This window comes from Streptomyces triticagri (genome assembly GCF_003429565.1).
GTDB lineage: Bacteria > Actinomycetota > Actinomycetes > Streptomycetales > Streptomycetaceae > Streptomyces > Streptomyces triticagri.
Genome location: NZ_QUAK01000110.1, coordinates 1 through 53,498 on the forward strand (window position 1 = coordinate 1; position 53,498 = coordinate 53,498).

The 53,498-nt window shown below is 71.6% G+C and carries 40 protein-coding genes and 3 pseudogenes; 23 read left to right on the forward strand and 20 right to left on the reverse strand.

Annotated elements, in window-relative coordinates; translation table 11 throughout:
• Nucleotides 1-57 precede the first annotated feature (57 nt).
• On the reverse strand, nt 58-252 hold the full coding sequence (locus DY218_RS20090; protein WP_128557482.1) for a hypothetical protein: 195 nt from the start codon (nt 250-252) through the stop codon (nt 58-60).
• Between the two features lie 575 nt (nt 253-827).
• Between DY218_RS20090 and DY218_RS20095 the strand changes: the two genes are divergently transcribed.
• Nucleotides 828-2,018: an acyltransferase family protein gene (locus DY218_RS20095; RefSeq protein WP_128557483.1), complete on the forward strand. Its 1,191-nt coding sequence runs from the start codon at nt 828-830 to the stop codon at nt 2,016-2,018.
• Between the two features lie 31 nt (nt 2,019-2,049).
• Here the strand turns inward: DY218_RS20095 and DY218_RS20100 are convergent, their stop codons facing one another.
• The gene (locus DY218_RS20100) at nt 2,050-3,381 is read right to left on the reverse strand and encodes an oxidoreductase (protein ID WP_128557484.1); all 1,332 of its coding nucleotides are present in this window, start codon (nt 3,379-3,381) and stop codon (nt 2,050-2,052) included.
• 54 nt (nt 3,382-3,435) lie between these two features.
• Nucleotides 3,436-3,915: a hypothetical protein gene (locus DY218_RS20105; RefSeq protein ID WP_128557485.1), complete on the reverse strand. Its 480-nt coding sequence runs from the start codon at nt 3,913-3,915 to the stop codon at nt 3,436-3,438.
• 234 nt (nt 3,916-4,149) lie between these two features.
• On the opposite strand from DY218_RS20105, the gene DY218_RS20110 reads away from it, so the two are divergent.
• Nucleotides 4,150-5,394 (forward strand): cation:proton antiporter, encoded by a 1,245-nt coding sequence (locus DY218_RS20110; RefSeq protein ID WP_128557486.1) that lies wholly within the window; start codon nt 4,150-4,152, stop codon nt 5,392-5,394.
• Here DY218_RS20110 and DY218_RS20115 read toward each other — a convergent pair.
• Nucleotides 5,351-6,508: a PP2C family protein-serine/threonine phosphatase gene (locus DY218_RS20115; RefSeq protein ID WP_128557487.1), complete on the reverse strand. Its 1,158-nt coding sequence runs from the start codon at nt 6,506-6,508 to the stop codon at nt 5,351-5,353. The genes DY218_RS20110 and DY218_RS20115 overlap by 44 nt on opposite strands.
• A 163-nt stretch (nt 6,509-6,671) precedes the next feature.
• Between DY218_RS20115 and DY218_RS20120 the strand changes: the two genes are divergently transcribed.
• A complete protein-coding gene (locus DY218_RS20120; RefSeq protein ID WP_128557488.1) occupies nt 6,672-7,904 on the forward strand; it encodes a GNAT family N-acetyltransferase in 1,233 nt (410 codons plus the stop codon).
• A 13-nt stretch (nt 7,905-7,917) separates the two neighbouring features.
• Here DY218_RS20120 and DY218_RS20125 read toward each other — a convergent pair whose 3' ends face one another.
• Entirely contained in the window at nt 7,918-8,724 is an 807-nt protein-coding gene (locus DY218_RS20125) for an Fpg/Nei family DNA glycosylase (RefSeq protein WP_128557489.1), read from the reverse strand.
• A 91-nt stretch (nt 8,725-8,815) separates the two neighbouring features.
• Entirely contained in the window at nt 8,816-9,304 is a 489-nt protein-coding gene (locus DY218_RS20130) for a ribose-5-phosphate isomerase (protein WP_128557490.1), read from the reverse strand.
• A 127-nt stretch (nt 9,305-9,431) separates the two neighbouring features.
• On the opposite strand from DY218_RS20130, the gene DY218_RS20135 reads away from it, so the two are divergent.
• Nucleotides 9,432-10,802: an FAD-binding oxidoreductase gene (locus DY218_RS20135; RefSeq protein ID WP_128557491.1), complete on the forward strand. Its 1,371-nt coding sequence runs from the start codon at nt 9,432-9,434 to the stop codon at nt 10,800-10,802.
• Between the two features lie 6 nt (nt 10,803-10,808).
• Here the strand turns inward: DY218_RS20135 and DY218_RS20140 are convergent, their stop codons facing one another.
• Complete coding sequence (locus DY218_RS20140; protein ID WP_128557492.1) at nt 10,809-12,134, reverse strand: PQQ-binding-like beta-propeller repeat protein; 1,326 nt, start codon at nt 12,132-12,134, stop codon at nt 10,809-10,811.
• A gap of 106 nt (nt 12,135-12,240) precedes the next feature.
• The gene (locus DY218_RS20145; RefSeq protein WP_128557493.1) at nt 12,241-12,825 is read right to left on the reverse strand and encodes a biotin transporter BioY; all 585 of its coding nucleotides are present in this window, start codon (nt 12,823-12,825) and stop codon (nt 12,241-12,243) included.
• Nucleotides 12,826-13,131: 306 nt separating this feature from the next.
• Here DY218_RS20145 and DY218_RS20150 point away from each other — a divergent pair, with 306 nt between their 5' ends.
• Together DY218_RS20150 and DY218_RS20155 are read left to right on the forward strand one after the other, a co-directional pair.
• Nucleotides 13,132-14,553 carry an amino acid permease gene (locus tag DY218_RS20150; protein WP_128557494.1) on the forward strand — a complete coding sequence of 474 codons (1,422 nt, stop codon included), beginning with the start codon at nt 13,132-13,134 and terminating at the stop codon, nt 14,551-14,553.
• Between the two features lie 83 nt (nt 14,554-14,636).
• Nucleotides 14,637-16,136 carry an amino acid permease gene (locus tag DY218_RS20155; RefSeq protein ID WP_128557495.1) on the forward strand — a complete coding sequence of 500 codons (1,500 nt, stop codon included), beginning with the start codon at nt 14,637-14,639 and terminating at the stop codon, nt 16,134-16,136.
• A 278-nt stretch (nt 16,137-16,414) separates the two neighbouring features.
• On the opposite strand, the gene DY218_RS20160 is transcribed toward DY218_RS20155, so the two are convergent.
• Complete coding sequence (locus DY218_RS20160) at nt 16,415-17,065, reverse strand: mycothiol-dependent nitroreductase Rv2466c family protein (RefSeq protein WP_128557496.1); 651 nt, start codon at nt 17,063-17,065, stop codon at nt 16,415-16,417.
• A 224-nt stretch (nt 17,066-17,289) separates the two neighbouring features.
• On the opposite strand from DY218_RS20160, the gene pepN (DY218_RS20165) reads away from it, so the two are divergent.
• A complete protein-coding gene (gene pepN / locus DY218_RS20165; protein ID WP_128557497.1) occupies nt 17,290-19,875 on the forward strand; it encodes an aminopeptidase N in 2,586 nt (861 codons plus the stop codon).
• Nucleotides 19,876-20,131: 256 nt separating this feature from the next.
• Nucleotides 20,132-21,241 carry a hypothetical protein gene (locus tag DY218_RS20170; protein ID WP_233521728.1) on the forward strand — a complete coding sequence of 370 codons (1,110 nt, stop codon included), beginning with the start codon at nt 20,132-20,134 and terminating at the stop codon, nt 21,239-21,241.
• Between the two features lie 59 nt (nt 21,242-21,300).
• Here the strand turns inward: DY218_RS20170 and DY218_RS20175 are convergent, their stop codons facing one another.
• Nucleotides 21,301-23,028: a TIGR03767 family metallophosphoesterase gene (locus DY218_RS20175; RefSeq protein WP_128557498.1), complete on the reverse strand. Its 1,728-nt coding sequence runs from the start codon at nt 23,026-23,028 to the stop codon at nt 21,301-21,303.
• Between the two features lie 948 nt (nt 23,029-23,976).
• Between DY218_RS20175 and DY218_RS35295 the strand changes: the two are divergent.
• Together DY218_RS35295 and DY218_RS20185 are read left to right on the forward strand one after the other, a co-directional pair.
• Nucleotides 23,977-24,666 (forward strand): annotated as a pseudogene (locus DY218_RS35295) (S8 family serine peptidase); the annotation flags it as partial.
• A 1-nt stretch (nt 24,667) separates the two neighbouring features.
• Nucleotides 24,668-27,320: pseudogene (locus tag DY218_RS20185) on the forward strand (S8 family serine peptidase); the annotation flags it as partial.
• Between the two features lie 68 nt (nt 27,321-27,388).
• On the opposite strand, the gene DY218_RS20190 reads toward DY218_RS20185, so the two are convergent.
• Nucleotides 27,389-28,522: a hypothetical protein gene (locus tag DY218_RS20190; RefSeq protein WP_128557500.1), complete on the reverse strand. Its 1,134-nt coding sequence runs from the start codon at nt 28,520-28,522 to the stop codon at nt 27,389-27,391.
• 1 nt (nt 28,523) lies between these two features.
• Complete coding sequence (locus DY218_RS20195) at nt 28,524-29,048, reverse strand: sigma-70 family RNA polymerase sigma factor (protein ID WP_128557501.1); 525 nt, start codon at nt 29,046-29,048, stop codon at nt 28,524-28,526.
• Between the two features lie 214 nt (nt 29,049-29,262).
• Here DY218_RS20195 and DY218_RS20200 point away from each other — a divergent pair, with 214 nt between their 5' ends.
• Nucleotides 29,263-30,291: an aspartate-semialdehyde dehydrogenase gene (locus DY218_RS20200; RefSeq protein ID WP_128557502.1), complete on the forward strand. Its 1,029-nt coding sequence runs from the start codon at nt 29,263-29,265 to the stop codon at nt 30,289-30,291.
• Nucleotides 30,292-30,368: 77 nt separating this feature from the next.
• Here the strand turns inward: DY218_RS20200 and DY218_RS20205 are convergent, their stop codons facing one another.
• Complete coding sequence (locus DY218_RS20205) at nt 30,369-30,695, reverse strand: type II toxin-antitoxin system PemK/MazF family toxin (protein WP_325052010.1); 327 nt, start codon at nt 30,693-30,695, stop codon at nt 30,369-30,371.
• A gap of 7 nt (nt 30,696-30,702) precedes the next feature.
• Nucleotides 30,703-30,933 (reverse strand): ribbon-helix-helix domain-containing protein, encoded by a 231-nt coding sequence (locus DY218_RS20210; protein WP_128557503.1) that lies wholly within the window; start codon nt 30,931-30,933, stop codon nt 30,703-30,705.
• A 109-nt stretch (nt 30,934-31,042) separates the two neighbouring features.
• Between DY218_RS20210 and pepN (DY218_RS20215) the strand changes: the two genes are divergently transcribed.
• Nucleotides 31,043-33,646: an aminopeptidase N gene (gene pepN, locus DY218_RS20215; RefSeq protein ID WP_128557504.1), complete on the forward strand. Its 2,604-nt coding sequence runs from the start codon at nt 31,043-31,045 to the stop codon at nt 33,644-33,646.
• Between the two features lie 100 nt (nt 33,647-33,746).
• On the opposite strand, the gene alc is transcribed toward pepN (DY218_RS20215), so the two are convergent.
• From alc to DY218_RS20240, 5 genes are all read right to left on the reverse strand, one after another.
• Nucleotides 33,747-34,904, reverse strand: coding sequence for an allantoicase (gene alc / locus DY218_RS20220; protein WP_128557505.1), 1,158 nt, complete (start codon nt 34,902-34,904; stop codon nt 33,747-33,749).
• Nucleotides 34,905-35,008: 104 nt separating this feature from the next.
• A complete protein-coding gene (locus DY218_RS20225; protein ID WP_128557506.1) occupies nt 35,009-35,986 on the reverse strand; it encodes a LysR family transcriptional regulator in 978 nt (325 codons plus the stop codon).
• Between the two features lie 115 nt (nt 35,987-36,101).
• Nucleotides 36,102-36,332 (reverse strand): hypothetical protein, encoded by a 231-nt coding sequence (locus tag DY218_RS20230; protein ID WP_128557507.1) that lies wholly within the window; start codon nt 36,330-36,332, stop codon nt 36,102-36,104.
• Nucleotides 36,333-36,354: 22 nt separating this feature from the next.
• On the reverse strand, nt 36,355-38,484 hold the full coding sequence (malQ, locus tag DY218_RS20235; RefSeq protein ID WP_128557508.1) for a 4-alpha-glucanotransferase: 2,130 nt from the start codon (nt 38,482-38,484) through the stop codon (nt 36,355-36,357).
• 277 nt (nt 38,485-38,761) lie between these two features.
• Complete coding sequence (locus DY218_RS20240; protein ID WP_119287795.1) at nt 38,762-39,031, reverse strand: hypothetical protein; 270 nt, start codon at nt 39,029-39,031, stop codon at nt 38,762-38,764.
• Between the two features lie 279 nt (nt 39,032-39,310).
• Here DY218_RS20240 and DY218_RS20245 point away from each other — a divergent pair, with 279 nt between their 5' ends.
• The 4 genes from DY218_RS20245 to DY218_RS20260 all read left to right on the forward strand — a co-directional run bounded on the left by DY218_RS20245 (nt 39,311) and on the right by DY218_RS20260 (nt 45,096).
• The gene (locus tag DY218_RS20245) at nt 39,311-42,292 is read left to right on the forward strand and encodes a beta-N-acetylglucosaminidase domain-containing protein (RefSeq protein WP_128557509.1); all 2,982 of its coding nucleotides are present in this window, start codon (nt 39,311-39,313) and stop codon (nt 42,290-42,292) included.
• Nucleotides 42,293-42,387: 95 nt separating this feature from the next.
• Entirely contained in the window at nt 42,388-42,936 is a 549-nt protein-coding gene (locus tag DY218_RS20250; RefSeq protein ID WP_128557510.1) for a PadR family transcriptional regulator, read from the forward strand.
• Nucleotides 42,933-43,688: an ABC transporter ATP-binding protein gene (locus DY218_RS20255; protein ID WP_128557511.1), complete on the forward strand. Its 756-nt coding sequence runs from the start codon at nt 42,933-42,935 to the stop codon at nt 43,686-43,688. The genes DY218_RS20250 and DY218_RS20255 overlap by 4 nt, the downstream gene beginning before the upstream one ends.
• Nucleotides 43,678-45,096 (forward strand): ABC transporter permease, encoded by a 1,419-nt coding sequence (locus DY218_RS20260; RefSeq protein ID WP_199566798.1) that lies wholly within the window; start codon nt 43,678-43,680, stop codon nt 45,094-45,096. The genes DY218_RS20255 and DY218_RS20260 overlap by 11 nt, the downstream gene beginning before the upstream one ends.
• A 91-nt stretch (nt 45,097-45,187) precedes the next feature.
• Here the strand turns inward: DY218_RS20260 and DY218_RS20265 are convergent, their stop codons facing one another.
• Complete coding sequence (locus tag DY218_RS20265) at nt 45,188-45,724, reverse strand: HNH endonuclease (protein WP_128557512.1); 537 nt, start codon at nt 45,722-45,724, stop codon at nt 45,188-45,190.
• A 327-nt stretch (nt 45,725-46,051) separates the two neighbouring features.
• On the opposite strand from DY218_RS20265, the gene DY218_RS20270 reads away from it, so the two are divergent.
• The 7 genes and pseudogenes from DY218_RS20270 to DY218_RS20300 all read left to right on the forward strand — a co-directional run.
• Nucleotides 46,052-47,110, forward strand: a complete 1,059-nt coding sequence (locus DY218_RS20270; protein ID WP_407703663.1) for a mechanosensitive ion channel family protein — start codon at nt 46,052-46,054, stop codon at nt 47,108-47,110.
• A gap of 231 nt (nt 47,111-47,341) precedes the next feature.
• Nucleotides 47,342-48,589, forward strand: coding sequence for an ROK family transcriptional regulator (locus DY218_RS20275; protein ID WP_128557513.1), 1,248 nt, complete (start codon nt 47,342-47,344; stop codon nt 48,587-48,589).
• A 107-nt stretch (nt 48,590-48,696) separates the two neighbouring features.
• On the forward strand, nt 48,697-50,043 hold the full coding sequence (locus tag DY218_RS20280) for an ABC transporter substrate-binding protein (protein ID WP_128557514.1): 1,347 nt from the start codon (nt 48,697-48,699) through the stop codon (nt 50,041-50,043).
• A 1-nt stretch (nt 50,044) separates the two neighbouring features.
• Nucleotides 50,045-51,043 carry a carbohydrate ABC transporter permease gene (locus DY218_RS20285; RefSeq protein ID WP_128557515.1) on the forward strand — a complete coding sequence of 333 codons (999 nt, stop codon included), beginning with the start codon at nt 50,045-50,047 and terminating at the stop codon, nt 51,041-51,043.
• Nucleotides 51,044-51,046: 3 nt separating this feature from the next.
• Complete coding sequence (locus tag DY218_RS20290) at nt 51,047-52,006, forward strand: carbohydrate ABC transporter permease (RefSeq protein ID WP_128557516.1); 960 nt, start codon at nt 51,047-51,049, stop codon at nt 52,004-52,006.
• 3 nt (nt 52,007-52,009) lie between these two features.
• The gene (locus DY218_RS20295) at nt 52,010-53,275 is read left to right on the forward strand and encodes a 6-phospho-beta-glucosidase (RefSeq protein WP_128557517.1); all 1,266 of its coding nucleotides are present in this window, start codon (nt 52,010-52,012) and stop codon (nt 53,273-53,275) included.
• A pseudogene (locus DY218_RS20300) lies at nt 53,266-53,498 on the forward strand (hypothetical protein); the annotation flags it as partial. The gene DY218_RS20295 and the pseudogene DY218_RS20300, both read left to right, overlap by 10 nt.

A 53,498-nucleotide genomic window follows, 5' to 3' on the forward strand; every position in this document is an offset into this window, starting at 1 on the left:
CCTCGAGGTCCCGGCCGGGCCGTTTCCGTATGCTCCGCCCGCTCAGTAGCTGATCTGTCAGAAGCTGATCTGGTTGATGGTGTCGGCTATCGAGTTGAGGAAGCGGTTCACCGACGGCGCCATGTCCGTCGACGCGAGGAAGAAGCCGAACAGCACCGCAACTACTGCGGGTCCTGCCTTCAGGGAGCCGCCGCGGATCAGCACCACAAGGATGATCGCCAACAGCAGCACCACAGACAGCGAAATGGCCACACTGATCACACCCTAGGTCGGTCCGCTCTCCCGGCCCGGAGGTACGCGACCGCGCACACCCCCGCCAGAACCATCGTGCCACCAACAGGCCTGCCGTATGCGGCGGGTGACGCATCGTCGGCCACGACCCGAGCCTCTGTGCGAGACGGCGGGGGCGCGAGGAGGCCGCGGAGACCGGTGTGACGCCTGTGAACAGCCGCCTCGCATGCGGCAATTCACCTGACTACGGGCACGTCCGATTCGGCTTGATCGTTTCCCCGGGGCGTATGCCGTTCGCCGGGAATTCGAATTGTTGCGGCGAACACATACGGGGAGGGACTGCCAGGTCCGGGAGTTGACGCCGGTCCCGGAGCCGCGACATGTCACCCGTGTCACACGCGGGCGTTATGCCCTGATTGTTCGGGACAAATCTACTTGTAACGCCGGGGTGATGACTCGCCATTCATTCATGGATTTCTCACAAGTCACCGAGTCGACTTCTCCGCAGGAGGGGTACCCGAGCACTGTGCGCAGTATTCCGATCAAAGACTTCCGGGGTTTTACGGATTCCCCGGACCGGCGCTAGGGTGCCTCGAATGTTCCACGCTCGCGTACCGCTCCCCGAGGCGCAGACGCCCGACCGGCTGCAGGCGCCGCCGGACTCCCGGCCGCCGCACGGCGCGCCGAAGTCCCCCTCCCCTGCGGAGACTTCGGGTCCTCCCGCCCCGAAGGCCGCGGCGCAGCGTGATCCGTTCTTCGACAACGCCAAGTACCTCGCGATCGTGCTGGTCGCGATGGGGCACGCCTGGCAGCCGCTGACGGGCGACAGCCGGGCCGCCGAGGCGCTGTACATGACGGTGTACACGTTCCACATGCCGGCCTTCATCGTGATCTCCGGCTATTTCTCGCGCAGTTTCGACATGCGCGCCGACCGGCTCAAGCGGCTCGTCACCGGTGTGGCCGTGCCCTACGTGCTCTTCGAGGTGGCGTACTCGCTGTTCAAGCGGTGGGCGGACGACGATCCGACGCATCCGGTCAGCCTGCTCGACCCCTGGTATCTCACCTGGTTCCTGGCCGCGCTCTTCGTCTGGCGTCTGACGACTCCGCTGTGGAAGCTGGTGCGTTGGCCGGTGGCGCTGTCTCTTGCGATCGCCGTGCTCGCCTCGGTGTCGCCGGACATCGGTGACGATCTCGATCTGCAGCGGGTGCTGCAGTTCCTGCCGTTCTTCGTGCTCGGTCTGGTGCTCAAGCCGGAGCACTTCCAGCTGGTGCGGCGGCGCGAGGTGCGGCTGCTCGCCGTCCCCGTGTTCGGGCTCGCCCTGCTGCTCGCGTACTGGGCGGGACCGCGGATGACGTCCGCGTGGTTCTACCACCGGGACAGCGCACAGGAGTTGGGCGCTCCGGCCTGGACGGGCGGGGTGATGACGCTCGCACTGTTCGGCTGCTCGATCGTCCTGATGGCGTGCTTCTTCGCCTGGGTCCCGCGCCGGCACATGTGGTTCACGGCGCTCGGTGCCGGGACGCTGTACGGCTATCTGCTGCACGGCTTCCTCGCCAAGGGCTCGCGTTTCTGGGGCTGGTACGAGGACTACGAGTGGCTGCACCGGCCGCTCGGCGAGATCTTCGTGACCCTGGTGGCCGCGACCGTGATCACGCTGCTGTGCACCAAGCCGGTGCAGCGGGTCTTCCGGTTCGCGATGGAGCCGAAGATGGAGTGGGCGTTCAAACGGGACGCGGCACAGCTGGCCCGGGAGCGGTCCAAGTCGGGCTCGACGAACGGTCGTTGAGCTTCGGTCGGGCGGGCTCGCGCCGCTCTGATCAGTCGTCCTCGCCCAGGCCCAGGCGGGCGCGCATGTCGGCGTACTTGCGGGTCAGCCGTTCGCGGGTGGGGCCGTCCAGGGCGGCCAGGCGGGCCGGATCGGCGTTGTGCGCCAGGTCCGCGGCCTTGACCAGACGGGCACCGTCGGTGGCGAGAATGCGGTCGGCGTAGGCCCCCGGGTCCTCGCCCGGCTGCTTGGTCAGGGCACGCACGATGTCCTTGGTGCCCGGCGAGAGGGGCGCCTCGTCGAGCCAGCGGGAGCTGAGCGCGTCGTCCTCGATCGCGTCGTGCAGCCAGGCCGCCGCGATCTGTTCGTCGGAGCCGCCCCGCGCGCGGGTGCCCTCGGCCACGGCCTGCAGATGTCCGGCGTACGGGCGGCCCGCCTTGTCGGTCTGTCCGGTGTGCGCGGCGCGTGCGGTGGCCTCCACCTCGGCCAGGGTGAGGCGGCGGACGGTGTAGTCGTAGGTGATGCCGGTGGCGGCCTCGCTGCGGGTCCACAGGCGGGCGGCGAGGGCCTGATCGCGGGATCTGCGGCTGGTGTTGACCACTGCCGGATGCCCCTTGCGCTGTGCGAATCCGTCCGGCCCGATGCAGGTGCCGCCGCGTACGCCCGGCGCGGTGGCCGCGTACAGCAGGGGCAGGGCGCCCATCTCCGGTGACTGCGCCTTGCCGCCGGCCAGGAACTTGCCCTGCAGCGAGGTGTCGCGGCGCTGCCCCTCGGTGCCGGCCACGCCCGGGTGCGCGGCCACGGACAGGAGCGGGCGGCCCGCCGTGCCGAGGCGACGCTGCAGTTCGTACGCGAAGAGCAGGTTGGCGAGCTTGGACCGGCCGTAGGCGATCCAGCGCTGGTAGCGGCCGCGGTCGGTGTCGAAGGCGGTGAGCAGATCGCCGCCGAGGCCCGCGAGCCGGTGCAGTCCGCTGGAGACGGTGACGACACGGTCGCGTACGCGGTCGAGCAGCAGGCCGGTGAGGGCGTACGGGCCGAGGTGGTTGGTGCCGAGGTGGCGCTCGAAGCCGTCGGCCGTGGTGCCTTCCGGTACGGCCATGACGCCCGCGTTGTTGATCAACACGTCGGCGCCGGTGTCCAGTTCGTCCGCGAAGGTGCGTACGGAGGCCAGGTCGGCGAGGTCGAGCCGGCGCAGCCGGATGTCGCCGTCGATCGCGTCCGCGAGGGCCCGGGCCTTGTCCAGGTCGCGGCAGGCCATCACGACGGTGGCGCCGGAGCGGGCCAGGGCGCGGGTCAGCTCGGCTCCGAGTCCGCTGTTCGCGCCGGTGACGATCACCGTGCGTCCGGTCTGGTCGGGTGCGTCCGCCGCCGTCCACGGTGCCATCGGGCCACCTCCTGGGGTCTGTACTCAGAGTAGGCCGCGCGCTCGGGGTGCGGGTCAGAAGTCGGGGCGCAGACCCGCAGCGACGAGCAGCAGGTAGCCGACCCAGAGCGCCGGGAGCAGGGCCACGTAGGCGAGTGGCCGCCGGTGGACGGGGCTCGCGATCGGCACCTGGGGGCCGTGCCGTCCCGCTACGGGGGGCTGCAGTGCGGTGATGCGGCGCCGGGCCACGAGATTCCGCACGAGCGCGAACGGTGCGAGGAGAAACAGCGAGAACGGGCTCCACCAGCCCTGCCAGAGGGTGCGGGTCGTCATCTCGCGGAAGACGGCGGTACCGCAGACGGCACACATCTCGCCGGCGACCTGCTGGGACCGGGTCCGCAGGACCATCCCCTGGTGTCCGCGGAAGGTGACCTTCGCGGTGGGCAGGCCGGCGCAGAAGCGGCAGCCGGTGGCGTACGAGCCCGGCTGTCCGTACGGCGGTCGCCAACTCGCTTGCGCGGCAAAGGGGTTGCCCGGTGGTGGCGGTGTGGTCACGCGCTCGATCATACGGACCGCGGTCCGGTCGGCGCAGTCGACCGCACGGAACCGGGCGCCCCGGCTCCACCCCCGCTGAGCTGCGACGACGCGACCACCAATCGTTTGGTAACCTAAGTATTGACGCGTCCTTGACGCGTCCTTTGCTCTCTAAAACTTTTTCTTTGCCTCATTCGTTGCCCGTCCCCGCAAGACAGGAGGAAGCCCATCGGCCACGCAGACACCCTCATAGCCATGGGTGGAGCCTTTCTCGCCGCTGCGGTCCTCGCCCGCGTCGGTGGCCGAATCGGTCTGCCCACCATCCCCCTCTTCATCCTGGCCGGCATCCTGCTCGGCCCGCACACACCCGGCGTGGTCCTCGTCGGGGACCCGCACGAGCTGGAGATGCTCTCCGCGCTCGGGCTCGTCCTGCTGCTCTTCTACCTCGGCCTCGAGTTCCACATCGACGACCTGAAGGCCGGCGGCAAGAAGATGGCCGTCGCCGGCGGCAGTTACCTCCTGCTGAATGTCGGCGCCGGTCTCGCCTTCGGCTTCCTGCTCGGCTGGGGCACCTCCGAGGCGCTGGTGCTCGCGGGCGTGCTCGGCATCTCGTCCTCGGCGATCGTCACCAAAGTCCTGGTCGACACCGGGCGTCTGGGCAATCCCGAGACCAAGCCGATCCTCGGCATCATCGTGGTCGAGGACGTGTTCCTCGCGCTGTATCTGGCCGCTCTGCAGCCGATCCTGTCCGGTGCGGACAGCCTCTCGGCGGCCCTGGTGGACGGCGGCAAAGCGTTCGGCTTCCTGCTGCTGCTCGCGCTCGCCGCGCGCTTCGGCACCCGCCTGGTCAGCAAGCTGATCAACACCCGGGACGACGAGCTGCTCGTCATCTCCTTCCTCGGTGCCGCCGTCTTCGTGGCGGGCGTGTCCGAGTGGTTCGGTGTCGCGGACGCCATCGGGGCCTTCATGGTCGGCCTGATGCTCGGCAGTACGAGCTCCGGCGAGCGGATCATGAAGCTGGTGCACCCGCTGCGGGACGCCTTCGGCGCGATCTTCTTCTTCGCCTTCGGCCTGTCCATCGACCCGGGCGATCTGCCGGTCGTGCTCTGGCCGGTGCTCGCGGCCGTCGCCCTGACCCTCCTGATGAACGTCCTTGCGGGCCTCGCCGCTGCGCGGATCTACCGCTTCGACGCCCGTCCCGCGGCGAACATCGCCACCACGCTGCTCGCCCGCGGTGAGTTCGCGCTGATCCTCGCCACCATGGCGGCGACCGCCGGACTCGACAGCCGGCTCTCCCCCTTCATCGCGGGCTACGTCCTGCTGCTCGCCGTACTCGGGCCACTGGCCGCGGGACGGTCGCACTGGCTGGCGCGGCTGCTTCCGGGCGGGCGTCCGCCCGCGGGTCCGGGGGCGGCTCCGAAGCCGGATCCCGAGCCGGCGTCGGGCCCCGAGGCGGTCAGCCTTCCCGGCACAGCAGAAGCAGTGCCCGGTCGTCGTTGACGTCCTTCGCGACCGCCTCGATGAGGTGCCAGGCAGCGCCGTGGAAGCCGCCCGCGACATAACGGTCGGCCTCTCCGGTGAGGCGGTCGATACCTTCCGCGATGTCCCGCTCGGCGGTCTCCACCAGGCCGTCGGTGAAGAGCATCAGCACGTCGCCGGGGCGCAGGGAACCCTTCACCGGGTCGAACTGCGCCCCGTCGTACACCCCGAGGAGCGGGCCCTCGGCCGACTTCTCCTCCCAGCGGCCGCTGCCGGCGTGCAGCTGGAGCGCCGGAGGATGGCCCGCCGACTGCAGTTCGTAGTCGCCGGAGTCCAGGTCGAGGGCCAGGTGGATGGAGGTCGCGAAGCCCTCGTCCCAGTCCTGGCGCAGCAGATAGCCGTTCGCCGCCGGCAGGAAGGCGTGCGGCGGGAGCGAGCCGAGCAGGCCGCCGAAGGCGCCGGAGAGCAGCAGGGCGCGGGAGGCCGCGTCCATGCCCTTGCCGGACACATCGGTGAGGACGACCTCGAGGGTGCGTCCGCCGCCGGTACGGGCGGCCACCACGAAGTCCCCCGAGAACGACTGGCCGCCCGCCGGGCGCAGCGCCATCTCCCGGTGCCAACCGTTCGGCAGCTTGGGCAACTTGCTCTGCACCCTGATGCGTTCGCGCAGGTCGAAGAGCATGGTGCCGCCGCGCCGCCACGGCACCCCGACCCGGCTGCGGAACTGCGCGATCAGCAGCCCGAAGAACCCGCAGGCGCCCACCACGAGGACCACACCGGGTGTGACGCCCACCGGCACGCGGTCGTAGTCGCCGAGCTGTACGGACTCCACGACCAGGGCGGCCGCGGCCGCCGCGTACAAGCCGAGCAGGCTGGCGGGGCGCAGCAGCAGGCCGCCCGCCACGATCGGCAGGACGAGGGTGGCGGGTGCGCACCACTCGGGGCGCGCCAGGGTGGCGGCCGCGATGGCCGGGATCGTCAGGAGCAGGGCGACGAGCGCGATCCAGTCGGAACCGTCGCCGCGGAAGTAGTCCACCCCGGATCTGCGCAGCGCTGTGCGGACCCGGTGCGCACGCTTGCGCATCCGGGCCGTCACCGTCTCGGCCTCGGCTCGGCCCGACTGTCCTGCTGCCATTGCTCGTGGACCCTATCCATCCTGCCTGTGGACGCGCACGGGAGGCCCGGCTTGTCCCTCACACGGGCGGGCCGGGTCCCCGACGGCTGACAAGGCCCGGCGCGGCCCGTGTCGGCACAAAAATGCCTGGCCCAGTATCGGAGCTCCCTGGTAGGGGTGGCGTATGAGCTATGACATCCGCGTCCTGGAGCCGGCCGACTGGGACCGCTGGTTCAGCACTCTGGAGCTGGCCTTCGGTGGGATCGCCGAGACGGCCGAGGTCCGGGAACTGGACCGTGCGGTCACCGAGTACGCACGGTCCATCGGCGTCTGGGACGGCGACCGGGTGATCGGCACGGCCGGCGCCTTCTCCTTTCAACTGACCGTCCCGGGCGGCTCGTTGGTGCCCACAGCCGGTGTCACGATGGTGGGTGTCTCGCCGGTGCACCGGCGCCGTGGGGTGCTCACCGCGATGATGCGGCGGCAGTTGGACGACGTACGGGCACTGGGTGAGCCGCTCGCCGTGCTCACGGCCTCGGAGCCGGCGATCTACGGCCGGTTCGGCTACGGCGTCGCGTCCCAGAAGCTGTCGGCGGAGGTCGAGACGGCCCGGGTCGCGCTGTCGGTGCCGCCCGGTACGGACGACGTACGGCTGCGGCTCGCGGCCCCGGCCGACGTACTGGACGAGTGCGAGGCGCTCTACGCACGGCTTGTGCCCGGCCGTCCGGGGATGATCGCGCGACTGCCCGGCTGGGAGCGGCGGATGGTGGCCGATCCCGCGGAGGACCGCGAGGGCGCCTCGCCGCTGCAGTGCGTGGTGGCCGAACGGGCCGGTGAGACCGTCGGGTTCGCCCGCTACCGGATCAAGCCGGTGTGGCGGCCCGGTTCGGTGCCGGAGGGCGAGGTGCGGCTCGATGATCTGGAGGCGCTGGATCCAGCGGCGTACGCGGCACTGTGGCGGTTCCTCTTCGGCATCGATCTGACCTCGCGGATCGTGGCGGGGGACCGGCCGGTGGACGACGCCTTCCAGCACCTGGTGTCCGATGCGCGGCGCTGTGGGCTGCGGCTGCGGGACGGCCTGTATCTGCGTCCGGTGGAGGTCGGCGCGGCGCTCGAGGCCCGGACGTACGCGGCCGAGGTCGATGTGGTGCTGGCTGTGGAGGACACCTTCTGCCCCTGGAACACGGGGCGTTGGCGGCTCAGCGGAGACGCCAAGGGCGCGAGCTGCGAGCGGACCACGGATCCGGCCGAACTCGCCCTGTCCGTACGGGAGATCGGGTCCGCGTATCTCGGCGGCTGCTCGCTCGACTCGCTCGCGGCGGCCGGGCGGGTGCGCGAGCTGCGCGAGGGCGCGCTCGTGCGGGCGTCGGCGGCCTTCGCCTCGGTGCGTGCGCCGTGGCTGCCGCACGGGTTCTGAAGAGGGCGCTTTCTCAGGCCCGTTGGCAGCGCGGGCACCAGAAGAGGTTGCGGGCGGCCAGCTCGGCGGTGCGGATCCCGGTGCCGCAGATCAGGCAGTCCTGGTTCGCGCGGCGGTAGACGTACACCTCGCCGCCGTGGTCGTCCACGCGCGGCGGGCGTCCCATCGCCTCCGGGGTGTGCTCGGGTCGGACGGTGTCGATGCGGTTCTGTCGGACGCCTTCGCGCATCAGGGCGGCGAGGTCGGCCCAGAGCGCGTCCCACTCGTCGCGGGTGAGGGCCTTGCCGGGGCGGTACGGGTCGATGCCGTGGCGGAAGAGGACCTCGGCCCGGTAGACGTTGCCGACGCCCGCGACGATCTTCTGGTCCATCAGGAGCGCGGCGACCGTGCTGCGGGAGCGCGAGATGCGCTGCCACGCCTTGTCGGGATCGTCGCCGGGGCGCAGCGGGTCGGGTCCGAGCCGCTGGTGTATCGCCTGCTTCTCGCCGTCGGTGATCAGCGCGCAGGTGGTGGGCCCGCGCAGATCGGCGTACGCGTCCTCGGTGCGAAGCCGCAGCCGGACGGTGTCGGTGGGCGGCGGCACGGGGGCCGTGCCGAAGTCCAGCTTGCCGAAGAGGCCGAGGTGGATGTGCACCTGCCCGGCGTCGAAACCGAGGAAGAGGTGCTTGCCGTGCGCCTCCGCGCCGCGCATCACCTGCCCGTCGAGCAGCGCCGCCGCATCCGAGAACTTGCCCTGCGGACTGCTCGCCCGGACCGCGCGCCCGCGGAAGCGGTCACGATGGTCGGCGGCGAGGCGATGGATCGTGTGCCCCTCGGGCACGGCATCCTCCAGGGAGTGCGGCGGGACGGACGGCGTACGGCCCCCTCACCCGGGGGCGAAGGGGCCGCGGAACGCGGGGAGTTGCGGGGAGTTACGGCTGCTGCGGGTGGTGGTCCGGGATCGGGGGCAGCTCACCGGTCGTCTCGTACGCGGAGAGCATCTCGATGCGGCGGGTGTGCCGGGGCTCGTCCGAGTACGGCGTGCCGAGGAAGATCTCGACGAACTTCGTCGACTCCTCGAGGGTGTGCATACGGCCGCCGATGGAGACCACGTTGGCGTCGTTGTGCTCGCGGCCGAGTGCGGCGGTCTGCTCGCTCCAGGCGAGGGCGCAGCGCACTCCCCTGACCTTGTTCGCGGCGATCTGCTCGCCGTTGCCCGAGCCGCCGATGACGATGCCGAGCGACTCCGGGTCGGCGGCGGTCCGCTCCGCGGCGCGGAGGCAGAACGGCGGGTAGTCGTCCGCCGCGTCGTAGATGTGCGGGCCGCAGTCGACGGGCTCGTGGCCATGGGCCTTCAGCCACTCGACGAGGTGGTTCTTGAGTTCATAACCGGCATGATCGGAGCCGAGGTACACGCGCATGGACCGAGTGTGACACGGCGCGGCACGGCGCTCGGTCAGGGGTCGTGGTGCAGAGCCGTGTGAGCGGCGGGCAAATTGTGCAGAAACTTGCCGGTGGATACGGGGGTCGACCGGACAGGCTGTGGTCATGGATTCGCAGACACCGACCACCGCGTCCGCACTCGGCACCACCGGCCCCGTACTGCTTCCGGACGATCCGGGCTACGACGAGGAACGCTCCGGTTTCCAGGCCGGATACTCCCACCGCCCCGATCTGACCGTGGTCGCCGCCGACGCCGACGACGTACGGGCCGCCGTGACGCACGCGGCGGGTCGGCGGCTGCCGGTGGCCGTGCAGTCGACCGGGCACGGGCTCGCCGTACCCGCGGACGGCGGCGTGCTGGTCTCCACCCGGCGGCTGACCGGCCTGAGCATCGACCCGGTGGCGCGGACCGCCCGCGCGGGCGCAGGGGTGCGCTGGGCCGAGGTGATCAAGGCCGCCGCGGAGCACGGGCTCGCCCCGATGAACGGCTCGGCGCCCGGCGTGGGTGTCGTCGGCTATCTCACCGGCGGTGGACTGGGCATCCTGGGGCGGCAGTTCGGGTACGCGGCCGACCATGTGCGGGCCGTCGAGCTGGTGACGGCGGACGGGCAGCTGCGGCGGCTGACGCCGGACAGCGAGCCGGACCTGTTCTGGGCGGTGCGCGGAGGCGGCGGGAACTTCGGGGTGGTCACCTCGATCGAGTTCGCGCTGGCTCCGCTGCCCCGGGTGTACGGCGGGGTGCTGGCCTTCGACGGTGCGTATGCGGACGAGGTGCTCGCGGCGTATCCGGGGTGGGCGCGGTCGCTGCCCGAGGAGCTGACCTCGTCGCTGGCCCTGATGACCTGGCCGGATGCGCCGTTCGCGCCGGAGGCCTTCCGCGGGCGGCATGTCACCCAGCTGCGGATCGCCTTCACGGGGGACGCGGCCGAGGGCGAGCGTCTGGTGGAGCCGCTGCGCAAGGTGGCGCCGCGGCTCGCGGACCGGCTGCGGGAGATGCCGTACACCGAGAGCCACACCATCCACAGCGATCCGCCGGAGCCGCACCCGTACGACGGGGACAACGCATTGGTGACGGGGCTCTCGCCGCAGGCGCTCGGGAGTCTGGCCGGGGCGGAGGCGCGCGAGTCCGCGGTGGTGCAGGTCAAGCATCTGGGAGGTGCGCTCGGTCGGGCGCCCGAGGTGCCGAACGCGGTCGGACACCGGGACGCGGACTTCCTGGTGACCGTGCTCTCCGTGCTGTTCAGCAGGGACCGGGCGACCGCGCGGGCGACGCACGAGCGGATTCTCGCCCCGCTCGAGCCGCACCGCGTCGGCCGTCAACTCAACCATCTCTTCGGCCGGTTCGGCCTGGAGCAGGTGCGCGACGGCTACGAGCGGGACAGCTGGGAGCGGCTGACCCGGGTCAAGGGCGAGCACGATCCGGAGAATCTGTTCCGCCTGAACCACAACATTCCGCCGGCGGGAGGTAGCTCCTAGGCGGCGCTACCTCAGGTCGTCGCGGGTCAGTGGGTAGGCGGCGACGGAGTCGCCCTTGCTGGCGTACAGCCGCTCGCCGTCCCAGGCGAACGGCCTGACCCGGTCGCTCCCGTCGGCCGGGCCGAGCGTGGCCAGGGTCTTGCGCCGGCCGTCCTCGGGGTCGACGGCAAGGAGCCGTACGCCCTTGGCGTCGGCCACGGTGGCGAGCAGGGTGCCGGCCCCGGCCGCGAAGAGCTCGGGCCGGTGCTCCTCCTCCTCGGACTTCCAGCGCAGCTTGCCGGCGGTCAGGTCGTAGGCGTGGTCGGCCTTGTAGACCTGGTGCGCGTCGTCGACAGTCTTCGCGGGCTCGTCCTCGAGGTGGGTGACCAGGGTGTCGCCGAGGACGAACTGCGGGACGAGGCCGGGCTTCGCGATCGTGTTGCCGTCGTCGGCCGGGTGCCGGTCGCCCTCGAAGCCGCGCTCGGAGGTATGGATCTGCTTGTCGCGCACGAGGGTGCGGAGCACCTTGCCGCGCTTGTCGTAGGTGCGTGTGGAGATCTTGCCGCCGACCCTGACCTCCAGGGTCGTCACGGGCTCGGAGGTGACGATGCGGCGCAGTTCGGTGCCCGCGGGCGAGCTCCACAGGCGCTTGCCCGACTCGGCGTCGTACAGCGTGAAGGACTTGCGGGCGTCGTCGCCGACGGCGATCCGGGTGCCGTCGTGGAAGGTGTCGTCGATCTCGCTGTCCGGGGTCCCGAGCGTGCCGAGCCGCTTGCCGCTGCGGGCGTCGAAGCGCTGCAGTACGCCGGTCTCCCAGCGGGTGAGACTCAGGACTGACCTGCCGAGGCTGACGGCGCGCAGCTGCTCGGTGCCGCGCTCGGTCCAGAGGAGTTCGCCGGTGGTGATGTCGAGGGCGCCCACCGTCGTGCAGTCGCGCCGGATGCCCTGGTCCGGGTGCTCGGTGCGGGTGGCGAAGACGACGGCGCCGATGCCGTCGGCGTTCGGCTGCCGCGTCATGGTGCAGACGCCGTCGGTGCCCTTGGGCATGCGCAGCTTCCAGCGCTGCTCGCCCGTCCTGGCGTCGTGGCCGGCCAGGCCGCCGGGCGAGGACTTGCCGCCGTTCCCGGTCCGTACGACGAACATGTCGTGGCCGGTCCAGACCCAGTCGAGGTTCCCGGCCACGGGCTCCTGCCAGCGGGCCTTCAGGCGGGCGGGGCCGGACGGCTTCGCGGGCTTCGACGCACTGCTGCCGCCCTTGCCGCCGTCGTCCGCCTTCCCGCCGCCGCTGCACGCCGCGAGCAGCAGCGCGCACAGGACGGCCGCGCCGGCCCCGGACCACGTGTGTCGCACCATCGTCTCCCCCGCGCCGTTCGGTGAACCGGCGAATCTACCCGCGAATACGCCGACGGGCTCCGGTCTTTCAGAGCCCGTCGGCGTACGCAGTTGTGGCGCCGGGGTGTCAGTCGCGGCGGCCGATCAGCTTCCAACTGGTGGGCAGCGCGCCCATGGCGAGCGCGGCCTTGAGGGCGTCACCGATCAGGAACGGCACCAGGCCCGCGGCGACGGCGGCGCTCAGCGACATCCCGGTGGAGGCGGCCAGCCACGGCACGCCGACCGCGTAGATCACCGCGGAGCCGACGGCCATCGTGCCCGCCATCCGCAGCATCGAACGGTCGCCGCCGCGCCGGGCGAGCTCGCCGACGACGCCCGCGGCGGCCAGCATGCCGAGCACATATCCGAAGGAGGCGCCGCCCCAGCCGGCCGTGCCGCCCTGGAACCACGGCACCCCGGCCATGCCCACCAGCGCGTACAGGGCGAGCGAGAGCAGGCCGCGGCGGGCGCCGAGCGCGGTGCCGACCAGGAGCGCGGCGAAGGTCTGACCGGTGACCGGGACCGGGGAGCCGGGCACCGGCACCACGATCTGGGCGGCGATGCCGGTGAGGACGGCGCCGCCGGCGACCAGGGCGATGTCCCGGGTCCTGGAGGCGGGCAGCAGGTCGGCGAGGACCTCGCCGGGACGGGTGGCGACGGCGGCGGTGCTCATACGGGCTCCAGGGGAGGCGAGGGGACGGTGGCGGGCGGACAGAGCGGGCCAGGACACCGCGACGTTAGCCCACGGCCCCCCGCCCGATCACCATGAGGCACCGACAAAGGGGGCGTCGACCATGTGGTGGAGTCCTCACAACGCCTCCAGTCATGCACAACGGCCCGTCGAGGGCGACGTGATGCTGGTCACTGGGGCGACGGCCGGAGTGCGGGCTTTTGCGCCCCGGAGTCCGGGCGGGAGAGACTGTGGGGTCCCACCAAAGACGGGAGCCGCTCCCGATCCTGTACGAAGGCGCTTCCGCTCATGCACGATGCCAAGGCCGGCTCCGGGGAACCGCTCACGGACGGCCTCACTCCGGAGCCGCTCGCCGGAGGTCTCAAACAGCGCCACCTGACCATGCTCGGCCTCGGCGGGGTGATCGGGGCGGGCCTGTTCGTCGGCTCGGGTGCCGGTATCGCGCTCGCCGGGCCCGGCATCGTGGTCTCGTACCTGGTCGCCGGGGCGCTCGCGTTCCTGGTGATGCGGATGCTCGGGGAGATGTCGGCGGCGATGCCGGCGTCCGGGGCGTTCTCGGTGCATGCCGAGCGGGCGATCGGCCGCTGGGCCGGATTCACGGTGGGCTGGCTCTACTGGTTCCTGCTGGTGGTGGTGCTCGCCGTGGAGGCGACGGCGGCCGCGCAGATCGCGCACGGCTGGGTCGAGCCGGTGCCGCAGTGGGCCTGGGTGCTGGTCTTCATGGTGGTCTTCACGGTGGCCAACCTGGCGGCGGTGAAGAACTTCGGGGAGTTCGAGTTCTGGTTCGCCACGCTCAAGGTGGTGGCGATCGTGCTCTTCCTCGGGCTCGGCGTGCTCGCCGTGTTCGGCGTGCTGCCCGACACGGACCCGGTGGGTCTCACCCATCTCACCGGACACGGCGGCTTCTTCCCGAACGGCGTGCAGGGCGTGGTCTCCGGGGTGCTCGCCGTGGTGTTCGCCTTCGGCGGGCTCGAGGTCGTCACCATCGCGGCCGCGGAGTCGGACGATCCGGCGCGTTCGGTGTCGCGCGCGGTCCGCAGTGCCGTCTGGCGGATCCTGCTGTTCTACGTCGGTTCGATGCTGGTGATCGTGACCGTGCTGCCGTGGACCGAGCAGAGCGCCGGTCTGAGTCCCTACGTCAAGGTGCTCGACGCGATCGGCATCCCGTCGGCCGGGCAGATCATGAACATCGTGGTGTTCGTGGCCCTGCTCTCGGCCCTGAACGCCAATCTCTACGGCTCGTCCCGGATGGTCTTCTCGCTCGCCGAGCGCGGCGAGGCACCGCGCGGACTGCTGAAGGTGTCGGGCGGCGGGGTGCCACGGCGTGCGGTGCTGGCCTCGGTGGCGTTCGGCTTCGTTTCCGTACTGCTCAATCTGGAGTGGCCGGACTCGGTGTTCCTCTACATGCTCAACGCGGTCGGTTCCGTACTGATCTTCGTCTGGGCGCTGATCGCCGTGTCCGAACTGCGGCTCAGGCGCCGGATCGAGCGGGAGGCGCCCGAGAGGCTGGTGCTGCGCATGTGGGCCTTCCCGTATCTGACCTGGGCCGCGCTGGCGGCGATGGCGGCCCTGGTGGGTCTGATGCTCACGGACGACACCGCGCGGCCGCAGCTGCTGTGGTCGACGGCGGCCACCGGGGCGGTCCTTGTGGTGGCGGGGCTACGGGAGTGGCGTGAACGTGCACGGAAAGTGAACGAGTTGTCCGGATAGCGGTCCACGGGTTCATCCGCGCCAAGCGGGCGCTCAGACTGTCCGGGCCGGACTGTCGTCTCACGTACTGGACCATCAAGCCCATGACTCGGACATCTCCCTCCACCGGGACTGTCGAGGCCAAAACGGACTCCTCGCCCACGGCGGACACCTCGCCCGTCGAGACCTACACCGCCGACACCGCCGATGACACCGCGACCGACACCGCGGGCACGACCCTGTCGCACGGCCTCAAGCAGCGCCATCTGTCCATGATCGCGCTCGGCGGGGTGATCGGGGCCGGGCTCTTCGTCGGCTCCGGTGCCGCGATCGCCGCCGCGGGTCCGTCGATCATCGTCGCGTACGCCATCTCGGGCGCCCTCGTCATGCTGGTGATGCGCATGCTGGGCGAGATGTCGGCGGCGAGCCCGGCGTCCGGATCGTTCTCGGTGCACGCCGAGCGGTCGATCGGGCCGTGGGCGGGATTCACCGCCGGCTGGTCGTTCTGGTTCCTGCTCTGTGTGGCCGTCGGCCTGGAGGGCATCGGCGCCGCGAAGATCATGCACGGCTGGGTGCCCGGCGTCGCCGAGTGGGTCTGGGTGCTGGTCTTCATGGTGGTGTTCTGCGCCACCAACCTGGCCGCCGTACGGAACTTCGGCGAGTTCGAATTCTGGTTCTCCGCCCTGAAGATCGGCGCGATCGGCCTGTTCCTCGGCATCGGCGTGCTCGCCATCCTCGGCGTACTGCCGGGCAACGACGCCCCGGGCATGACCAATCTGACCGGCGAGGGCGGCTTCCTGCCGAACGGCAGCGAGGGCCTGATCGTCGGCCTGCTCGCCTCGGTCTTCGCGTACGGCGGTCTGGAGACCGTGACCATCGCGGCCGCCGAGTCCGAACACCCGGTGCAGGGCGTGGCGAAGGCCGTCCGCGCCGCGATGTGGCGCATCGCGATCTTCTACGTCGGCTCCATGGCGGTCATCGTGACCCTGGTCCCGTGGAACAACTCCGCGCTGCCGAACCCCGACAAGGGCTCCTACGTGGTGACCCTGGAGCACCTCGGACTGCCCGCGGCCGGCCAGATCATGAACGTGGTCATCCTGGTCGCGCTGCTCTCCGCGATGAACGCCAACATCTACGGCGCCTCGCGGATGGCGGGCTCCCTGGTGGCCCGCGGCCAGGGCCCGAAGCGGCTCGGCCGGATCAGCGGCGGCGTGCCGCGGAACGCGGTGCTCGCCTCCAGCTGCTTCGGCTTCTTCGCCGTGCTGCTCAGCTACTGGTACCCGGAGACGGTGTTCGCCTGGCTGCTCAACATCATCGGCGCGATCATCCTGGTCGTCTGGTTCTTCATCGCCGCGTCCCAGCTGCGCATGCGCCGCCGGCTCGAGCGCGAGGCGCCCGAGAAGCTGGTGGTGAAGATGTGGGCGTACCCGTACCTCACCTGGATCGCGCTCGCCGGCATGGTGACCGTCTTCGTACTGATGGCCCGCGAGCCCGGCACTCGTGAGCAGCTCTACTACACGGGCGGTCTGACCGCGTTCCTCGCCGCGACCGGCTACACGCTGCAGCGGGTCCGGGCGCGCCGGGCGCCCGCCGAGGAGAGCTGACCGGCACTCCCCCGAAGTCCCCGTTCGCAGGCCGCGAGCGGGGGCTTCGGCGTTCCGGCCGGCGTCCTGGTACGCCGGGCGGCGCGGGCGCCATGTTGCTGTTAGCCTGCACTTGCAACATAGTCGCAATAAGCACTCGGCGACCAGTGCCCCGCGCACGCCTTGCTCGTGATCGTCTTCTCAACCTTCACCGGGCAGGCGGTACAAGGAAGGCCCCCCGCAAGGACGTGACTTGCGGGGGGCCTTCTGTCCGTACGGGCCGTGTACGAGCGGACGCCTCAGAGGTTCGAGAAGTCCGGGCCCTCCGTGCGGGTGCGCTTGATCTCGTAGAAACCGGGGGTGCCGGCCACCAGCAGGGTGCCGTCCCAGAGGCGGGCCGCGGCCTCGCCCTGCGGGGCGGGCGTGACGACGGGCCCGAAGAAGGCGATCTGCTCGCCGTCCGCACCGGGCACCGCGATCACCGGGGTGCCGACGTCCTGGCCGACCTTGTCGATGCCCTCCTTGTGGGAGGCGCGCAGCTGCTTGTCGTAACGGTCGGAGTCGGCGTAGTCCGCGAGCGAGGCGGGCAGTCCGACGTCCTCCAGGGCACCGAGGATCGCCTCACGGGTGGGGCCCTCGCCGTTGTTGTGGAAGCGGGTGCCGAGTGCGGTGTAGAGATCGCCGAGCACCTCGGGGCCGTGTTCCTCCTGCGCGGCGATCACCACGCGGACCGGGCCCCAGCCGGAGGTGAGCAGCTCGCGGTACTCCTCGGGGAGTTCGTCGATCTTCGGCTCGTTCAGCACGGAGAGGCTCATCACGTGCCAGCGGATCTCGACGGGGCGGACCTTCTCCACCTCGAGCATCCAGCGCGAGGTCATCCAGGCCCAGGGACACAGGGGGTCGAACCAGAAGTCGGCGACGACCTTGTCCTGGGACGGGGTGGTGGTCATGTCTCTCCTCGGGTCGGATCCACGGGCATCAGCATGGGCATCAGGGAGCACAGCCCCCGGACTCGCCAACGCCCTCCGCGGTGAACCCATTCCCGGATGTCCGCCCGGGAGGCCACATGGCAGGATCGTAGCCATTCCGAACGACGCCGAACGACGACGAACGCCGACGAACGCCGCCGACGAACGACGCCGAACGATCACGTACGTGCCACGAAGGAGTGCCCGTGCCCGGTGAGAACCTGACCCGCGACGAGGCCCGCGAGCGGGCCGCCCTGCTGTCCGTCGACGGGTACGAGGTGGCCCTCGATCTGCGGTCCGCGGTGGGTGACGCCGAGGAGGGCGAAGCACCGCGCAGCTTCAGGTCGGTCACCACCATCAGGTTCCGCTGCGCCGAGCCGGGGGCCGCAAGCTTCGCCGACCTCGTCGCCCCCACGGTGAACGCCGTGTCCCTGAACGGCCGGGACCTCGACCCGGGCGAGGTCTTCGACGGCACCCGGGTCACCCTGGAGGACCTCGCCGAGGAGAACGTGCTGGTGGTGGACGCCCAGTGCGCCTACAGCCGCACCGGCGAGGGGATGCACCGGTTCGTCGACCCGGAGGACGGCGAGGTCTATCTCTACACCCAGTACGAGCCGGCCGACGCCCGCCGGGTCTTCGCGAACTTCGAGCAGCCGGACCTGAAGGCGCCGTTCCGTTTCGAGGTGCGGGCGCCCGAGGGCTGGACGGTGTGGTCCGGCGGTGCGGGCGAACTGCAGGACGGCGTCTGGCGGTTCGCCGAGACCAAGCCGATCTCGACCTACATCACGGCGGTCGTCGCGGGCCCGTACCACTATGTGACCGACACCTACCGGCGGACCTTCGAGGACGGCAGCGCCCTGGAGATCCCGCTCGGCGCCCTGTGCCGCAAGGGCCTCGCCCGGTACTTCGACGCGGACGACATCTTCCTCGTCACCAAGCAGGGGCTCGACTTCTTCCACGACCACTTCGACTACCCGTACCCCTTCGGGAAGTACGACCAGGCCTTCGTGCCCGAGTACAACATCGGCGCGATGGAGAACCCGGGCTGTGTCACCTTCCGCGAGGAGTTCGTCTTCCGCTCCAAGGTGACCCGCGCGTCCTACGAGCGCCGGGCGAACGTCATCCTGCACGAGATGGCGCACATGTGGTTCGGCGACCTGGTGACCATGCAGTGGTGGGACGACCTGTGGCTCAAGGAGTCCTTCGCCGACTTCATGGGCACCTTCTCGATGGTCGGGGCCACCCGCTTCACCAACGGCTGGACCACCTTCGCCAACAACCGCAAGGCCTGGGCGTACCGCGCGGACCAGCTGCCCTCCACCCACCCGGTGACCGCGGACATCCGCGACCTCGAGGACGCCAAGCTCAACTTCGACGGCATCACGTACGCCAAGGGCGCCTCGGTGCTCAAGCAGTTGGTGGCCTATGTCGGGCAGGACGCCTTCCTGGAGGGCGCGCGGCGGTACTTCAAGCGGCATGCGTACGGGAACACCCGGCTCGGCGATCTGCTCGCCGTACTGGAGGAGACCTCGGGGCGCGACATGGCCGGCTGGTCGCGCGCCTGGCTGCAGACCGCGGGCGTCAACTCGCTCACCCCGCAGGTCACTTACGACGCCGCCGAGCGCATCACCGAACTGGCGGTGCTCCAGGAAGCCGCCGACTCGCACCCGGAGCTCCGCCCGCACCGGGTGGCCGTCGGCCTCTACCGGCGCACCCCGGACGGCGACCTGACCCGCTACGCCCGCGCCGAGGTGGACGTGTCGGGACCGCGCACCGTGGTCGCGGAGCTGGCCGGGGCCGAGCGGCCCGACCTCGTCCTGGTCAACGACGAGGACCTCACGTACTGCAAGATCCGCTTCGACGAGCGGTCGCTCGACACCCTGCGGGCGCACCTCGGGGACATCACCGACCCCTTGGCCCGCGCCCTGTGCTGGTCCGCGCTGTGGAGCCTGACCCGGGACGCGCTGATGCCGGCCCGCGACTTCGTCTCGCTCGTCCTCGACTTCGCGGGCCGCGAGTCGGACATCGGTGTGCTGCAGATGCTGCACACCTGGGCCCGCTCGGCGCTGACCCTGTACACCGCGGCGGAGCACCGCGAGGCGGCCGGCCGACGCCTCGCCGAGGGAGCGCTGCGCGAGCTGCGCAATGCTGAGCCCGGCAGTGAACAGCAGCTGGCCTGGGCCCGGTTCTTCGCCTCGGTCGCCTCCGCCGAGGCCGATCTGCAGCTGCTCGACGGACTCCTCGAGGGTTCCGCCAAGATCGACGGTCTCGATGTGGACCAGGAGTTGCGCTGGGCCTTCCTGGAGCCGCTCGCCGCGCACGGCGCCGCGGACGAGGCGCGACTCTCGGCCGAGCTGGCGCGCGACGACACCGCCTCCGGCAAGCGCCACCAGGTCCGCTGTCTGGCGGCGCGCCCGTCCGCGGCGGTCAAGGCACAGGCCTGGGCGCAGGTGGTGGAGTCCGACGCGCTGTCCAACGCGCTGGTGGAGGCGACGATTTCGGGCTTCCAGCAGTCGTCCCAGCGGGAGTTGACGGCGCCGTACGCGCCCATGTACTTCGCGGCGATCGAGCGGGTGTGGGCCGAGCGGTCGATCCAGATCGGCATGGACGTGGTCAGCGGGCTCTTCCCCTCGCTGCAGAGCGACGGGGCGACGCTGAGCGCCGCGGATTCCTGGCTGGACGGGCACGAGTCCGCGGCGCCGGCGCTGCGGCGCCTCGTCCTCGAGGCCCGGGACGATCTGGCGCGCTCGCTGCGGGGGCAGGCGTGCGATGCGGCGGCGGTGGATCGGTAGCGCTGTTTGTTCCCCACCCCGCCCCTTCCCGAAAGTCCTGCCGGACGGGCCTCCCAATCGCCGGAGGGGCTCTTATAGCGGGGTGGGGTGCCCGTACCGAGCTGTGACGGACGCTTCCGCCGGGGCCCGTAACCCCCATTCGGACCAGCGCCTTTCGGTACTCGAACTCCCGTACTTTAGGGCCGTGTTGTCCGGATTCTCCGACGAGCGTGTAACAGCCGTTAGGGTCCGCCCGAGACGCGGGAATCTCGGGTTCATGAACCACAACACCCCGCTGTCGTCCGACACTTCACTGCCGCACACCACCCCGCAGGCGCCGCCCCCCGGCGGCCGCGTGCTGACCACGGCCCAACTGCGCGCCCAGGGCGTACGTCCCGCGGACGCCCTGGCCGCCGCCCGGCCCGGAGGTCCCTGGCAACAGCTCCTGCCGGGCGTGTTCCTGCTCCGGCCCGGACCTCCGACCAGCGACGAGCGCCTGCACGCCGTACTCCTCTACGCCGGCCGGCCGCCCCTGGCCCGGGTGCCGCGGCAGGGCGCGAGCGGTCGTACGGAGACCGGGTCACCGTACGGGGACGCGGTGCTCACCGGTTTCGCGGCGCTCGCGCTGCACGGCTTCTCGTCCGCTCCCCCGCTGCTCTCGCTCGACCGGATCGATGTGCTCGTGCCGCGGACCCGGCGGCTGCGCTCCGTCGGCTTCGCCGGCCTGGTGCGGACGCAGACGCTGCCCGCCCCGCAGTGGATCACCGGGCTCCCGGTCGCTCCCGCGGCCCGTGCGCTCGCGGATGCGGTGGCCGACCTGGACAGCCACGCCCGCTCCGGCGAATCCGACGGCTCGGGCGACTGCGAGACGGTCCGGCGACTGCTCACCGAGGCGGTGCGCAGCGGGAGTTGCGAGCCGGCCGCGCTGGTCGCCGAGCTCACCAGGGCGCGGCTCCTGGGCCGGCCGCAGGTGAGCGGCGCGGTCGACGCACTGCGTGCCGAGGGGCGGTTGATCGCCGAGGACCGGCTCTATCGGATGGTGCGCGAGTACGGCCTGCCGGACCCGCTGTGGAACGTGGACCTGCGGCTGCCCGGCGGCCCGCACCTCGGCGGTGTCGACGCGTACTGGCCGGACCAGGCGGTCGCCCTCGAACTCGACACCGGCTCGGCCGGGCGGCTGCCGGACGGCTTCGACGAGACTGCGGACGACTGGCGCGAACACACCCGCAGGCGGGAGCACTTGGAGCGGCTCGGGATCACCGTGGTGCATGTCCCGCCCCGTCGTCTGCGGGAGGCCATGGACGAGCAGGCGGCGGTGGTGCGTACCGCGCTGATGGCCTCCGACGAGCGCGAGCCGGCGGCGTATGTGATGGTGCTGCCGCGGTGAATGGCGCGGTGCCCCGCGGGCCGGGTCGGTGCTGAGGTCCGCGGGGCGGCGGGTGTGCATCAGGGCTTGCGCAGGACGAGTTCGGTGTTGCGGTCCGCGGGGGTGCCGGAGAGGGTCTGCTTGGCGCCGGGGGCGTTGAGCGAGAGTTCGCGGTAGAGGGCGGCGAGGCCGGGCTCCGAGAGGTCGTCGAAGTCGGTGCGGTGCGGGGCCGCGGACTCGATCAGGGTGGTGAAGAGGGACAGCGTCCCGTCGCCGTTGTCGGTCAGCTCGATCACGCGGGCCAGCTGCGGGAAGTCGATGTGCGAGGCGGTGGAGATCTCCCAGAAGCCGTCGTGCGCCGTGATCGCGTTCTTGTGGCTGTGGCCGTTGACCCAGGCGAGCACATTGCGGTGCTGCGCCAGGAGGGCGGTGAGCTCGTCGCCGCCGTGCCGGGTCTCGTCGGGGCGGGCCGGGTCGGGGCGCGTGTTGCGCATGGTGGCGCCGGTGTGGTGGCTGAAGACGATCGCGTACGCGTCCCGGTTCCCCTTCAACGTACGCTCCAGCCAGCGCAGTTGACCCGTACCGAGGGAGCCCTCGTAGTGGCCGCCGGCGTCCGTGGTGTCGAGGCTGATGCCGATGACGTCGCCGGAGATGCGGAAGCTGTAGTGGCGGGTGTCGGTGTCCAGGTTCTCGTCGGTGTAGCCGTGGCCGACGGGGCCGGGGCCGGTGCGGGCCGGGTCGAGATGGGCCTTCACGTACTCGGCGGGCGTGTACGGCGCGCGGGACGGGTCGGGGGTGACCGGTCGCAGCCGGCGGGCCTCCGTGCGCATCAGTTCGCGGAACCGGGCGCCCTTCGGGTCGAGGCCCTTCTTGACGGTGCGCCAGAAGGCGTCCCCGCGTGTCTCGTCGAGCGACATCAGCTTGCGGCCGCCGACCGCGAAGTCGCGGAACCAGCCCTCGTCGCCCGGTGCGTAGCAGCCGCCCGGCAGGACGTCGTGGTTGCCGACCGTGGCGTACCAGGGGACATTGAGGCCGGGGCTGCGGACCGGGCGGCGGGCGGCGTCGAGCAGGCCGTCGATGCGGGGGAAGCCGAGGCGCTTGTCGGCGTCGCGGAGGTCGTCGCCCGGGTGCCAGTAGAGCGGGAGTCCGGAGCTCTGCACGCCCTCGTAGCGGCGCGGGTCGCCGGTGTCGGGGGTGATGGTGCCGCCGCTCATCACCCGCAGGTACCAGTCGAGTTCGCAGCGGGCGTTGTTGTCGGTGGTGTCGCCGGTGGTCATCACGAAGCCGAGCGGTGCGCCGGTGGCCGGCGCGCCTCGCAGCGCGTTGACCCGCTCCACCAGGGAGACCGCGCCGGCCACGGTGAGCGTCTCCTGCGGCCGCCAGGCGCTGGTGGTCTGCGCGCGCAGGTACTCGTAGCGCAGCGGATGCTGTACGTCGACGATGTGCAGGTCGGTGAACTGGACGAACGCGGCGAGCGTGGTGCGGCGTTCGTCCCTGCCGCCGTTGGCCGCGGCGAGGTCGGAGCGGACCACGCGGGGCCAGGCGGGGCCGTCGCCGAGCCGGCGGAAGCCGGAGACGGTGCCGGGGGCGGCGACGGACTGGAGGGTGGTGCCGCGGGTGTAGGGGGCGAGGGGTGGCGGGGGTGCCTTTCGGGACAGGGCGGGGGCGGCGGCCGGGCCGGGGTGGGCGGCGCCGGCCCGGCCTCCTCCGCCCAGGGTCAGGCCTATCCCGGTCGAGGCGGCGACGGCGCCCGCGACGGTGAGGAACGAGCGGCGGTCGAGGTCGGCGGCGAAACGTGTGCGCGGCATGGCGCGTCTCCCGGGTACGAACGCGACGGGGTCGCGGGGAACTCCCCGCGTCTCCTGGATCGTTGGCACCGGGGGTGACCTGCGCGTAAACGATGCGGCAACGGTCCCCGTACATCGCCCTGCCCGGAATGGCCGTCCGCCCCCTCCACGTCCAGCCCGTCCGGCATCCTCAGCCCATCGGGCCGCTCAGCCCGTCGGGCGTCCTCAGCCCCTCGGGCCCCCTCAGCCCGTCGGGCGTCCTCAGCCCCTCGGGCCCCCTCAGCCGGTCCGGCATCCTCGGCCCATCGGGCCCCCTCAGCCCGTCGGGCATCCTCAGCGGGGTCCGGCATCCTCAGCCGGGTCCGGCACCTTCAGCCGGTCCGGCGTTTGAGGACGAGGCCGTTCAGGCCAATATCAAGCCCGTCCGGCGATTGAGGACGAGGCCGCCAGGCCGATGCCTGGAACCGCAACGGCCCTGAACGGGCCTTGTCCTCAATCGCCGGACGGGCTGAAAGATGCCCTCAAACGCCGGGCGGGCTGGAGTTTGGCCTGGACGGCCTCGTCCTCAAACGCCGGACCGGCTGAAAGATGCCCTCAAACGCCGGGCGGGCTGGAGGTGCCGGACGGGCTGAGGATGCCCGATGGGCTGAGGGGGCCCGATGGGCTGAGGGGCCCGACGGGCTGAGGATGCCGGACCGGCTGAGGATGCAGGATGGGCCGGCGAGCCCGATGGGTTACGGGACGCGGGCCCCCACGGGCCGAGTGTGGGGCACCGTTGGCCGGGATCGCGCCGGCGCGCCGTGCGTACCGAAAGAGCCGATTGACCCCACTTCGCGCCGCATGGCATATGGCGGGAGTGCGCCATGACAGGCCCCTGTCACAGACAACTCTCCTCAAACCCTGGTCACTTACGCGAAGCTGATCGGTCATCCGGTCCCGAATAGCGGACCCTTTCTGACACATCCAGGGATGCAGATGACCCTCGAATCACCACAAGGCCCGCGCCCCCGCGCGAGACGTACGGCCCGAATAACCCTGGCCGCAGGCCTGACCGCCGCACTCGCGGCAGCCGGCCCGACCCCCGCCTTCGCGGCCGACGACCCGGCCGCCCCCGCCCCGTCGGTCAAGTCCGCCGCCAAGAAGCTCGGTTCGGCCGACGCTCAGCTGCTCGCCGACGCCAAGGCCGACGGCGACAAGACCGTCACGATGATGGTCGCCACCGAGCCCGGCGCCACCGAGCAGGTCGCCGACCAGCTCGACGCCGTCAAGGGCAGCACGGTGGGACGTACGTACGACAAGCTCGGCTACGTACGGGCCACCGTGCCCACCGGCAAGGCGGACGCCGCGATCGCCGGCGCCACCAAGCTCTCCTCGGTGCACGGCATCGACCTGCGGCACGAGATCGAGCTCGACGACCCGACCCCGTCCGGCGACCGGGCCAAGGGAGCGAAGGCCGCGGCCCGCGGGACCTACCCCGCACCCGGCAAGAAGACGCCGGCCAAGAACCCGTACAACCCGTCCTTCGAGACCGGCGCCGTCGATTTCGTCAAGCAGAACCCGAAGGCCGACGGCCGCGGCGTGACGATCGGCATCCTGGACTCCGGAGTCGACCTCGGCCACCCCGCGCTGCAGAAGACCACCACCGGCGAGCGCAAGATCNAGTCGACCTCGGCCACCCCGCGCTGCAGAAGACCACCACCGGCGAGCGCAAGATCGTCGACTGGGTCACCGCCACCGACCCCGTCATCGACGGCGACGGCACCTGGCGGATCATGAACGAGCCGGTGTCCGGCGAGTCGTTCACGTACGACGGCCGCACCTGGAAGGCGCCGAAGGGCGACTACCAGATCAACTGGTTCCGCGAGTCGGCCTCCACCGGCGGTGACGCGGCCGGCGACCTGAACCGCGACGGCGACACCACCGACAAGTGGGGCGTCCTCTACGACCCGGCCGACGGCACCGTCCGCGTCGACCTGAACGACAACGGCGACTTCACCGACGACGAGGTCCTCGAGCCGTACAAGGACGGCTTCCAGGTCGGCTACTTCGGCAAGGACGACCCGAAGACGGACGTCGTCGAGCAGGTGCCGTTCGTCGTCGAGATCCGCAAGGACGTGGTGTACGACGAGGACGGCTCCAAGGCCGACTTCGTGAACATCGGCATCATCGAGTCCGAGCACGGCACCCACGTCGCCGGCATCACGGCCGCCAACTCGCTGTTCGGTGGGAAGATGAACGGCGCGGCGCCCGGCGCCAAGCTGGTCTCCTCGCGGGCCTGCTCCTGGGGCGGCGGCTGCACCAACGTCGCGCTCACCGAGGGCATGATCGACCTGGTCACCTCGCGCGGCGTGGACATCGTCAACATGTCGATCGGCGGCCTGCCGCCGCTCAACGACGGCAACAACGCCCGGACCGAGCTGTACAACCGACTCATCGACACCTACGGCGTCCAGCTGGTCATCTCGGCCGGCAACAGCGGCCCGGGCCTGAACACGATCGGCGACCCCGCGGTGGCCGACAAGGTGATCTCGGTCGGCGCGTCCATCTCCAAGGAGACCTGGGCGGCCAACTACGGCTCGGCGGTGCAGAAGAAGTACGCCATGATGCCGTTCTCCTCGCGCGGCCCGCGCGAGGACGGCGGCTTCACGCCGACCCTGACCGCGCCCGGCGCGGCGGTGAACACCACCCAGACCTGGCTGCCCGGCGCCCCGACGCCGGAGGCGGGTTACGAACTGCCCGCGGGCTACTCGATGCTGCAGGGCACCTCGATGGCCTCGCCGCAGGCCGCGGGTGCGTCGGCGCTGATCCTGTCCGCCGCCAAGCAGCGCGATCTGGAGCTGACCCCGGCCAAGCTGCGCACCGCGCTGACCTCGACCGCGGACCACATCCGCGGTGTCGCGGCGCACGAGGAGGGCTCCGGGCTCATCGACGTCGTCGCCGCCTGGAAGTCCCTGCGCAAGGGCGCGAGCGCCCACGCGTACAAGGTCGAGGCGCCCGTGGACACCGCGCTCAGCGAGGAGTTGAAGAAGCCCGGCACGGGTCTCTACGACCGCGAGGGCGGTCTGAAGGCCGGTAAGCGAAAGTCGTACGAGATCACGGTGACCCGTACCGACGGGCCCGAGCGGGTCGTGCCGCACCGGGTGAGCCTCGCGAACGACGACGGCACCTTCAAGCTGTCGTCCCGGGCGGTCGCCCTGCCGCTGAACAAGCCGGTGAAGATCAAGGTGACCGCGGCGCCGCGCAAGGCGGGCGTGCACAGCGCGATCATCGAGCTCGACGACCGGCGTACCGAGGGCACGGACAAGCAGATCATGGCGACCGTGGTGGTCGCCGAGGACCTGGTGAAGCCCGGCTTCACCACCTCGGCGAAGGGCTCGGTGCAGCGCAACAGCACCAAGTCGTACTTCGTCACCGTCCCCGAGGGCGCGAAGACCCTGGAGGTCGCGCTCGGCGGGCTCAAGGACAAGAGCCAGACCCGGTTCATCGCGATCCACCCGTACGGGGTGCCGGTCGACGACACGTCGACCATCTTCTGCTACCCCGACTTCGACAACCCGGACAACACCTGCCGCCCCGACCAGCGGTCGTACGCGGACCCACAGGCGGGTGTCTGGGAGATCGAGGTCGAGGCACGCCGTACGTCGCCGCATCTCGACAACCCGTACAAGCTGGATGTCACCGCGCTCGGTGTGGCCTTCGACCCGGAGGTCGTCACCGTCGACGAGGCGAAGGTCGGCACTCCGTCGCCGGTCGACTGGAAGGTGACCAACGGCTACGCGGCGATCGACGGCAAGCTGCAGGGCGGTGCGCTCGGTTCGGCGAACGCGCAGCGGCCGAGCATCGCGCAGGGTGCCTCGCAGGAGACCGAGGTCGTGGTGCCCGAGGGCGCGGAGAAGCTCGACGTGTCGATCGGCGCGACCGAGGACCGCGGCGCGGACCTCGACCTGGCCGTGCTCAAGGACGGTGAGGTGATCGCCTCGTCCGCGGACGCGGACTCCGAGGAATCGGTGAGCATTCCGGAGCCGGCGGCGGGGACGTACACCGTCGTCGTCGACGCCTACGCGGTGCCGGCCGGCACCACCGCCTACGACTACCTGGACGTGTACTTCGCGCCGTCGCTCGGCGAGGTGAAGGTGGACGGTGACGCCGGGGTGAAGCTGGCCAACGGCGCGTCCACGGAGGTCGCGGCCGAGGTCGTGGTGGCCGGGGACGCTCCCGAGGGACGGCAGTTCTTCGGCGAGGTCCAGGTCGTCAACGCCCGTGGTACGGTGGCCGGTTCGGGCAGTGTGCAGATCGAGAAGGTCGTGCCGTAGCGGGTACGGCTCTGCGGGCGGGCGCTCCCCTCGGGGGCGCCCGCCTCTTTGTGTCGGTCCTCTCTGTGTCAGTCCTCGCACTTGGTCTTCGCGGCGCCGGGCAGTGCCTCGCGGACGGTCTTGCGGAGGTCGGCGATGTCCTTGCCGGTCGCCCAGTTCTCCGGTGCCGCGTCGTCCTTCGGGATGGTGATCAGGGTGTGGTCGCCCTTCTTCAGGCGCGGGTCGACGTTCTGGTCCATCGGGAAGACGACCCGGGAGCCGCCGTCGGCGGGCTTGTAGTAGCGCGTCACCTTCACGGTGATCCGGTCCATGCCGGACAGGTCCTCGACGGTCTCCACGGTGCCCTCAACGATCAGCGAGGAACAGGCGACCATGCCCTCCGGCGACATGCTGCCGGACCCGCCGTCGTCGCCGGCCCCGGTGTCGGAGGCGGACTTGGCGGCATCCTGCTCACCACCGCCGGTCCCGCCCAGCGGGCCCAGCCACAGCACCGTGCCGAACACGGCGAGCCCACATGCGACGCCGATCGCCCGCAACGCCACGGTCCGCGACTTCACCGGCCGCCACCACGGGCGTCCGAGGGCCGCCGGGGAACCCGGGCCGGCACCCGCGTCCTCCCCCGGGGCCCCGGCCCCGGCCGATCCACTCGCGGCCACCGCACCCGAGGACCCGCCCTCCGGAACGGATCCCCCGGCCGAACCCGGCACAGCTCCCGTGTCCGACGCAGCCCCGGCGCCCGCGGGGGCCCGCTCGCCCGACGAGGCCCGCTGCCCCGTGCGGGCCGGGTCCGTGCTGCCGGATCCCGCCGCCGTCGCGGCCGGATCCGCGGCCGTCGACTCGGCCGACGGCCCGGGCTCTGCAGGCTCCCCGGGCTCTGCGCGCCCCCCGGCCCCGGCCGGAGTCGTGCCGCCGAGCGACTCCCCGTCGGCAACGGGACCCGCGTCCCGAGCCGCGCTCCCGCCCGGACGTCCGTCTTCGACGCTCCTGCCGTCGCGCGGTGCCGTGGTCAGGGACCGGTCCTCCGGCGACGCCCCCGTCAGCTCGTCCGCCAGGGTGCCGAGGTGGGCGCGGAGGAGGGCCAGGTCACGTACCGCCTCCGTGTGTTCGCGGAGATACGTCTCGTCGCCGCGGGCCGCGTCCGGGATCGGCTCGCCGGTGATCGCCACGGTCAGCGGGTCCTGGTACGGCTGCTCGTCCGTCACGTCACACCACCTCTTCCTCGTGCAGCCGGGTCCTGAGCACCCGTACCGCCTTGTGCAGCCTGCTCTTCACGGTCCCCTCCGGGATGCCGAGCTCCTCGGCGATGCGGCCGACCTGGAGGTCCGCGTAGAAGCGCAGGACGACCACCTGGCGCTGGCCGTCGGTCAGCTCGTCGAGGCCCTCGGCGACTGTGAGAGACAGCACACGGGAGTCCTCCGCGCCGGTGCCGCCGGCCGGATCCTGGCGCAGGGCGGCGAGGCGCTCGCCGAGCCGCTGCTGCCGGCTGCGCGAGCGGTGCCAGTCCATGGCCAGATTCGAGGCGACGACCGCCGACCAGGCGGACACGTCGCGCGGCGGCTCCTGGCCGTTCGCCGCCCGCTCCAGGAGGCGGAGGCGTATCTGCTGCACACCGTCCTGCAGCTCGGCCTGCGGCACCCCGGCCAGCGCGAGCACCGCCCGTACCCGGTCCTCCTGGTCCGGACCCAACGGGTCCGGCCGGTCATCGGATCCAGCTCCACCGCGCGGCAAGACTCCACCCCTCCCCGGGCACTCGTACGGCGCCGATGCGGCGCCGGTCCACCCGTGCGACGTCCCCTACGACGCACGGCCCGCCCGTAACGTTCGCGTTCCGACGGACGGACAATGGATTGGACAAGCACACACCGGTCATACGCATCATGGGGCGGACGTCCCCAGGTCGAGACAGTGTCGAGACCGTCGTGTCATGGAGTAAGGAGTCCCCGTGAGGGTCGGAATCGTCGGTGCCACCGGTCAGGTCGGCGGAGTCATGCGCAGGATTCTCGCCGAGCGGAAGTTCCCGGTCGACGAGCTGCGCCTGTTCGCCTCCGCCCGCAGTGCGGGCTCCACCATCGAGTGGGAGGGCCGCGAGATCACCGTCGAGGACGCCTCGGCCGCCGACTACTCGGGCCTCGACATCGTCCTGTTCTCCGCGGGCGGCGCGACCTCCAAGGCGCTCGCCGAGAAGGTCGCCGCCCAGGGCCCCGTCGTGATCGACAACTCCTCGGCCTGGCGCCGCCACCCCGAGGTGCCGCTGGTCGTCTCCGAGGTGAACCCGCACGCGGTCCGCAACCGCCCCAAGGGCATCATCGCCAACCCGAACTGCACCACGATGGCCGCGATGCCGGTGCTGCGCCCGCTGCACGCCGAGGCCGGTCTCGAGGCGCTGGTCGCCACCACGTACCAGGCCGTGTCCGGTTCCGGTCTGTCCGGCGTCGCCGAGCTGCACGAGCAGGCCAAGCAGGTCGTCGCCGACGCGGACCGGCTCACCCACGACGGCTCCGCGGTCGACTTCCCCGAGGCCACGGTCTACGCCCGCCCGATCGCGTTCAACGTCCTGCCGCTGGCCGGCAAGATCGTCGACGACGGTCTGCACGAGACCGACGAGGAACAGAAGCTCCGCCACGAGTCCCGCAAGATCCTCGAGATCGAGGACCTCAAGGTCTCCGGCACCTGCGTCCGCGTCCCGGTCTTCTCCGGCCACTCCCTGCAGGTCAACGCCCGCTTCGCGAACCCGATCAGCGTCGAGCGCGCCACCGAGCTGCTCGCCGACGCCCCGGGCGTGGAGCTCTCGGACATCCCCACCCCGCTGCAGGCGGCCGGCCGGGACGCCTCGTACGTGGGCCGCATCCGGAACGACGAGACCGTCGAGAACGGCCTCTCCCTCTTCCTCTCCAACGACAACCTCCGCAAGGGCGCGGCGCTCAACGCGGTGCAGATCGCGGAGCTGGTGGCGGAGGAGCTGACCGCCTGACGAGGCAGCCTCCGGCCACCCGCAGACGGGGAAGGGGCAGTCACCGGGATCGGTGACTGCCCCTTCGCGCTGTCCGCTCAGAGCGCCAGATGCGTACGCAGGGCAGCGTCGATATCCGCCATCCGCTGCCGCGGTACGGCCCCGAGCCGCCTTCGGAAACGCTCCGGCGCGAGAGCCCTCACCTGCTCGCACTGTGCCTTGGAATCCTTGGCCAGGCCACAGTCGCCCGCATCGAGCAGCACCTGGAACGGATAGACACGGGACGTGTTGGAGGTGAGCGGAACCAGGGTGATCACGCCGCGTCCGGTACGCGCCACCACTGCGTTCGCGCCGTCGTTCGAGACGATCACTGCAGGACGAGCCTTGTTGGCCTCGCTTCCGCGCACCGGCTCATAGTCGACCAAGTAGATGTCACCTCGCTTCATCGACCAGCCCATCACCGGAGAACTGGTCCCAGAACGCCGCGTCCTCACTTCCTTCCCATTCGTCGAAGGCAGCCTCGTAGTCGGCCTCCAAGCGCGCTGCGCGCAACAGCTCGATCGCGGCCTGTATGACCGCCGACCTGGACTGCACCGAGTTGTCCGCCGCGTACTTGTCGACGAAGGCGACATCCTCCTCCGGCAAGCTCACACTGATCTTCATACCTAGAATGCTACCCCTGTTCCTACTCTTGTTGCCACCCCTCTTCTCCCCTGGGCCGTGGAAGGATGGCCGGAACACCGACGTCAGCCACCACCGAGGAGATGACCGCGTGCCCGGCACCAATCTGACCCGCGAGGAAGCACAGCAGCGTGCGCAGCTGCTCACCGTTCACTCGTACGAGATCGATCTCGATCTGAGCGGGGCGCAGGAGGGAGGGACCTATCCCTCGGTGACGACCGTGCGCTTCGACAGCGCGGAGGGCGGGGCGTCGACCTTCATCGATCTGGTGGCGCCCGCCGTGCGCGAGGTCACCCTGAACGGCGACGCGCTGGACCCGGCGGTCGTCTTCGCCGACTCCCGGATCGCGCTCGACGGCCTGCTCGCGGGCGCCAACGAGCTGCGCGTGGTCGCCGACTGCGCGTACACCAACACCGGTGAGGGACTGCACCGGTTCGTCGACCCGGTGGACGGACAGGCCTATCTGTACACGCAGTTCGAGGTGCCGGACGCGCGGCGGGTCTTCGCGTCCTTCGAGCAGCCGGACCTGAAGGCGACCTTCCAGTTCACCGTGAAGGCCCCGGCAGGATGGAGCGTGATCTCCAACTCGCCGACGCCCGAACCGGCGGACGGAGTCTGGGAGTTCGCCCCGACCCCGCGCATCTCCTCGTACATCACGGCCCTGATCGTGGGCCCGTACCACAGCGTGCACAGCTCCTACGAGCGGGACGGGCAGAGCGTGCCGCTCGGCATCTACTGCCGGCCGTCGCTCGCCGAGTACCTGGACGCGGACGCGATCTTCGAGGTCACCCGGCTCGGATTCGACTGGTTCCAGGAGAAGTTCGACTACGCCTACCCGTTCGAGAAGTACGACCAGCTGTTCGTCCCGGAGTTCAACGCGGGCGCGATGGAGAACGCGGGTGCGGTCACCTTCCGCGACCAGTACGTCTTCCGCTCGAAGGTGACGGACGCTGCCTACGAGTCGCGGGCCGAGACGATCCTGCACGAGCTGGCCCACATGTGGTTCGGCGACCTGGTCACCATGGAGTGGTGGAACGACCTCTGGCTGAACGAGTCGTTCGCCACGTACACCTCCATCGCCTGCCTCGCGTACGCGGACGAGTCGCCGTGGCCGCACTCCTGGACCACCTTCGCGAACTCGATGAAGACCTGGGCCTACCGGCAGGACCAACTGCCCTCCACCCACCCGATCATGGCGGACATCCGGGACCTCGACGACGTCCTGGTGAACTTCGACGGCATCACCTACGCCAAGGGCGCCTCGGTGCTCAAGCAGCTGGTGGCGTACGTCGGCATGGACGAGTTCTTCGCCGGCGTGCAGGCGTACTTCAAGCGGCATGCGTACGGGAACACCCGGCTGAGCGATCTGCTCGGCGCCCTGGAGGAGACCAGCGGCCGCGACCTCGGCGCCTGGTCCGAGAAATGGCTGCAGACCGCGGGGATCAACATCCTGCGCCCGGCGATCGAGACGGACGCCAACGGCACGATCACGGCCTTCGCGGTCCGCCAGGAGGCGCCCGCGCTGCCGGAGGGCGCGAAGGGCGAGCCGGTGCTGCGCCCGCACCGCATCGCGATCGGCCTCTACGACCTCGACGACGAATCGGGGTCTCCCCTGCTCGAGCGAAGCCGAGAGCTTGGGGAAGGCAAGCTGGTCCGCTCCGACCGGATCGAGCTGGACGTGGACGGCGAACTCACCGAGGTCGAGGAGCTGGTGGGCCGGCACCGGCCCGCGGTGATCCTGCTCAACGACGACGACCTGTCGTACGCGAAGGTCCGCCTCGACACGGAGTCGCTGCGCCATGTCACCCAGCATCTGGGCGACTTCGAGGCCTCGCTGCCGCGCGCGCTGTGCTGGGCGTCCGCCTGGGACATGACGCGCGACGGCGAACTGCCCACCCGCGACTACCTGGACCTCGTCCTGTCCGGCATCGGCAAGGAGTCGGACATCGGCGTCGTGCAGTCGCTGCACCGGCAGGTGAAGCTGGCGCTCGACCTGTACGCGGCGCCCGAGCGGCGCCCGGACCTGCTGGAGCGGTGGACCGAGGCGACCCAGCGCGAGCTGCTCGCCGCCGAGCCGGGCAGCGACCACCAGCTGGCCTGGGCCCGGGCGTTCGCCGCGACGGCCCGCACCGAGGCGCAGCTCGATCTGCTCGGCGCGCTGCTCGAGGGCAAGGAGACGATCGAGGGCCTCGCCGTGGACACCGAGCTGCGCTGGGCGTTCGTGCAACGGCTCGCGGCGACCGGGCGGTACGGCGAGACGGAGATCGCGGCGGAGTACGAGCGGGACCGGACGGCGGCGGGCGAGCGGCACGCGGCGTCCGCGCGGGCGGCGCGGCCGACGCCGGAGGCGAAGGCCGCGGCGTGGGCCTCGGTCGTGGAGTCCGACCAGCTGCCGAATGCGGTGCAGGAGGCGGTCATCGGGGGCTTCGTGCAGACCGAGCAGCGTGAGCTGCTCGCCCCGTACACGGCGAAGTACTTCGCGGCCGTCGGTGAGGTGTGGGAGACGCGGTCCCACGAGATGGCGCAGCAGATCGCGGTCGGTCTCTACCCGGCGGTGCAGGTGTCGCAGGCGACGCTGGATGCGACCGATGCGTGGCTCGCGTCCGCGAGCGCGGGGGCGGGGCTGCGGCGACTCGTGTCCGAGTCCCGCGCCGGGGTGGCCCGGGCCCTGCGCGCCCAGGCTGCGGATTCCTGACCCCGTCGGGTGGGATTTCCCCGGTCCCGCCCTTTCACCGTTTCCTCCTCAATCGCCGGAGGGGCTCCATTGAGCCCCTCCGGCGATTGAGGAGTTCTTGTCAGCCGTTCAACTCGGCGTGACGGGAACGGAGTTCGGAGGATCCGGCATCCGTGAGGGTGCCGTGGAGGCGCATACGGGCGACGCCCCCGTCGGGGTACGCGTCGAGGCGGACATGCGTGGCCACCGCAGGAGCGGACAGCTTGAAGCGGTGCAGCGTGTCCGGCTGCAGGCGGGTCTTCGGGAGGATCTCGAACCACTCGCCGCTCTCGCCGTCGCGCCCGCTGAGCGCGATCCAGCCCGCCGAGTTCCCCTTCAGATACGCCGTGTCGATCTCGACTGCACGGATCTCGCCCTGGGCGACGAGCTTGAAGCGCACCCAGTCGTTGGTGCCCCGCACCCGCCGGCGCCGGTTCTCCCAGCCGTCGTCCATCTTCTGCGAGGTGCCCGGCAGGATGATCTGGGTGGGCGAGGAGTAGAACTTGTCCGAGGCGTCCTCGTACGTGCCGCCGTTGACCGCCGCGAGCAGGTCGAAGGTGCCGAGCAGGCGGAGCCACTCCGGGTCGGGGACGACCTCGCCGTGCACCCGGAGGCGGGCGATGCCGCCGTCGGGGTGCTGGCAGAGGCGGATGTGGGTGTAGCGGCGGCCGGTGGTGACCTCGAAGGCGTTGGCCGCGTGCCCGAGCACCGGGCTGACCGGCACGATCTCGTCCCACTTCACGTCGTCGGCGAGCAGCTCCTCGGGGCTCGGGCTGCCCTCGACGGCGGTGGCCTGGATGCTGACGCGCTGCGGGTAGTTGCCGCGGAAGTGGGCGGTGTCGACGACGATGCCGCGAATCACGCCCGGGGCGCCGAGCCGCACGAGGGCCCAGTCGTGCTCATCGGGGGCCGGGAAGGGCTCGTCTGCGCCGGCGCCGCGACGGCGGCGGGTCTCCCAGCCGTCCATGATCTTGCCCTTGTGCCCGAAGTGCTCCGGGTCGAAGACGGCGTCGTGGCGCAGCAGGAGATTCTCGCGCTGGGCGAAGAACTCGTCGTTGGCGGCGACGACTCCGCCGCCGAGCCGGCGGTCGGCCAGGTCGACGAGGTCGGTGAAGGCGAAGTCACCGGTCCTGCGGTAGTCGGCGTACGGGTCGCCGCCGCCGTACGGCGACGCGTCGTTGGCGTGCGGGTCGGCGGGGTCGTTGCTGGGGGCCACGGGGGCGGTTCGCTCGGTCGGCATACCACCAGCTTGGCCGCCCCGACCACTCAGGTCCATCGAAACTTTTCGATGGTGACGTTCAGCTCACCTTAAAGATCGCTCGGCCCGGGCACTCCGCAGCGGCCTCACGTCTGCCCGTCGTACGGGCTCCGGTACGCCTCCGCCGCCTCCCGCAGCGTACGCAGCACCCGGGCCAGGGCCGGCCCGTCCTCCGCCCCGCGCCGTACGGCCGCCACCACGTGCCGCAGGGGCTGGTCCGGGCTCAGGGTGCGGGTCACCACACCGGGCGCCCGCTGCGCGGCCATCCGCGGGACCAGGGCCACGCCCATCCCGGCCTCGACCATGGAGAGGATCGCGGTCCAGCCGGCCGCGCTGTGCGCCTGCTCGGGGACGAACCCGGCGGCCTCGCAGGCGGTGCGGGTGATCTCCGACCAGGGGCCGCTGCCGCCGAAGATCCAGCGCTCACCGGAGAGATCGGCGAGCCGCAGACCGGCCTGTGCGGCCAGCGGATGATCGGACGGCAGGGCCACGTCGAGCGGGTCGGCGAGCAGCGGGACCCGGGTGAATTTCGGGTCGCGGGCGGTCGGCGCGTGTGCGGCGAGCGACAGGGCGAGATCGACATGTCCGCCGGCGAGCAGTTCGTACGCCTCGGCCGCCTCCGCCTCGCGGACCCGCACCTCGAGCCCGGGAGCGGCTTGTCTCAGACGCCGCACGGCGGGCACCACAAGCGCGGGCACGGCCGTCGAGAAGGCACCGACCCGGACCTCGCCGGCCTCGCCGCGGGCATACCCGGCGAGCTCGGCGTCCGCCCGCTCCAGCTGCGCGAACACCGCCTCGGCGTGCCGCAGCACCAGATGCGCGGCGTCCGTCAGGCGCACCCGGCGCCCCTGCGCCTCGAGCAGCGGCACTCCGACCTGCCGGGCGAGATTGGTGAGCTGCTGGGAGACCGCGGAGGGCGTCATCAGGAGTGCCTCCGCGGTCGCGGTGACGGTGCCGTGCTCGCTCAGCGCCTTGAGGATGCGCAGCTTCCGCAGATCCCAGTCGGTGGCGCGGGACGCCTCCGGGAGGTGCGGCGGCTCGGGGGGCGTCCGGGGCTCGCTCATGACCGGCAACCTATCCCGCCGGGCAGACGGCGAGGGCGCCCCCGGTGCCGTACGGAGACGGTCCGGGGGCGCCCTCGGCGCGGCTGTGCGGTGGGACGCGGCGCTGCTGCGACGGTCAGCCCTTCTTCGGCTTCTTGTCGCCGATCATCACGAGTCCCGCGATGACCAGGAAGAGCACGATGGGCGCCACGACATAGAGACCGAGCGTCTCGACGACACTCAGACCCGGGCCCGGGTCGTCGCCGTCGTCACGCGTCAGCGCGAGCGCGGGGGACGACATCAGCAGCATCATCAGCGTCGTACCGGCTGCTACGGCGCCGGCGCGCAGGGCGTTCTTCTTGTCCACGGAAGCCAACGTAGCGAATGCCTCAGCGCACCGCGCGCCCGGGGTCCCCGTACGAACCCGCGGGCACGGCGCCCGTCGCGTCCCGCGCGGCGCGCAGGTCCGCGAAGAGGGCCGCAAGGCGGGGCGAGGCGGCGAGTTCCTCGAGCGGGCACGGGCGGCCGTCCGGGCCGGCCATCGGCAGCCGCCAGTTGGGGTACTCGTCGAGGGTGCCCGGCAGGTTCTGGGGCCGGCGGTCGCCGACGGCATCGGGCAGCCAGACGCCGACCATCGGGGCCGGGGTGCGGAGCAGGAAGCGGTAGACGGCCCGGATCCCGGCCTCTTCGTCGTCACCGAGGCCGCCGGGTCCACCAGGCCCCGCGTGCCCGTCGAGCAGTCCGAGCGTGCCGAACAGGGCGAGCCACTCCGCGGTCTCGGCGGCGTCCTCGGCCCGCGCCTGCTCGGGCGGCTCCGCGAGCAGGCCGAGCCGGTCCCGCAGAGTGATGTGCTCGCCGCCGAGCCGGGCCGCGGTGGGCGGCAGATCGTGGGTGGTTGCGGTGGCCAGACAGCCGGCGCGCCAGCGGTCGGGCGGCAGCGGACGACCCGTACCGTCCCAGTCCCGCTCGAACCACAGGACCGAGGTGCCGAGCACGCCCCGCTCGGCGAGGCGTTCGCGCACTCCCGGCTCGACCGTGCCGAGATCCTCGCCGATCACCAGGGCGCCCGCCCGGTGCGCCTCGAGGGCGAGGACCGCGAGCATCGCCTCCGCGTCGTAGGAGACGTACGCACCCTGGGTGGGCGCTCGCCCGGCCGGCACCCACCAGAGCCGGAACAGGCCCATCACATGGTCGATGCGCACCGCACCCGCGTGCCTCAGCAGTCCCCGCAGGAGCTCACGGAACGGCGCGTAGCCCGAATCGGCGAGGGCGTCCGGGCGCCAGGGCGGCAGACCCCAGTCCTGGCCGCGGGAGTTGAAGGCGTCGGGCGGTGCTCCCACCGACATCCCGGCGGCGAACCAGTCCTGCTGCGCCCAGGTGTCGGCGCCGTCGGGATGCACGCCGACCGCGAGGTCCTGGACCAGGCCGATGCCCATGCCGGCCTCGCGCGCGGCCCGCTGGGCGGCGGCGAGTTGGGTGTCGGTGAGCCAGGCGAGCCAGGCGTGGAAGTCGACGCGGTCGCGGAGTTCGGCCCGGGCGCGTGCGGTGCCGGGCGATCCGGGGGTACGCAGTTCGGCCGGCCACGCGTGCCAGTCGGGCCCGTGCCGTTCCGCCAGCGCGCACCAGGTCGCGTGGGTGTCGAGGGGCGCTCCGGCCGCGTCGAGGAACTCCCGGTGGGCGGCGCGGCGTTCGGGACTCGGCGGTACCGCGCGCAGGATCTCCAGCGCCTGCGCCTTGAGCTCCCACACGGCGTCCCGGTCGATGAGCGCACCGCCGTCGAGCACCGAGTCCCGCAGCCGCGCGGCGCTCCGGAGCAGCGGCTCGACGCGGGCCCGGTCCTCGGGTGCGAGCCGCCCGTACTCCGGGACGTCCTCGATCCGCAGATGCACCGGATCCGGGAAGCGGCGCGACGAGGGGCGGTACGGGGAGGGGTCGGACGGCGCCCCTGGCAGGCCCGCGTGCAGCGGGTTGATCTGGACGAAGGAGGCGCCGAGCCGGCTCCCCGACCAGGCGGCGAGCTCCGCGAGGTCGCCGAGGTCGCCCATGCCCCAGGAGCGCCGCGAGAGCAGCGAGTAGAGCTGCACGAGCAGGCCGTACGAGCGTCCCTCGGGTCCCGGGACCCGCTCCGGCGGTACGACGAGATGGGCCTCGGCCGTACGCCCGTCGGGCGTCTCGGCCCGCAACCGGTGGACGCCGAGCGGAAGTCGGGGGTGGGCGGGGCCGGCCAGGACGGCGCCCTGCTCGGTGCGCACCGTGAGCAGGGTGCCGGGCGGAAGTGCGGCGAGCGCGGGCGCGGGGCGGCCGGGCCACTGCACGAGGGTCGGGGGAAGGAGCCGGTCGCGCAGTTCGTGCTCGCGGGCGGCGAGCGCGGTAGTGACCGCCGCCTCGTCGCCGGCGTCCACGCCGAGTGCGGCCAGGACTTCCACGACGGCCGGATCCTCGCCGGCGGCCGGACCGTCGGCCGGCACAGGGTGGCTGGTGTCGACGCCGTACAGGGCGGCAAGCCGGGCCAGGCTCATCCTCGTCCCCCAGTCCGCATGCGGTCCCGACCGGACTGCCGGGTCGGCGGCTCGGTCGGCGTGCACTGGGGATGGTACGGACGGCACTGATCTTTTGCCCGGTGTTGCCCGTTTCGCCGTACGGAAGTGTCACCCGGCGCCCCGGGTCCGCCGGGACCCCGGGCGCGTACGGGCGACACGCGTACGGGCGACAGGCGAGCGGGACCTGACGCCGGGCAGGGCGTGGGCAGGTCCGCGGAAAGAACGCGGGCAGTCCCGCGGAGAGAGTTGAGGGCGCCTAGTGGACCGAGGGGTCCAGGCCGGAGGCGGTGCCGGTGGCCGTGGGCTCGCTGGTGAGCGGAGCCGCGTCGGCGAGGGGGGGTTCGCTGGTGAGAGGGGCGGCGTCGGCGAGTGGCGGCTCACTCGTCAGGGGCGGTTCCGCGCACCCGCAGGAGCAGGAGCCGAGCAACCCGGAGTCGGGTCCGGACACCAGCGACAGGTCCGGCAGGTCGCGCGGCTCCGGGCGTTTGGAGAGGGCGTCGAGCAGCAGCTGGGCGGAAGCGGCCACGGAGGGCCTCCTTGTCTGCGAGGGCAGGGCTTTCGCGCCCCTACCCAGTCGGCCCGCGGGCATTCGGAAGATGTGAGGCGCTTCACAGACTTCGGTGCTGTGCAGGTACCTGCGCGGTTACGCGGGGTACCGGCTCCGTCGCCACGGTGATCGTCGACGCACCGTGCCGGCAGAACTGGCACAGGGGCCACTCTCATTGACACTCTTGGCGCCGTGGTGGTGGGCTCCCACCACCCTGGACCCCCGCGCGGGGACATGCAGAGAAGGGCAGGGCAAGCCGTGCAGCTCCGGCGAAGCAAGGGGGCGGCCGCCGTCGTGGCCGCCGTCATCGGCGGCCTGCTCGGTGGCGCGCCGGGAGCGCTCGCCGCCCCGGGGGACGACGCCCCCGGCGGCACCGCGCTCGGCTCCGCGGACCGCGAGGACGGTGCCGCCGTCCCGTCCGTGTGGCCCCGGCCGCAGCAACTGGCGCCCTCCGGCACCTCGGTGCCGGTCGGCGCCCAGGTGATTCTGCTGACCGACGAGGGCACCGACCCGTATGCCGTGCAGGCGCTGCGCACCCTGCTGCGCGAGGCCGGCGCCCGGCAGATCACCGAGGTGCCGGCGGGCGCGGCGCTGCCGGCCGACGGTCTGGTGGTACGGGCGGGTACGACACCCGGCGGACACTCCGGCGCCGACCGCGCACTGACCGCGCTGCGCGCCCCCGCGCGCGGCGATCTGCCGTCCGGCGGCTACCGGCTCGCGGTCGGCCGCTTCCAGGACCGCGACACGGTGGCCCTTCAGGGCTCGGGGCCCGACGGCCTCTTCCACGCGGTGCAGACCCTGCGACAGGTGATCTCCGGCGGGAAGGTCGCGGGCGTGAAGGTCCGCGACTGGCCGGGCACGGCGGTCCGCGGCATGACGGAGGGCTTCTACGGCACGCCGTGGACCCGCGAACAGCGCCTCGCCCAGCTCGACTTCATGGGCCGCACCAAGCAGAACCGGTATCTGTACGCACCCGGCGACGACCCGTTCCGTACCGCCCGCTGGCGCGAGCCGTACCCGGCCGAACAGCGCGCCGACTTCCGGGCGCTCGCGAAACAGGCGCAGGCGAACCATGTGACGTTCGCCTGGGCGGTCGCGCCGGGCCAGGCGATGTGCATGTCGTCCAAGGACGATGTGAAGGCACTCACCCGCAAGATCGAAGCGATGTGGGCGCTCGGGGTGCGCGCCTTCCAACTGCAGTTCCAGGACGTGTCGTACAGCGAGTGGCACTGCAGGCAGGATGCGGACACCTTCGGTTCGGGACCCGATGCGGCGGCCCGTGCGCACGCGGAGGTCGCCAATGCGGTGGCCGCGCATCTCGCCGAGCGCCATCCGGGCGCCGAGCCGCTGACCCTGATGCCTACCGAGTACTACCAGGACGGTACGACCGCGTACCGCACCTCGCTCGCCGAGCGGCTCGACGCGCGCGTGCAGGTCGCCTGGACCGGTGTCGGCGTGGTGCCGAAGACCATCACCGGCGGTGAACTCGAGGGCGCCCGCAGGGCGTTCGGGCACCCGCTGGTCACCATGGACAACTATCCGGTCAACGACTACGCGCAGGACCGGCTCTTCCTCGGCCCGTACACCGGCCGCGAACCGGCCGTCGCGGCCGGCTCCGCCGCCCTGCTCGCCAATGCGATGGAGCAGCCCGCCGCCTCCCGTATCCCCCTGTTCACTGCGGCCGACTACGCCTGGAACCCGAAGGCGTACCGGCCGGGAGAGTCCTGGAAGGCCGCGGTCGAGGATCTGGCGGAGGGCGACCCGAAGCGGCTGCCTGCGGTCCGTGCGCTGGCCGGGAACCACGCCTCCTCGGTGCTCGGCGCGGACGAGTCGGCGTATCTGCGGCCGCTCGTCGAGGAGTTCTTCGAGGCGCGGCCGTCCGGCGACCGGCAGCGTGCCGATCGGGCGGCGAAGGCGCTGCGGGCGGCGTTCACCGCGATGCGTCAGGCGCCCGAGCGGCTCGCGGACACGGAGCTGGCGGACGAGGCGGGCCCCTGGCTCGACCAGCTGTCGCGCTACGGCCGGGCCGGCGAGCAGGCGGTGGACCTGCTCGGGGCGCAGACCCGCGGCGACGGCGCCGAGGCGTGGTCGGGTGCGCGCCGCCTCGACGCGCTGCGGGACACGCTCGAGTCGAGCCGCGTGACGGTCGGCAAGGGCGTCCTCGACCCGTTCCTGGACCGGGTGCAGAAGACGGCGGCGGACTGGAACGGCGCGTCCGGCGCCCCCGACCGGGTGAAGGAGGAGCGCGGCTCGTACACCGTGCGCCTGCCGCGCCCGCGCCCGCTCGAAGCGGTCACCGTGCTCGCGGATCCCGCGGAGCGCAGCGGTTTCCTGCAGGCCCATGTGCCGGGCCAGGGCTGGCGGAATCTCGGCGAGCTGTCCGGCGGCGGCTGGACGGAGACGGAGACCGAAGGTCTGAAGGCGGACGCCCTGCGGGTCGTCGGCGAGGGCACCGCGGGCCGCGCCGGACCGCCCGAGGGTCGTCAACGGGCCAGCAGCGTACGGCACATCGTGCCCTGGTACGCGGACGGCGGGCGCGCCGGGCTGAGCCTGGAGCGGTCCGAGACGGACGCGCAGATCGGGGGTCCCGCCGAGCGCGTGACGGCGCGGCTGACCTCGCGGCGCCCCGCCGAGGTGCGCGGCAAGCTCACCGCGAAGGCACCCAAGGGTGTCGAGGCCCGGGTCCCGGAGCAGGCGCGGGTACCGCGCGGAGCCACCGTGGACGTGCCCGTCGAGGTGCGCATCGACAAGGACACCCCGGCCGGGAGCTACCGGGTCCCGGTCTCCTTCGGCGACGAGACCCGCACTCTCACCGTGCGGGCCTTCCCACGCACCGGCGGCCCCGATCTGGCCCGCGGCACCAAGGCCTCCTCGTCCGGCGACGAGACCCCGGACTTCCCGGCCCGTCTGGCCAACGACGGCGATCCCGGGACGCGTTGGTCCTCGCCCGTGGCGGACGGCGCCTGGTGGCAGACGGAGCTCGCCGAACCGGTCCGGCTCGGCCAGGTCGTCCTGACCTGGCAGGACGCCCACGCCTCCCGGTACCGCATCCAGGTCTCCAAGGACGGCCGCAACTGGCGCGACGCGGCCACGGTCACCGACTCCCGCGGCGGCCGCGAGTCGATCCGCATGGACCAGCCCGACGTCCGCTTCCTCCGCATCCAGGGCGACAAACGCGCCACCCGCTTCGGCTATTCGCTGTGGTCGGTGGAGGCGTATGCGGTGACGGCGGGGCGTTAGCAACTCGCCTCCCCAACCGGAGGGCCAGTTATCACTTCTGGCTTCCACCCGGCCGACTATGTACTCGGTACATATATCGCGTACATACTGCGGCCATGAGCACCCGCCACGTCCTGCTCGGCCTGCTCGCCGGTGGGCCGAGCCATGGCTACGACCTCAAGCGACGCCACGACGCGCGCTTCCCCGGCGCCCGCCCGCTGGCGTACGCGCAGGTGTACACGACCCTGCAGCGCCTCGTCCGCGACGGCCTGGTGGAGGTCGACGGCACCGACGCCGACGGCGGCCCCGAGCGCACCCGCTACCGGAGCACCGAGCGCGGCATCCGCGAACTCACCGGCTGGCTGGGCGAGATCACCCCGCCCGCGCCGCACGTCAGCAACGAGATATTCGCCAAGGTCGTCGTCGGCATCCTCGCCGCGGCGGCCGGCGAAGCGGCCGACCCGGCAGGCCATCTGCTCGCCCAACGCGCCGCCCATATGGCCCGGATGCGCGAACTGACCGCTGTCAAGACCGCCGCGGACACCGATCTCGCCACAGTCCTCTCGGCGGACTACGCGCTCACCCACCTCGATGCCGACCTGCGCTGGATGACCACCACCGCGGCCCGGATCGCCGCTCTCACCGAGGAGATCACCACCCCATGAACAACTCCCCGAGCCGCACCCCGGGCCCGACGGGCCCGCGGCGCGCGCCGATCCTGGCCGCCCACGCCCTGAGCAAGTCCTACGGAGCGACCGAAGCCCTGCGCGGCGCGAGCGTGGAGCTGACCGCCGGCGAGATCCTCGCCCTGACGGGCGCGAGCGGCAGCGGCAAGTCAACTCTGCTGCACTGCATGGCGGGGATCGTCGAGCCCGACGCGGGCGCCGTCACCTATGAGGGCCGCCGCCTGGACGGCCTGCCGGAGCACGCGCGCACCCTGCTGCGGCGCACCGACTTCGGCGTGGTCTTCCAGTTCGGCCAACTGATCCCCGAGCTGACCGCACGGGACAATGTGGCGCTGCCGCTGCTGCTCGCCGGCGTCCGCCGGCAAGCGGCGGAGCAGCGCGCCGACGCCTGCCTCGAACGGTTCGGCGTCCGCGGACAGGCCGCGTCCCGGCCCGGCGAACTCAGCGGTGGCCAGGCCCAACGGGTGGCCATGGCAAGGGCATTGGTGACCGAACCGAAGGTGATCTTCGCGGACGAGCCGACCGGCGCGCTCGACTCCCTCGCGAGCGAGCAGGTCCTCACAGCCCTGGTGCATACGGCCCGCGAGGCGGGTACCGCGGTCCTGGTGGTCACCCACGACGCCCAGGTGGCGGCGTACGCGGACCGCGAGGTGCAGCTGCGGGACGGCGCGCTCGTACCGGAACCGGCCGCCGCCACGGCCACGGCTCGGGTGGCCGGCGATGAGCACTGAGGCCCCCACCGCGCTCGCACCGCCGGGCCCCGCGCGGGTGCTGCTGACCGATGCCCGGCTCGCCACCGATCTGCTGCGCGGGGCGGGGCGCCGTGAGTGGTGGCGGCTCGGGCTGGTCGCGTTCGGCGCGTTCCTCGCCACCTGCTTCGCGCTCGCGGCCGGCACCGTGGCCGCCATCCCGGACGGCCATCCGGTGCGGTACACCAACGGGCTGCTCAACGGCTCCGGCGTACGCCCCGGCCTGGTACTCGCCCTGGTGCTGCTGCTGGTGCCCGTCCTCGCCTTCGTCGGACAGGCCACCCGGATCGGGGCGGTGCACCGCGAACGCCGGTTCGCCGCGCTGCGGCTCGCCGGCGCCACCACCCGACAGGTCCGTACCGTCGCGGCTCTCGAGGCAGGCGTGACCTGCCTGTTCGGCTCGTTCGCGGGGCTCGTCGGCTTCCTGGCCGCGCGTGCCGTGGCCGACTCCGTGCAGCGCGGGCGGTCCACTCCCGTACTGCCGACGGACATACCGGTGTTCTGGCCGGGGTTCATCCTGGTGACGCTCGCCGTTCCGCTGCTCGCCACGGCCACGGGTGCGCTCGCCCTGCGCCGGGTGGCGATCTCGCCGCTCGGGGTGTTCCGGCGCACCCGGCCGCCGCGGAACCTCGGGCTGTACGGGCTGGTCGCGCTGCTGCTCGTGCTGGGCTCCGCGCTCGCCTTCGTGGGCAGCAAGCCCGGTCTGCTCATGGCCGCCGCGGTCCCCGCCCTGGCGGCGGGCGCGGTGATCCTCATCGGTGCCGGTGCGGTGTCCGCCGCGGGGGCGTCCGCCCGGTTCCTCGGCAACCGCCTCGTCGGGCGGGCACAGAGTCCCGCGCTCCTGATCGCGGCGGGCCGGCTCCAGGCGGACCCGTGGGCGGGCGCCAGGGTGCACGCCACGGTGATCCTGGTCACCGTCGTCGGCGTCGGTTTCACCGGGATCCGGCGCATCATCCTGGACGAGGTGAACACCCGGCAGTACGCGGCGAGCGACACCGGTTTCTACGAGAGCGGCTTCGCCGCGGTGGGCCTGACCGTCCTGGTGGCCCTGGCCGTCGCCGTACTCGGTCTCGCGGTCGGCACCGCGGAGTCGCTGATCACCCGGCGGCGGGCGCTCGCCGCACAGTTCGCCGCCGGTGTGCCGCGGTCGGTGCTGCGCCGCGCCCTGCTCCTGGAGACGGCCCTGCCGCTGGCCCCGGCGGTGCTGCTCGCGGGCCTCGGCGGGCTGCTGATCTACGGGGCGTACACGGCGCCTTTCGGCAGCGAACTGCCGCTGCTGCAGCCGCTCCTGGTCCCCGTGGTGGTGTATGCGGCGTGCCTGCTCGCCGCGGCGGCGTCGCTGCCGCTGCTCGGCCGCGCGCTGCGACCGGCGGAGCTGCGGCACGAATGAGCAGCGGGCGGCGGCTCGTCGCACGCCATGAGCCGACCCGGGCGCGGTGTGAGGTGGCCGGGTCGGTCAGGGCGTACGAAGGCCCGGTCTCTCAGGCGGAGATGCCGTCGATCCGGGCCAGCGCGTCGTCGGCGCCGTATGGCTGCAGGTAGGGCAGCCAGCGCGGATCGCGATGCCCCGTGCCGATGATGCGCCAGGCGAGGCCGCTCGGCGGTGCCGGTTTGTGGCGCAGGCGCCAGCCCAGCTCCAGGAGATGGCGGTCGGCCTTGACGTGGTTGCAGCGGCGGCAGGACGCCACCACGTTCTCCCACGCGTGCCGGCCGCCCCTGCTCTTGGGGATGACGTGGTCGACGCTGGTTGCGACGCCACCGCAGTACATGCACCGGCCGCCGTCCCTGGCGAACAGGGCCCGCCGGGTGAGTGGAACGGGCCCCCGGTACGGGACGCGCACGAAGCGCTTGAGCCGGACCACGCTGGGTGCGGGGATGGTGCGGGTCGCGCTGTGCATGAAGGCGCCGGATTCCTCGAGGCACTGAGCCTTGTTCTCCAGGACGAGGACGAGCGCGCGGCGGAGCGGTACGACGCCGAGCGGCTCGTACGACGCGTTGAGGACCAGGACATGCGGCACGGATGCCTCCTTGTACGCCGGCGGCGCGTGGCTCGCGCCGGGACGATCTGCCCTCAGTCTCCCCTCATGCCTGGTGGCGGCGCCACCATGTGCGGGTAACGGGGTGAGGGAGTTTGCCGCCGCGACGGGCCCCGCGGCTGCGACGACACGGGAATTCTCCGGCCCGTGTGCCGTCCGACACACTCACGTTCTGCCCACACGTGAGGGCCGTCTCTCCTTCGAACATGACAACGATCCACACACAATGCCCCGTTAGTGTGGTGAGTCTGTCCGGTCTTCCACCCGTATCCAGGAGGGCCGGCGGATCCACACCAGGAGGTAAGTGCCGTGTTCTTGTCCGTCGCGTCGAGGGTCGTCGCCGCCGACGAGCCCGTGACCCTCGACGACGCTCACGAGAAGGCGACGAACGCCGCGGCCTTGATCGAGCAGAACTGGACGGTCTGGCTCGGCATCGGTCTGAAGGTGCTGCTGATCGTGGTGATCGCCGCGATCCTCCGGTCCGTCATCCGCCGGACCATCACCAAGCTGATCGAGCGCATGAACCGCGGCGCACAGGCGGTGGACGGCACCGCGCTCGGCGGGCTCCTTGTGAACGCCGAGCGGCGCCGCCAGCGCTCGGAGGCCATCGGCTCGGTGCTCCGCTCGGTGGCGTCGTTCCTGATCCTCGGCACCGCCGCCCTGATGGTCCTCGGGGTCTTCGAGATAAATCTGGCGCCGCTGCTCGCGAGCGCCGGTGTGGCCGGTGTCGCACTCGGTTTCGGTGCGCGCAATCTCGTGACGGACTTCCTCTCCGGCGTCTTCATGATCCTTGAGGACCAGTACGGGGTGGGCGACAGCGTCGACGCGGGCGTCGCATCGGGCGAGGTCGTCGAGGTGGGCCTCAGGGTCACCAAGCTGCGCGGCGAGAACGGTGCGATCTGGTACGTGCGCAACGGCGAGGTCAAGCGGATCGGCAATCTGAGCCAGGGCTGGGCCACGGCCCGAGTGGACGTCACGGTGCACCCGGAGGAGGACCTGGACAGGGTCCGCAGGACGCTGGAGGAGGTCGGCGAGGCGCTGGCCAAGGACGATCCGTGGAGCGAGGTCCTGTGGGGACCGGTCGAGGTGCTCGGCCTCGACTCGGTGAATCTGGACCAGATGGTCGTGAGCGTCTCCGCGAAGACCATGCCGGGCAAGTCCGTGGGCGTGGAGCGCGAGCTGCGCTGGCGCATCAAGCAGGCCTTCGACGCGGCGGGCATCCGCATCGTCGGCGGCCCCGCCCCGGAGGCCGAGGACGGCCCCGCCGACCCGTCGGCCGGGATGGCCGCCCCCTCCGCGTACGCCTCCGCGGTCTCCCCGCAGTCGATGGCGGCCTCCCCGATCCCGCCGCCGACCCTGAAGAAGTAGCCGAGGGCCCGGCGCCCCTCCGCACACCGCTCAGCACCGCACCCCCGCAGGTAACGACTTGGTTGCCGCGGGGGTGCGGTGTCTTGACGTGCGCCCGTGCTGCGCTGCTACCTTCCTCGCATCGAACAGGAAACCTTCCTAACAGTGGCATCGGTCAAGATGTCATGCGTACGGCCCGGGACACCGCGGCGGTACGGGAAACGGTCGGGTACGGCGGCGTAAGGGGTTCTCATGTCGGGTGCGACACCGAACACACCGGCTGCTCCGAACACACCGGGGACCTCGCACACACCGGGCACTCCGCGGGTCCTGCGGGCCATGAACGACCGGGCCGCACTCGATCTGCTGCTCGCCCACGGACCGCTGAGCCGCACCCGGATCGGAAAGCTCACCGGCCTGTCCAAGCCCACCGCCTCCCAGCTGCTCTCCCGCCTGGAAGCGGCGGGCCTGGTCGAGCAGACCGGCACGAGCGAGGGCCGGCCGGGCCCCAACGCCCAGCTGTACGCGGTGAATTCGCGCGCCGCCCATGTGGCCGCGCTCGACGTCACGCCCGAGCGGATCCTCGCCGCGGTCGCCGACATCACCGGCGCCACGGCCGGCGAGTTCGAACTGCCCACCGGACGCGGCGGCGAGGGCGCGGTGCGCCAGGTGCTCACGGCCCTGGACGGCGCGGTGAAGGACGCCGGCCTGACCCGCTCCGAGGTGCACCGGGTGGTGATCGGCACCCCCGGCGCCTTCGACCCGAACACCGGACGCCTGCGGTACGCCAGCCACCTGCCGGGCTGGCACTCGGCCGCGCTGCTCGACGAACTGGCCGCCGCGCTGCCGATGCCCGTCGAGTACGAGAACGACGTGAATCTCGCCGCCATCGCGGAGCAGCGCCTCGGCGCCGCACGGGACCACCAGAACTTCGTACTGCTGTGGAGCCAGGAGGGCATCGGCGCCGCCCTCGTCATCGGCGGACGACTGCACCGCGGCTGGACCGGCGGCGCGGGCGAGCTCGGCTTCCTGCCGGTGCCCGGCACCCCGCTGGTGCGCGGCGTCGCCCGCCAAGGCAGCGGCGGCTACCAGGAGTTGGCGGGCGCGCAGGCGGTGCCGCGGCTCGCCCGCGAGCTCGGTCTCGACGTACCGGACGAGCCCTACGCACGCGCCGCCGCGACCCTGCTCGCCCGGGCGGCCGCCGACGAGGACGGCGATCCCGTGCTCGCCGAGCTGATCACCGGGACCGGCCGGCGGCTCGCGACCGGTCTCGCCTCGGTGGCCGCCGTACTCGATCCGGAGCTGATCGTGCTGTCGGGCGATGTCATCGCGGCGGGCGGGGAGCCGCTGCGGGCCGTCATCCAGGCCGAGTTGGCCGAGCTCGCCGCGACCCGGCCCCGGCTCGTGCTCGGCGGCGTACCGCACCGTCCCGTGCTGCGCGGCGCGCTGGAGAGCGCGCTCGCGGACACCCGCGACGAGGTGTTCGACACCTCCCGCTGAGAGCACCCACCCACCACCACCGCGTAGCACCTCACCGCTCAGAACCTCACCGCGTCACCTGTCCCTACCGCCCCCTGCCCACCTCACCCGTCGAGGGAGACACCGCCATGCGCAGAACGGGAACCTCCGCGAGGAGGCGGCTGACCGCAGCCGCCGCACTCGCCTCCATCGCCCTGCTCGCCTCCGCCTGTACCGGATCGCCGGACGACGGCGCGGGCGACGACCCGAACGCCGAGACGACGCTGACCTTCTGGCACGGCTGGAGCGCCCCGAGCGAGGTCGCGGCCATCAAGGAGAACATCGCGTCGTTCGAGAAGGCGCACCCAAACATCAAGGTCAAGATGGTGAAGGGCATCACCGACGACAAGATCAACCAGGGGCTGCGCGCGGGCGGTTCGAAGGCACCCGACGTGGTGTCGTCCTTCACCACGGACAACGTCGGCCGGTTCTGCACCTCCGGCGCGCTCGCCGATCTGAAGCCGTTCCTCGACAAGTCGAGCATCGACCCCGCCAAGACGTTCCTGCCGCAGATGGCCAAGTACACCGAGCACGACGGCAAACGGTGCACGGTCCCGCTGCTGGGTGACGCCTACGGCCTCTACTACAACAAGGACGCGTTCGCGGAGGCCGGCATCAAGGCCCCGCCGAAGACCCTCTCCGAGTTCGACAGGATCGCCAAGAAGCTCACCAAGACCAAGGGCGACGGCTACTCGCAGCTCGGCTTCATGCCCAACTACCTCGGCTACGAGACGACGGTGGAGCACTACGGCGGCCAGTTCGGCGTGCAGTACATGGACAAGGACGGCAAGTCGAACACGGCGAAGGACCCGGCCGTGAAGAAGATGTTCGCCTGGCAGAAGAACCTGGTGCAGGATCTCGGCGGCTACCAGAAGCTGAACCGCTACCGCACCTCGCTCGGCGACGAGTGGGGCGCCAAGCACCCCTTCCACACCGGCCAGGTCGCCATGCAGCTGGACGGCGAGTGGCGCGGCAAGATGGCCGCCGACGCCGGCCTGGACTTCAAGATCGGCGCCGCGCCGTTCCCCGTGCCGGACGACCAGGTCGACGAGTACGGCAAGGGCTATCTCTCCGGCACCATCCTCGGCATAGCCCGGACCAGTGAGAAGAAGAACGCCGCCTGGGAGCTGGTCAAGTACCTCTCCACGGACACCGACGCGGTCGTCTCCTTCGCCAACGCCATCCACAACGTGCCGTCCACCCTGAAGGCGCTCGATTCGCCGAAGCTCGAGGACGACCCGCTGTACCGGACGTTCGTCGACATCGCCAAGCACCCGAAGAGCTCGCACGCCCCGTCCTCGGTCAACGGCGGCGCCTTCCTGCTGACCCTGCAGGACAACGCGGTCGCCTACGAGAAGGGCAAGGAGACGGACCTGGACGCGATGTTGAAGAAGAACGACGCGCAGGTCGACAAGGACAACGAGCAGGCGCAGTGAGATGACCGCCACCCATCCCGGCCCGAAGACCGGGCCCCACGCCGGGCCGAGGGACGCACGCCGCGATCCCGCCCTGCGGGCCAAGCGCCGGCGGAACGCCCTGCGCACCCTCGGGTTCCTGTCCCCCTGGCTGATCGGGTTCAGCGTCTTCTTCGCGTACCCGCTGATCGCGACCGTGTACTTCTCCTTCATGAAGTACGACGGGTTCACGGCACCCGAGTACGTGGGCCTGAAGAACTGGAGTTACGTCTTCCAGGACAACCCGTTCTTCTGGCCCGCGCTCGCCAACATGCTGTGGCTGATCGCGGTGATGGTGACGCTCCGGGTGGTCTTCGGGCTCGGGATCGGGCTGCTCATCACCCGGATCAAGACCGGCGCCGGAGTCTTCCGCACGCTGTTCTATCTCCCGTATCTGGCACCGCCGGTGGCCGCCACGATGGCCTTCGTGTTCCTGCTCAATCCGGGGACCGGGCCGGTGAACACCATCCTGGACACCCTGGGGATCAGCGGACCGCAGTGGTTCAACGACGCCAGTTGGTCGAAGCCGTCGCTCACCATCCTGGCTCTGTGGGGCATCGGCGACCTGATGGTCATCTTCATGGCCTCGCTGCTCGACGTGCCCAAGGAGCAGTACGAGGCCGCGGAGCTGGACGGGGCGAACTCCTGGCACCGGTTCCGCTATGTGACGCTGCCGAACATCTCGCCGATCGTGCTCTTCGCGGTGATCACCGGCGTGATCGCGACCATGCAGTACTACACGGAGCCACTGGTCGCGGCGAAGGTCGCGAGCGGGGTGATCGGCGGCTCGGGGCAGCACTTCGAGCCCGGCTACCCGGACAAGAGCACGCTCACCGTGCCGCAGGTGGTCTACAACCTGGGCTTCCAGCGCTTCGACACCGGCGCCGCCTGTGTGGTCGCCCTGGTGCTCTTCGTCCTGGCCATGGTGTTCACCACCTTCCTGATGCGCAGGCGCAGCGGCTTCATGTCGGCGGAGGACTGATCGATGACTACCGATACTTCGAGTTACTCCACTGGTTCGGCTGGTTCGGCTGGTTCGGCTGCTTCGACGGCTTCGTCGGCGAACAAGGCCCCGCCGCCGGCCGGCGGAGCGGGACGTACCGCCGAGCGGGCCGCCCGCCGACGGGCCGCCCTGCACTGGGTGGCGGTGCACTCGCTCGCGATCGCCGCGGCGCTGTTCTTCGTGCTGCCGTTCGTCTTCGTGCTGCTCACCGCGGTGATGAGCGACGACCAGGCGCTGACCCGCGAACTGTGGCCGCACACCTGGCAGTGGGGGAACTTCGTCGAGGTGTGGCAGACGCCTGGCTTCCTCACCTGGTGGCGCAACACCCTGCTGTACGCGGGCCTCGGCACCGTCCTCGCGGTCGGCTCCAGCCTGCCCGTGGCGTACGCCCTGGCGAAGTTCCGCTTCCGCGGGCGGAACGTGATGATGATGGTGGTCATCGCGGCGATGATGCTGCCGCCCCAGGTGGTCATCGTGCCGATGTACCTGTTCTGGGCGAAGCAGCTGGATCTGGCCGGCACGCTGTGGCCGCTGATCATTCCGTTCGCCTTCGGCAACGCCTTCTCCATCTTCCTGCTGCGGCAGTTCCTGCTGACGATCCCCCGCGAGTACACCGAGGCGGCGCGGATCGACGGCTGCGGCGAATTCACCACGCTGCTGCGGGTGGTGCTGCCGATGGCGAAGCCGGCGGTCGCGGCGACCGCGCTCTTCCACTTCTTCTACTGCTGGAACGACTACTTCGGACCGCAGATCTACGCCTCGGAGAATCCCGGGGCCTGGACGCTGAGTTACGGTCTCGAGTCGTTCAAGGGGGCACACCAGACGGACTGGAATCTGACCATGGCGGCCACGGTCCTCGTGATGGCCCCCGTGATCATCCTGTTCTTCTTCGCACAGAAGGCCTTCGTCGAAGGCGTCACGCTGACCGGAGTGAAGGGCTAGACAATGAAGCTCGCAGTGGTGGGCGGCGGTTCCACCTACACCCCCGAACTCGTCGACGGGTTCGCACGGTTGCGGGAGACCCTGCCCGTCGAGGAGCTGGTCCTGGTCGATCCGGACGCGGGGCGGCTCGATCTCATCGGGCCGCTCGCCCGGCGGATCCTCGCCAAGCAGGGGCACCCGGGGAAGGTCACCACCACCTCGGACGTGGACGCGGGCGTCGCGGACGCGGACGCGGTGCTGCTTCAGCTGCGCGTCGGCGGGCAGGCCGCGCGGAACCAGGACGAGACCTGGCCCCTCGAGTGCGGCTGCATCGGCCAGGAGACCACCGGCGCGGGCGGTCTCGCCAAGGCGCTGCGCACCGTGCCGGTCGTCCTGGACATCGCCGAGCGGGTGCGCCGGGCCAACCCGGACGCCTGGATCATCGACTTCACCAATCCGGTGGGCATCGTGACCCGTGCGCTGCTCGAGGCCGGGCACAAGGCGGTCGGCCTGTGCAATGTGGCGATCGGCTTCCAGCGGCGGTTCGCCGAGAACCTGGGCGTGGATCCGTCGGAGGTCTTCCTGGACCACGTCGGCCTCAATCACCTGACCTGGGAGACCGGCGTACGGCTCGGGGGCCCGCACGGCGCCGACGTACTGCCGAAGCTGCTCGCCGAGCACGGGGACGCGATCGCCGAGAGCCTGCGGTTGCCGCGCCCGGTCCTGGACCGTCTCGGCGTGGTGCCGTCGTACTACCTGCGCTACTTCTACGCCCACGACGAGGTGGTCCGCGAGCTCGGCAGCAAGCCGTCGCGGGCCGCCGAAGTGGCCGAGATGGAGCGGAAGTTGCTTCAGATGTACGGCGATCCGTCCCTTGACGAGAAGCCGGAGCTGCTCGCGAAGCGGGGCGGTGCCTTCTACTCGGAGGCCGCGGTGGACCTCACCGCCTCCCTGGTCGGCTCCGGCGGCAGCCCGTACCAGGTGGTGAACACGCTGAACCGGGGCACGCTGCCGTTCCTGCCGGACGAGGCGGTGATCGAGGTGCAGGCGACGGTCGGGCACGAGGGTGCGTCGCCGCTGCCGGTGGCCGGCCTCGACCCGCTCTTCAGCGGCCTGGTCTCGCATGTGACGGCGTACGAGGAACTCGCCCTGGACGCGGCCCTGCGCGGCGGCCGGGACCGGGTCTTCCGCGCCCTGCTCGCCCATCCCCTGATCGGCCAGTACGAGCTCGCCGACGGGCTCACCGACCGCCTTCTCACGCACAACCGGGAGCACCTTCCGTGGGCCTGATCACCACCGGCCCGACGGGGCGGACTGCGGACGCCGAGGGCGCCGTGCTCGCCGTCGACGCGGGCAACAGCAAGACCGATGTGGCCGTGGTCGCCGCGGACGGCACCGTGCTCGGTGCGGCGCGCGGCGGCGGATTCCAGCCGCCCGCGGTCGGTGTGGACGCGGCGGTCGGCGCGCTGGCGGCGACGGCCGCCGAGGCCCTGGACGCCGCTGCGGCGGCACG

Excerpts from the sequence above, each read along its gene's own strand:
- DY218_RS20095 (WP_128557483.1), top strand. The coding sequence starts at position 828 with ATGTTCCACGCTCGCGTACCGCTCCCCGAGGCGCAGACGCCCGACCGG.
- DY218_RS20100 (WP_128557484.1), bottom strand. The coding sequence starts at position 3,381 with ATGGCACCGTGGACGGCGGCGGACGCACCCGACCAGACCGGACGCACG.
- DY218_RS20110 (WP_128557486.1), top strand. The coding sequence starts at position 4,150 with ATGGGTGGAGCCTTTCTCGCCGCTGCGGTCCTCGCCCGCGTCGGTGGC.
- DY218_RS20115 (WP_128557487.1), bottom strand. The coding sequence starts at position 6,508 with ATGGCAGCAGGACAGTCGGGCCGAGCCGAGGCCGAGACGGTGACGGCC.
- DY218_RS20120 (WP_128557488.1), top strand. The coding sequence starts at position 6,672 with ATGAGCTATGACATCCGCGTCCTGGAGCCGGCCGACTGGGACCGCTGG.
- DY218_RS20130 (WP_128557490.1), bottom strand. The coding sequence starts at position 9,304 with ATGCGCGTGTACCTCGGCTCCGATCATGCCGGTTATGAACTCAAGAAC.
- DY218_RS20135 (WP_128557491.1), top strand. The coding sequence starts at position 9,432 with ATGGATTCGCAGACACCGACCACCGCGTCCGCACTCGGCACCACCGGC.
- DY218_RS20140 (WP_128557492.1), bottom strand. The coding sequence starts at position 12,134 with ATGGTGCGACACACGTGGTCCGGGGCCGGCGCGGCCGTCCTGTGCGCG.
- DY218_RS20145 (WP_128557493.1), bottom strand. The coding sequence starts at position 12,825 with ATGAGCACCGCCGCCGTCGCCACCCGTCCCGGCGAGGTCCTCGCCGAC.
- DY218_RS20150 (WP_128557494.1), top strand. The coding sequence starts at position 13,132 with ATGCACGATGCCAAGGCCGGCTCCGGGGAACCGCTCACGGACGGCCTC.
- DY218_RS20155 (WP_128557495.1), top strand. The coding sequence starts at position 14,637 with ATGACTCGGACATCTCCCTCCACCGGGACTGTCGAGGCCAAAACGGAC.
- DY218_RS20160 (WP_128557496.1), bottom strand. The coding sequence starts at position 17,065 with ATGACCACCACCCCGTCCCAGGACAAGGTCGTCGCCGACTTCTGGTTC.
- DY218_RS20170 (WP_233521728.1), top strand. The coding sequence starts at position 20,132 with ATGAACCACAACACCCCGCTGTCGTCCGACACTTCACTGCCGCACACC.
- DY218_RS20175 (WP_128557498.1), bottom strand. The coding sequence starts at position 23,028 with ATGCCGCGCACACGTTTCGCCGCCGACCTCGACCGCCGCTCGTTCCTC.
- DY218_RS20210 (WP_128557503.1), bottom strand. The coding sequence starts at position 30,933 with ATGAAGATCAGTGTGAGCTTGCCGGAGGAGGATGTCGCCTTCGTCGAC.
- alc (WP_128557505.1), bottom strand. The coding sequence starts at position 34,904 with ATGCCGACCGAGCGAACCGCCCCCGTGGCCCCCAGCAACGACCCCGCC.
- DY218_RS20225 (WP_128557506.1), bottom strand. The coding sequence starts at position 35,986 with ATGAGCGAGCCCCGGACGCCCCCCGAGCCGCCGCACCTCCCGGAGGCG.
- malQ (WP_128557508.1), bottom strand. The coding sequence starts at position 38,484 with ATGAGCCTGGCCCGGCTTGCCGCCCTGTACGGCGTCGACACCAGCCAC.
- DY218_RS20250 (WP_128557510.1), top strand. The coding sequence starts at position 42,388 with ATGAGCACCCGCCACGTCCTGCTCGGCCTGCTCGCCGGTGGGCCGAGC.
- DY218_RS20255 (WP_128557511.1), top strand. The coding sequence starts at position 42,933 with ATGAACAACTCCCCGAGCCGCACCCCGGGCCCGACGGGCCCGCGGCGC.
- DY218_RS20260 (WP_199566798.1), top strand. The coding sequence starts at position 43,678 with ATGAGCACTGAGGCCCCCACCGCGCTCGCACCGCCGGGCCCCGCGCGG.
- DY218_RS20275 (WP_128557513.1), top strand. The coding sequence starts at position 47,342 with ATGTCGGGTGCGACACCGAACACACCGGCTGCTCCGAACACACCGGGG.
- DY218_RS20280 (WP_128557514.1), top strand. The coding sequence starts at position 48,697 with ATGCGCAGAACGGGAACCTCCGCGAGGAGGCGGCTGACCGCAGCCGCC.
- DY218_RS20285 (WP_128557515.1), top strand. The coding sequence starts at position 50,045 with ATGACCGCCACCCATCCCGGCCCGAAGACCGGGCCCCACGCCGGGCCG.
- DY218_RS20290 (WP_128557516.1), top strand. The coding sequence starts at position 51,047 with ATGACTACCGATACTTCGAGTTACTCCACTGGTTCGGCTGGTTCGGCT.
- DY218_RS20295 (WP_128557517.1), top strand. The coding sequence starts at position 52,010 with ATGAAGCTCGCAGTGGTGGGCGGCGGTTCCACCTACACCCCCGAACTC.